General features: G+C 73.4%; 28 protein-coding genes and 2 pseudogenes. 13 read left to right on the top strand and 17 right to left on the bottom strand.

Translation table 11 applies throughout. The features are described from left to right. The first annotated feature begins 18 nt into the window (after window positions 1–18). The 4 genes and pseudogenes from ACH4XV_RS45910 to ACH4XV_RS45895 all read left to right on the top strand — a co-directional run. Window positions 19–8,058, top strand: a complete 8,040-nt coding sequence (locus ACH4XV_RS45910) for an SDR family NAD(P)-dependent oxidoreductase (RefSeq protein WP_395800145.1) — start codon at window positions 19–21, stop codon at window positions 8,056–8,058. 59 nt (window positions 8,059–8,117) lie between these two features. Next, on the top strand, window positions 8,118–14,879 hold the full coding sequence (locus tag ACH4XV_RS45905) for an SDR family NAD(P)-dependent oxidoreductase (RefSeq protein WP_395800143.1): 6,762 nt from the start codon (window positions 8,118–8,120) through the stop codon (window positions 14,877–14,879). 172 nt (window positions 14,880–15,051) lie between these two features. After that, window positions 15,052–22,776, top strand: coding sequence for an SDR family NAD(P)-dependent oxidoreductase (locus tag ACH4XV_RS45900; RefSeq protein ID WP_395800151.1), 7,725 nt, complete (start codon window positions 15,052–15,054; stop codon window positions 22,774–22,776). Between the two features lie 2 nt (window positions 22,777–22,778). Then, a pseudogene (locus ACH4XV_RS45895) lies at window positions 22,779–26,945 on the top strand (type I polyketide synthase); the annotation flags it as partial. A gap of 74 nt (window positions 26,946–27,019) precedes the next feature. Here the strand turns inward: ACH4XV_RS45895 and ACH4XV_RS45890 are convergent. Next, complete coding sequence (locus ACH4XV_RS45890) at window positions 27,020–34,738, bottom strand: SDR family NAD(P)-dependent oxidoreductase (RefSeq protein ID WP_395800141.1); 7,719 nt, start codon at window positions 34,736–34,738, stop codon at window positions 27,020–27,022. Between the two features lie 184 nt (window positions 34,739–34,922). Then, window positions 34,923–35,693 (bottom strand): TetR/AcrR family transcriptional regulator, encoded by a 771-nt coding sequence (locus ACH4XV_RS45885; RefSeq protein WP_395800139.1) that lies wholly within the window; start codon window positions 35,691–35,693, stop codon window positions 34,923–34,925. Between the two features lie 147 nt (window positions 35,694–35,840). Here ACH4XV_RS45885 and ACH4XV_RS45880 point away from each other — a divergent pair, with 147 nt between their 5' ends. Then, window positions 35,841–36,284, top strand: coding sequence for a DUF1707 domain-containing protein (locus ACH4XV_RS45880; protein WP_395800137.1), 444 nt, complete (start codon window positions 35,841–35,843; stop codon window positions 36,282–36,284). A gap of 118 nt (window positions 36,285–36,402) precedes the next feature. Here the strand turns inward: ACH4XV_RS45880 and ACH4XV_RS45875 are convergent, their stop codons facing one another. The 8 genes from ACH4XV_RS45875 to ACH4XV_RS45840 all read right to left on the bottom strand — a co-directional run bounded on the left by ACH4XV_RS45875 (window position 36,403) and on the right by ACH4XV_RS45840 (window position 44,517). Next, on the bottom strand, window positions 36,403–36,627 hold the full coding sequence (locus ACH4XV_RS45875) for a hypothetical protein (protein WP_395800135.1): 225 nt from the start codon (window positions 36,625–36,627) through the stop codon (window positions 36,403–36,405). A gap of 453 nt (window positions 36,628–37,080) precedes the next feature. Continuing rightward, window positions 37,081–37,251, bottom strand: a complete 171-nt coding sequence (locus ACH4XV_RS45870) for a DUF5670 family protein (RefSeq protein ID WP_380002274.1) — start codon at window positions 37,249–37,251, stop codon at window positions 37,081–37,083. A gap of 131 nt (window positions 37,252–37,382) precedes the next feature. Then, window positions 37,383–37,721: an ArsR/SmtB family transcription factor gene (locus ACH4XV_RS45865; RefSeq protein WP_395800133.1), complete on the bottom strand. Its 339-nt coding sequence runs from the start codon at window positions 37,719–37,721 to the stop codon at window positions 37,383–37,385. A 130-nt stretch (window positions 37,722–37,851) separates the two neighbouring features. After that, window positions 37,852–38,787 (bottom strand): NrfD/PsrC family molybdoenzyme membrane anchor subunit, encoded by a 936-nt coding sequence (gene nrfD / locus ACH4XV_RS45860; protein ID WP_395800131.1) that lies wholly within the window; start codon window positions 38,785–38,787, stop codon window positions 37,852–37,854. Next, window positions 38,784–39,698 carry a 4Fe-4S dicluster domain-containing protein gene (locus tag ACH4XV_RS45855; RefSeq protein ID WP_395800129.1) on the bottom strand — a complete coding sequence of 305 codons (915 nt, stop codon included), beginning with the start codon at window positions 39,696–39,698 and terminating at the stop codon, window positions 38,784–38,786. The genes nrfD and ACH4XV_RS45855 overlap by 4 nt, the downstream gene beginning before the upstream one ends. Before the next feature lies 1 nt (window position 39,699). Beyond that, entirely contained in the window at window positions 39,700–42,960 is a 3,261-nt protein-coding gene (gene fdh / locus ACH4XV_RS45850; protein ID WP_395800127.1) for a formate dehydrogenase, read from the bottom strand. Window positions 42,961–43,068: 108 nt separating this feature from the next. Then, complete coding sequence (locus tag ACH4XV_RS45845; RefSeq protein WP_395800125.1) at window positions 43,069–43,929, bottom strand: Rieske 2Fe-2S domain-containing protein; 861 nt, start codon at window positions 43,927–43,929, stop codon at window positions 43,069–43,071. A gap of 138 nt (window positions 43,930–44,067) precedes the next feature. Next, window positions 44,068–44,517, bottom strand: coding sequence for an Hsp20/alpha crystallin family protein (locus tag ACH4XV_RS45840; RefSeq protein WP_395800149.1), 450 nt, complete (start codon window positions 44,515–44,517; stop codon window positions 44,068–44,070). Between the two features lie 181 nt (window positions 44,518–44,698). Between ACH4XV_RS45840 and ACH4XV_RS45835 the strand changes: the two genes are divergently transcribed. Beyond that, on the top strand, window positions 44,699–45,370 hold the full coding sequence (locus ACH4XV_RS45835) for a type III effector protein (RefSeq protein ID WP_395800123.1): 672 nt from the start codon (window positions 44,699–44,701) through the stop codon (window positions 45,368–45,370). A gap of 443 nt (window positions 45,371–45,813) precedes the next feature. Here the strand turns inward: ACH4XV_RS45835 and ACH4XV_RS45830 are convergent. The 6 genes and pseudogenes from ACH4XV_RS45830 to ACH4XV_RS45805 all read right to left on the bottom strand — a co-directional run. Further along, window positions 45,814–46,006 (bottom strand): annotated as a pseudogene (locus ACH4XV_RS45830) (aldo/keto reductase); the annotation flags it as partial. A gap of 9 nt (window positions 46,007–46,015) precedes the next feature. Further along, window positions 46,016–47,317 carry a PP2C family protein-serine/threonine phosphatase gene (locus ACH4XV_RS45825; RefSeq protein WP_395800121.1) on the bottom strand — a complete coding sequence of 434 codons (1,302 nt, stop codon included), beginning with the start codon at window positions 47,315–47,317 and terminating at the stop codon, window positions 46,016–46,018. Next, complete coding sequence (locus ACH4XV_RS45820; RefSeq protein ID WP_395800119.1) at window positions 47,317–48,120, bottom strand: alpha/beta fold hydrolase; 804 nt, start codon at window positions 48,118–48,120, stop codon at window positions 47,317–47,319. The genes ACH4XV_RS45825 and ACH4XV_RS45820 overlap by 1 nt, the downstream gene beginning before the upstream one ends. Before the next feature lie 111 nt (window positions 48,121–48,231). After that, complete coding sequence (locus ACH4XV_RS45815; protein ID WP_395800117.1) at window positions 48,232–49,050, bottom strand: alpha/beta fold hydrolase; 819 nt, start codon at window positions 49,048–49,050, stop codon at window positions 48,232–48,234. Window positions 49,051–49,157: 107 nt separating this feature from the next. Continuing rightward, on the bottom strand, window positions 49,158–49,667 hold the full coding sequence (locus ACH4XV_RS45810; RefSeq protein WP_395800115.1) for a flavin reductase family protein: 510 nt from the start codon (window positions 49,665–49,667) through the stop codon (window positions 49,158–49,160). 11 nt (window positions 49,668–49,678) lie between these two features. Then, complete coding sequence (locus tag ACH4XV_RS45805) at window positions 49,679–50,308, bottom strand: class I SAM-dependent methyltransferase (RefSeq protein WP_395800113.1); 630 nt, start codon at window positions 50,306–50,308, stop codon at window positions 49,679–49,681. A 116-nt stretch (window positions 50,309–50,424) separates the two neighbouring features. Here ACH4XV_RS45805 and ACH4XV_RS45800 point away from each other — a divergent pair, with 116 nt between their 5' ends. Together ACH4XV_RS45800 and ACH4XV_RS45795 are read left to right on the top strand one after the other, a co-directional pair. Further along, window positions 50,425–51,390, top strand: a complete 966-nt coding sequence (locus ACH4XV_RS45800; RefSeq protein WP_395800111.1) for an LLM class F420-dependent oxidoreductase — start codon at window positions 50,425–50,427, stop codon at window positions 51,388–51,390. A gap of 189 nt (window positions 51,391–51,579) precedes the next feature. After that, entirely contained in the window at window positions 51,580–52,698 is a 1,119-nt protein-coding gene (locus ACH4XV_RS45795; protein ID WP_395800109.1) for a glutamate--cysteine ligase, read from the top strand. Between the two features lie 39 nt (window positions 52,699–52,737). Here the strand turns inward: ACH4XV_RS45795 and ACH4XV_RS45790 are convergent, their stop codons facing one another. Further along, complete coding sequence (locus tag ACH4XV_RS45790; RefSeq protein WP_395800107.1) at window positions 52,738–53,145, bottom strand: STAS domain-containing protein; 408 nt, start codon at window positions 53,143–53,145, stop codon at window positions 52,738–52,740. Window positions 53,146–53,328: 183 nt separating this feature from the next. On the opposite strand from ACH4XV_RS45790, the gene ACH4XV_RS45785 reads away from it, so the two are divergent. The 5 genes from ACH4XV_RS45785 (at window position 53,329) to ACH4XV_RS45765 (ending at window position 56,630) form a co-directional block, all read left to right on the top strand. Then, complete coding sequence (locus tag ACH4XV_RS45785; protein ID WP_395800105.1) at window positions 53,329–53,784, top strand: MarR family transcriptional regulator; 456 nt, start codon at window positions 53,329–53,331, stop codon at window positions 53,782–53,784. 125 nt (window positions 53,785–53,909) lie between these two features. Then, the gene (locus ACH4XV_RS45780) at window positions 53,910–54,275 is read left to right on the top strand and encodes a hypothetical protein (RefSeq protein ID WP_395800103.1); all 366 of its coding nucleotides are present in this window, start codon (window positions 53,910–53,912) and stop codon (window positions 54,273–54,275) included. A 113-nt stretch (window positions 54,276–54,388) separates the two neighbouring features. Beyond that, a complete protein-coding gene (locus ACH4XV_RS45775; protein WP_395800147.1) occupies window positions 54,389–54,724 on the top strand; it encodes an STAS domain-containing protein in 336 nt (111 codons plus the stop codon). After that, window positions 54,721–55,650, top strand: coding sequence for an anti-sigma factor RsbA family regulatory protein (locus ACH4XV_RS45770; RefSeq protein WP_395800101.1), 930 nt, complete (start codon window positions 54,721–54,723; stop codon window positions 55,648–55,650). Before ACH4XV_RS45775 ends, ACH4XV_RS45770 begins: the two co-directional genes overlap by 4 nt. Window positions 55,651–55,757: 107 nt before the next feature. Next, window positions 55,758–56,630, top strand: coding sequence for an RNA polymerase sigma factor SigF (locus tag ACH4XV_RS45765; protein WP_395800099.1), 873 nt, complete (start codon window positions 55,758–55,760; stop codon window positions 56,628–56,630). Window positions 56,631–56,816: the final 186 nt, after the last annotated feature.

Raw genomic sequence — 56,816 nt, 5'->3', positions numbered from 1 at the left:
GTGCGTTTCGAGGAGACCGTGCGGCTTCTGCTGGCTCAGGGGTTCGACGCTTTCGTGGAGGCGAGCGCGCACCCGGTGCTGACCACGCCCATCGAAAGCACCGTCGAAGCCGCCGACGCCGAAGCCGTGGTGCTCGGGACGCTACGCCGGGACGCGGGTGGCCTCGACGACTTCACCGCCGCGCTGGCGCAGGCGTACGTCGACGGCCTCGCCGTGGACTGGTCGCCCCTCGTGGGCGAACACACGGCCTTGGATGTCGAGTTGCCGACCTACGCGTTCCGCCGGCGGCGGTACTGGCTGCGCGACGTCGTGACCGGCGGCGCCGACGATGCGGCCGGGCTCGGGCTCACCGGCGAGGGCCACCCCCTCCTCGGAGCCTCGGTGTCCCTGGCGGACGGGCAGGGATTCCTGCTCACCGGGCGGCTGTCGCTGTCCACGCACGCCTGGCTCGGGGACCACGCGGTCGCCGGGACAGTGTTGCTGCCCGGTACGGCCTTCGTCGAACTGGCCGTGCGGGCCGGGGACTCTGTGGGATGCGGCCTGCTGGCCGAACTGGCCCTGGAGGCACCGCTGGTGCTGCCCGAGCAGGGCGGCGTGCGGATCCAGGTCGTGGTCGCGGCACCGGGGGCCGACGGTGGCCGGGCGGTCTCCGTGTTCTCGCGCGCCGACGACGACGCCGATCGGGTGTGGACCAGGCACGCCGGCGGCCTCCTCCTGCCCGACGCCGCCCCGCCGACCGACACCGGCACCGCGCCGACCGCGTGGCCGCCGGTCGGTGCGCGGCCGATCGAGCTGGATCGTTTCTATTCGGACCTGGCCGAGGCGGGTTACGCCTACGGCCTGTCCTTCCGAGGACTGTGCGCGGCCTGGCGGGTCGGCGAGGACGTGTACGCCGAAGTGGCCCTTCCCGCCGAACAACGCGAGCACGCCCACCGTTTCGGGATTCACCCGGCGCTCCTGGACGCGGCGGTACAGGTGGCGGCGTTGACCGGCATCGGCGACGCCCGCACCGCGATCCGCCTGCCGTTCGTGTGGAGCGGCGTACGCCTGTCGGCCTCCGGCGCGTCGTCGCTGCGGGTGCGACTGTCCGTGGACGACGACGACTTCGTGAGCATCGAGGCGACCGACGGCACCGGCGAACCGGTCTTCTCCGTACAAAGCCTCACCCTCCGGACGATCACCGCCGACCGACTCGCCCACGCCGCCGACGAGACGGCCGACAGCCTCTTTCACCTGGACTGGACCCCGATCCCGGTGGTCGAACAGCCGGGGGCGGACGAGACCACCCTGCTCGACTGCGCCCCGTCGGCTTTCGGCGACGGGCTCGCGGACGCCATTGTGGCGGCGACGGCCGAGGTGTTGGCACGCATCCAGGGATGGCTCGCGGCCGAGGGGCAGGCACGGTCGCGGCTGGTCCTGGTGACCCACCGCGCGGTGGCGGCAGGACCGACCGATGTGGTCACGGACCTCGTACACGCGCCGGTGTGGGGCCTGGTCAGGTCCGCGCAGACCGAACACCCGGGCAGGTTCGTGCTGGTGGACACGGATGACAGCGCGGCGTCGGCGGCGCTCCTCGACGCCGCCGTGCGCAGCGGTGAGTCGCAACTCGCCCTGCGCCATGGCGACATGCTCGTGCCCCGGCTGGCCCGGGCCGGTGCCGCCGACGCGCTGATCCTGCCGTCGGGTGCCTGGCGGTTGCACACGCCCGGGGCCGGCACGCCGGCGGACTTGGCACCGGTGCCCGCGCCGGAGGCCATGGAGCCCCTGCGATCAGGGCAGGTGCGCATCGCGGTGCGGGCGGCGGGGCTGAACTTCCGCGATGTGCTGATCGCGTTGGGCATGTATCCGGATGCCGCGACGATGGGCGGCGAAGGCGCGGGCGTGGTGACCGAGGCAGGTCCAGGCGTATCCGAATTCGCGGTCGGAGATCGGGTGTTGGGGCTGTTCCCGGCTCTCGGGCAGACCGCGGTGGCCGACGTGCGGACCCTCGTACAGGTGCCCGACGGATGGTCGTGGGAGCAGGCGGCGTCGGTGCCGGTGGCCTTCGTGACGGCCTATTACGGGCTGTCCGCGCTCGGTCGGCTGGGTGCGGGCGAGTCGGTGTTGATCCACGCGGGGACCGGCGGGGTGGGGATGGCGGCGGTGCGGGTCGCCCGGCATCTGGGTGCCGAGGTGTTCGCGACGGCGAGTCGTGGCAAGTGGGATGTGCTGCGGTCGTTGGGTTTGGACGACGCGCATATCGGTGATTCGCGCACGCTCGATTTCGCGACGCGTTTCCGGGCCGCGACGGGCGGCCGGGGTGTGGACGTGGTGTTGAACTCGCTGGCGGGCGAGTACGTCGACGCGTCGCTGCAGCTGCTCGCCGATGGCGGCAGGTTCGTGGAGATGGGCAAGACCGATGTCCGGGACGAGGCGGCGGTTCGCGCGGCTCGTCCCGGGATCGCGTCGTATCGGGCCTTCGATCTGGTCGAGGCGGCGGGCGCGGACGGGATCGCGGAGTTGTTCGCCGTGCTGATGCCCCTGTTCCGATCGGGTGTGTTGGCACCGGTGCCGGTGCGGTGTTTCGACGTGCGGCGGGCACCGGAGGTGTTTCGGTTCATGGCGCGGGCGCGGCATACGGGGAAGTTGGTGCTCCGGATGCCGGTGCCGCTCGATCCGGACGGGACGGTGTTGATCACCGGGGGCACCGGCACGCTCGGCGCTCTGGTGGCTCGGCATCTCGTCGCCGAACACGGTGTGCGCGCTCTGGTGTTGCTCAGCCGCAGCGGCATGGCCGCCCCGGGCGCGGCGGAGCTGGTGTCCGAACTCTCCGGTCTCGGGGCGCGGGTGGTCGTCGAGGCGTGCGACGCGGCCGACCGCGAAGCCCTCGCCGAAGTGCTCGCGCGCATCCCGGAATCCGCTCCGCTCACCGGGGTCCTACACGCCACCGGAGTCCTGGCCGACGGCCTCGTCGAGTCCATGACGCCGGCAGATCTGGAAGCGGTGTTGCGGGCCAAGGTCGACGGGGCGATCAACCTGCACGAGTTGACCGCCGGCCACGACCTCGCCGCCTTCGTGCTCTTCTCCTCGATCGCCGGCGTCCTGGGCGGCCCGGCGCAGGCCAACTATGCCGCCGCCAACACCTTCGTGGACGCACTGGCCGCGCACCGGCAGGCCGCCGGCGCGCCGGGCACGTCGTTGGCCTGGGGGCTGTGGGCGCAGACCAGCGGCATGACCGGGCGGCTCGGCCGCGACGACCTGAACCGGATGGCGCGCGGCGGCGTCCTGCCCATGTCCAACGCGCTCGGACTCCGGCTCTTCGACGCCGCCCGATCCGGACCGTGGACGCTCGTCCTTCCGATGCGGGTGGACCCGGCGGCGCTGCGCACGTCGGCCGGGACGGGCACACTGCCGGAGGTGTTCGGCGGCCTGGTACGCGGTCCGGCACGGCGGGTCGCGGCGACCGACGGGGACGTGGGCGGGTCGACCTGGCAGCGGCGCACCGCCGCTCTCGGGCCCGCCGAGCGTTCACGCGTGTTGCTGGCACTGGTCCGGACGCACGCCGCCGCCGTACTCGGCCACGGCGACGAGACGGCGGTCCCCGCCGACCGCGCCTTCAAGGCACTCGGCTTCGATTCGCTGACCGCGGTCGAACTGCGCAATCGGCTTGCCGCCGGCACCGGGCTTCGGCTGCCCGCCACGCTGATCTTCGACCATCCGACCCCGGCCGCGTTGGCCGGCCGGCTCGGCGCCGAACTGTACGGATCGGAGCCGGAATCGGTCGCCGAGGAGCCGCCGGTCGCCGCCGCCCACGAGCCGATCGCGATCGTCGGCATGGCCTGCCGATTCCCCGGGGACGTGCGCTCCGCCGACGACCTGTGGCGGCTGATCGCGGCGGGCGCGGACGCGATCTCCGAGTTCCCGACGAATCGCGGCTGGGACCTCGCCGGACTGTTCCACCCGGACCCCGACCATCCGGGCACCAGTTACACCCGATCCGGTGGATTCCTGTACGACGCCGACCGGTTCGACGCCGACCTGTTCGGAATCAGTCACCGTGAGGCCCTGGCGATGGATCCGCAGCAGCGGCTGCTCCTGGAGACGTCCTGGGAGGCGCTCGAACACGCCGGCATCGCGCCGGACGTCCTCGGTGGCAGTCGGATCGGCGTGTACACCGGACTCGCCGCGCAGGGGTACGCGGGCAGGCTCGACCGCGCCCCGCACGAACTGGAGGGCTACCTGGGCACCGGGAACACGCCGAGCGTGGGCTCCGGGCGGGTCGCGTACACCTTCGGGTTCGAGGGGCCCGCGGTCACCGTCGACACGGCCTGTTCGTCCTCGCTCGTCGCGCTGCACCTGGCGGTCCAGGCGCTGCGCGGCGGGGAGTGCACGATGGCCCTGGCGGGTGGGGTGACCGTGATGTCGGAGCCGGGGTTGTTCGTCGAGTTCAGTCGGCAACGCGGTCTCGCGGCGGACGGCCGCTGCAAGGCGTTCGCGGCGTCCGCCGACGGGTTCGGGCCGGCCGAGGGGGTCGGCGTCCTGGTGGTCGAGCGCCTGTCGGACGCCGTCCGCGACGGGCACCGCGTACTCGCCGTCGTCCGCGGATCCGCAGTGAATCAGGACGGCGCGAGCAACGGGCTGACCGCGCCCAACGGGCCCGCGCAGCAGCGGGTGATCCGGCAGGCCCTGGCCAACGCGGGGCTGGCGACGCGGGACATCGACGCGGTCGAGGCGCACGGGACGGGCACCACGCTCGGCGACCCGATCGAGGCGCAGGCGCTGATCGCGACCTATGGCCGGGATCGGCCGGCGCACCGACCGGTGCACGTCGGCTCGGTGAAATCCAACATCGGGCACACGCAGGCGGCGGCGGGGGTCGCGGGCGTGATCAAGATGGTGTTGGCGATGCGCGCGGGCGTGCTGCCCGCGACGCTGCACGTCGACGAGCCGACCCCGCACGTCGACTGGTCGGCCGGCACGATGAAGTTGTCGACGACGCCGTGCCCGTGGCCCGACCTCGGCCGGCCGCGTCGGGCGGCCGTCTCGGCGTTCGGGGTCAGCGGTACGAACGCCCACGTGATCCTCGAACAACCGCCCGCCGATCCAGCACGGGAGCGGGCACCTCGCCCGGCCGACGCCCCGGGAACGGCCCTGCCCCGCCCGCCTGTTGTCCTGTCCGCCCACTCCGCCAAGGCACTGCGCGCGCAGGCCGCGCGGCTCGCCGAACACATCGAGCCGTCGGCACCGGAGCGATCCGCGAATGGCCCTGTGTCGAACGAACCCGGGTGCGATCACCGCGATTTGGTCGATCTTGCCTACTCGTCCGTCGTTTCGCGGGCCCGGCTCGAACACCGGGCCGTGGTCACCGCGGCCGACCGGAAGGGGTTGGCGACCGCCCTTGCGGGGTTGGCGGCCGGGGGCTCTGGGGTCGACGCGGTGCTCGGTGTCGCCCAGGCTGGGCATCGTCCGGTGTTCGTCTTTCCCGGACAGGGTTCCCAGTGGGTCGGGATGGCCGGCGGGCTGCTCGACGCGTCACCCGAGTTCGCCGTGTGGATCCGGGCGTGCGAGGCGGCGCTCGCGCCGTTCGTCGACTGGTCGTTGACCACGATCCTGGGTTCGGATTCGGACGGGTGGCTGGAGCGGGTCGACGTGGTGCAGCCGGTGTTGTGGGCGGTGATGGTCTCGCTGGCCCGGTTGTGGCGGGCGTACGGCGTGCACCCCGCCGCCGTGGTGGGCCACTCCCAGGGCGAGATCGCCGCCGCCTGTGTCGCGGGCGCCCTCTCTCTGGAGGACGGCGCCCGGATCGTCGCGCTGCGCAGCCGGGCGCTGCTCGACCTGTCCGGCAAGGGCGGGATGGCCTCGGTGGCGCTGTCCGCCGACGAAGCGGCCGAGCTGACCGCGCCGTTCGGTGACCGCGTCGCGCTCGCGGCGGTCAACGCCCCGCATTCGGTGACCCTTTCCGGCGACCCGGCGGCGCTGACCGAGGTGTTGGCGCGGTGCGAGGAGCGCAACGTCTGGGCGCGGCGCGTTCCGGTCGACTACGCCTCGCACTCCCCGCAGGTCGAGTCGATCCGGGAAACACTGCTCACCGCCCTCGCCGACCTCGAACCACGCGCCGCGGACGTGCCGTTCCACTCCGCCGTCACCGGTGCGATGGTCGAGGGCACCGCCCTGGACGCCGACTACTGGTACACCAACCTGCGCCGAACCGTACGCTTCGACGAGAGCGTCCGGGCCCTGCTCGACCGGGGCCACGACGCCTTCGTCGAGGTCAGCGCCCATCCGGTGCTGACCACCGGCATCCTGGAGACGGTCGAGGCGGCCGGCTCGCGAGCCGCGGTCCTGGACACCCTGCGGCGCGGCGAGGGTGGCCCCGACCGGTTCGCCGGCGCCCTCGCCCGGGCGTACGTGCACGGCGTGGACGTCGACTGGCAGGTCGCCTTCGCCGACACCGAGCCGAGGGTGACGGCCCTGCCCACCTACGCGTTCCAGCGGGAGCGGTACTGGCTCCGGGGCGACTCGGGCACCGCGACCGACGCGCGGGGACTGGGGCTGACCCCGACCGGACACCCCGTACTCGGCGCGGCGATCGACCTGCCCGACGCGGCCGGGATCGTCTTCACCGGACGCGTCGGCCGGCACACCCACCCGTGGTCGGTCGAGTGGCCGTTGCCGGGCACCGCGGTGCTGCCCGGCGCGGCCTTCGTCGAACTCGCCCTGCATGCGGGCCGATCGACCGGTCTCGGCACGGTGGAGGAACTGACCCTGACGGCGCCGCTGCAGCTGTCGGAGTGCGATGGCGTACATCTGCGAGTGGTGGTCGGCGCCGCCCGCCCCGACGGCCGCCGGACGGTGGCCGTGCACTCCCGGTCGGACGACCCGGCGGCGGCCGGAACCTGGACCCGGCATGCCGAGGGCCTGCTCGCTCCCTTGGCCGAGGCGACGGAGGACGCGGCCGGGCCCGAGGACGACCTGCTCGTGTGGCCGCCGGTGGGTGCGGTACCGGTTGCGATCCCGGTGCCCGTGCCGACCGGTGACGATGCGGCGGACCCGGTCGATCAAGTCCTCTGCGGCGTATGGCAGTCGGGCGCGACCCGGTACGCGGAGGTCGCGCTCCCCGCCGATCGTCGGCAGGACGCCGCCGGCTACGGGCTGCATCCCGTGCTCGTGACGGCCGCGCTGCGAGCGCTCGGCGGGGGAGCGGCGGCGGGGGAGAGCGACCCGGCGATCCGGATGCCGTTCATATGGTCCGGCGTCACACTGCACGCGCCCGGCGCGACCTCGCTGCGGATCCGGCTGGAGGCGGCGGGCGACACCTCGGACACTCTGTCGCTGGTCGCGGCGACCACGACCGGCGCGGCGGCCTTCACGGTGCGCTCGCTCGTATTGCGCGCGGTCTCGCCGGAGCGCCTCCGGGCCGCGCTCGCCGAGTCGGAATCCTCGGCGAGGGACGGCGATTCGGTCCTGCCGCCGCAGCCCGTCACGGTCCGGACGGTGGACGACGTCGGGACGGGGGACGAGGCCGCGGGCGGTGCCCTGTCGCGCCGACTGGCCGCGCTGGGCGCGGCGGAGCGGCGGCGGGCGCTGCGCGACCTGGTGGTGGCCCACATCGCGGCGGTCCTGGGTCAGGCCGAAGCGGGCGTGCCCATGGACAAGCCGCTGCGCGACCTCGGCCTCGACTCGATGGCCGCGGTCGAACTGCGTGGTCGGCTGAGTACCGCCCTCGGCCTGCACCTGCCGGTCACCCTCGTGTTCAGCCACCCCACCGCAACCGCCCTCGCAGCCCACCTGGACACCACTCTGGGACCCGAGACCGCGACCGAAGTCGGTCCGGCGCCGATGGCGTTCGGCCGACTGGAGCACGCGCTGTCCCGGCTGCCCGCCGACCAGGCGACGCGGGCGGCGGTCGCCCGGCGGCTGGAAACCCTGCTGTGGACCTGGCGCGACCCGTCCGACGCCGAGGCGCGGGACTACACCGGCCTGGACGGAGAGGCCCTGGACGGGGAGGCACTGGCCGCCTCCTCCGCCGAAGACATGTTCGACCTGCTCGACCGGGAACTGGGGCCCGACAGCGCCTGACCCGACGTAAGAGGACCCCCTCCGGCTTCCCTCCGGCCACCTGGCGAAAGTGGGCTCGCGTGTCGACCAACGCATCGAGCGACGCATCGGCGGACGCTTCGACCAACGCTTCGACCAACGCTTCGACCAACGCTTCGACCAACGCTTCGACCAACGCTTCGACCAACGCTTCGACCAACGAGGAAAAGCTCCTCGACTACCTCAAGCGCGCCACCGCCGATCTCGGCCGGACCCGCCGCCGGTTGCGCGAGGTCGAGGCGGCGGCACACGAGCCGATCGCCGTGGTCGCCACCGCCTGCCGCTACCCCGGCGGGGTGGACACGCCCGAGGAGTTGTGGCGGCTCGTCGCCGATGAGGTCGACGCGGTCGCCGACTTCCCGCGCGACCGCGGCTGGGACGTGGACGGCATCTACGACCCGGACCCCGCCCGGGCCGGGCACACGTACACCCGGCACGGCGGATTCCTGGCCGGCGCGGCCGACTTCGACGCCGAACTGTTCGGCGTCAACCCGCGCGAGGCACTGGCCATGGACCCGCAACAGCGGTTGTTCCTGGAGACCTCCTGGGAGGTGTTCGAGCGCGCCGGCATCGACCCGACCTCGCTCGGCGGTAGTCGGGTCGGGGTGTTCGCCGGCGCCATCTCCTCGGGCTACGCCGAGCGGATCGTCGACGTGCCGGAAGAGGTCGAGGGATACCTCGGCACCGGCGGCATGGTCAGCGTCGTCTCCGGGCGCGTCGCCTACACCCTCGGCCTCCAGGGCCCGGCCGTCACGGTCGACACCGCGTGCTCGTCCTCGCTCGTGGCCGTCCACCTCGCCGTGCACGCGCTGCGTCGCGGCGAGTGCACGATGGCACTGGCCGGTGGGGTGACCGTGCTGTCCACGCCCGGCATCTTCGTCGAGTTCAGCCGGCAGCGCGGCCTCGCCCCCGACGGGCGCTGCAAGGCGTTCGCCGCGGCGGCGGACGGCACCGGCTGGGCCGAGGGCGCCGGCGTGCTGCTGCTCGAACGGCTCGGCGACGCCGTCCGGGCCGGACACCGCGTACTGGCCGTCATCCGGGGCAGCGCCGTGAACCAGGACGGCGCCGGCAACGGTCTGACCGCCCCCAACGACCTCGCCCAGGAACGGGTCATCCGCCAAGCCCTCGACGACGCACGGCTGAACGCCCGCGACGTCGACGCGGTCGAGGCCCACGGCACCGGTACCGTCCTGGGCGACCCGATCGAGGCGCGGGCCCTGCTGGCCACCTACGGCCGCGACCGGCCCGCCGGACGACCGCTGCGCCTCGGCGCGGTCAAGTCGAACATCGGCCACACCGGCGCGGCGGCGGGCGTGGCCGGCGTGATCAAGATGATCGAGGCCATGCGGCACGAACTGCTGCCGCGAACCCTGCACGTGGACGAGCCGACCCCGCACGTCGACTGGTCATCCGGCGGCGTCGAACTCCTCACCCGGGCCCAACCCTGGCCGAGCGACGGCGGTCCGCGCCGGGCCGGGATCTCCTCCTTCGGCGTGAGCGGCACCAACGCACACGTGATCGTGGAGGAGGCGCCCCGGTCGCCGGCGGAACCCGAGCCGAGTGAACCCGAGCCGGGTGAACCCGACGCGCCGACCGGCGCCGATATCCCCGCGTTGCCCTGGGTCCTCGGTGCCCGGGGCGACGAGGCGTTGCGGGACCAGGCCGCTCGGCTCGCCACGCATCTGCGGGCGCGTCCGGGGTTTCGGCCCGCCGACGTGGGCTATTCGCTTGCCGTGTCGCGGGCCGCCCTCGACTCCCGTGCCGTCGTCGTGGGCACCGGTCCCGACGACCTGCTCGCCGGGCTCGACGCGCTGGCCCGGGGCGAGGACACCACCCGTGTCGTGCGCGGTCGGGTCGGCCAGGACACCCGCGTGGCCTACCTGTTCACCGGTCAGGGCGGCCAGCATGCCGGCATGGGCCGGGAACTGTACGCGGCCTGGCCGGTGTTCGCCGACGCCTTCGACGCGGTGGCCCGGGAGCTGGACGCCCGACTGGCCGGCCGCGTGGAACGGCCGGTGGCCGAAGTCGTGTTGAGTGTCGACGATCCGGGCACCGCGGAACTGCTCGGGCGGACCGTCTACGCGCAGACCGGCCTGTTCGCGCTCCAGGTCGCCCTGTTCCGACTGTACGAATCGTGGGGCGTGTGCCCCGAGTTGCTGCTGGGCCACTCGATCGGCGAGTTGTCCGCCGCCCACCTGGCCGGGGTGTGGTCACTGCCCGACGCGGCGGCGCTGGTCGCGGCCCGTGCGCTCGCGATGCAGGAACTGCCCCCCGGCGGCGCGATGGTCGCGGTCGCCGCGAGCGAGGAGGAGGTACGCGCAGCGATCGCCGACACCGTCGCCGCGCACGGCGGCGCCGTGGACGTGGCGGCGGTCAACGGCCCGGCCGCCGTGGTGCTCTCCGGGGACACCGAGCCGGTGCTCGCGCTGGCCCGGCGGTTCGCCGAACAGGGTCGCCGGACCCGGCGGTTGGAGACGAGCCACGCGTTCCACAGTGCGCACATGGACGGCCTGTCCGACCGGTTTCGCGAAGTGGCGGCGAGCGTTTCGGCGTCGGCCCCGCGCATCCCGGTGATCTCCAACCGGACCGGCCGCCCCCTCACGGCGGAGGAGGCGGGCAGCGCGGACTACTGGGTCCGCCACGTGCGCGAGACGGTGCGGTTCGCCGACGGCCTCGCCGCGCTCGCCGACGCGGGCGCGACCGCGCTGATCGAACTGGGCCCCGACGGGGTGTTGACCGCGCTCGCCCGGGACTTCCCGGCCGCCCGCCGGTCCGGATCGGCCGTGATCCCGGTCTGCGTACCGGCCCTGCGCCGGGGTCGACCGGAGGCGGTCACCGCCGTACACGCCCTCGGCGCCCTGCACGCGTCCGGCAGCCGGATCGACGGCGAGCGGTTCTTCGCCGGCACCGGCGCCCGCCGGATCGACCTGCCCACCTACGCGTTCCGCCGCAGGCGCTACTGGCTCGACGTCGACGCGGACGCGCCGACGCCGGCCGGCCCGGGGGCGATCGCCACCGGCCACCCGCTGCTCGGCGCCGAACTGAGCCTGGCGGCCGGCGACGGACCGGTCCTCACCGGACGGTTGTCCCGACGCACCCACCCGTGGCTGGCGGACCATGCGGTCGGCGGCAGCGTGCTCTTCCCCGGCACCGCGTTCGTGGAGGTCGCGATCCGGGCCGGTGACCGGGTGGGCTGCCCGCACGTGGCCGAACTCATGGTGGAGGCACCGCTCGTCGTCCCCGAGCACGACGCGGTGTGGATCCAGGTCACGGTCGGAGCGGTCGAGGAGGCCGGTCGCCGCCGGGTGGAGGTGCACTCCCGGCGCGAGGACACGGGCGATCACGCATCGGGTACGGACGGCGCGTGGACCCGGCACGCGGTCGGCGTACTCGCCCCCGAAGCCGTCGTCGAGACCGCGCCCGACGCGGATCCCGTCACCTCGGCGGCGTGGCCGCCGCCCGGAGCCGAACCGGTCGACCTCGGCGACTTCTACGCCGACCTCGCGGCCGGCGGCTTCGGGTACGGCCCGTCCTTCCGCGGCCTGCGCGCGGCCTGGCGGCTCGCCGATCACGTGTACGCCGAGGTCGCCCTGCCCGACGAACACCTCGCCACCGCCGCCGACTTCCTCCTGCACCCGGCGCTTTTCGACGCGGCCCTGCACGCCGGCGGCCTGATTGAGCACGGGCACGATCCCGGGCAGCCGCGACTGGTCTTCTCCTGGAGCGGGGTGAGCGTGCACGCCGTCGGCGCCGGGGCACTGCGGGTACGTATGTCAATCATCGGCGCCGACGCGGTCGAACTGGTCGCCGCCGACGGCTCCGGCAACCCCGTGGTCTCGGTCCGCGAACTGGTGACGCGCCCGGCCGGCCCCGCCGAAGCGGCCGGTGGCGAGCTGTACCGGCTCGCCTGGGTCCCGCTCGTCGCACCCGAGCAGCCGCAGGACACGGGCGACGAGGGCCCGTGGGCCGTCCTCGCCCCCGACCCCTTCGGCCTGGGCGATGCGCTGGGGCGGGCCGGGATCGCGGTGCGCGAGCATCCCGAACTCGCGGCACTCGCCGGGGAGTCGGCCACGCCGGCGGTAGTCCTGCTCCCGCTCGCCCCGGAGCCCGTGGCGGCGCTGCCCGACTCGGCAGAGCGGGCCGTCGAGCGCATGCTGCACACCGTCCGGCAGTGGTTGGCGCACCCCGCGTGGGCGGCGACCCGGTTGGTCGTCCTCACGCGCGGCGCGGTCGCGGCCCGCCCCGGCGAGGGCATCACCGACCCGGCCCACGCGCCCGTCTGGGGCCTGCTGCGCTCGGTACAGGCCGAACATCCGGGGCGGTTCCTGCTCGTCGACATCGACCCGGACGCTGCCGCGCCGACCACGCTGCCCGACGTCGTACGGGCGGCGTTCGCCGCCGGCGAATCGCAGACGGCCCTGCGCGCGGGTGCGGCGCTGGTCCCGAGGATCGCCCGGGGCGACGACACCAAGCCGCTGCCCGCCACCCCCGACGGCCCCTGGGTGCTGGACACCACCGGCGCGGGCGACCTGGACCGCCTCGCGCCGCTGCCCTTCCCGGACGCCGCCCGCCCGCTCGCCCCCCACGAGATCCGGCTCGCCGTCCGCGCCGCCGGCCTCAACTTCCGCGACGTGCTGGTCGGTCTCGGCGTGGTACCCGCGCACGTCGGCATGGGCACCGAGGCCGCCGGGATCGTCACCGAGGTCGGCCCGGCCGCCGGCGCCTGGCGGCCCGGCGACCGGGTGACGGGCCGAGTGCCCGCAGCGCTCGGCCCGGTCGCCGTCGTCGACCACCGGGCCGTCGTGCGCATCCCGGCGGGATGGACGTTCGCCGAGGCCGCCGGCATGCCGGTCGCCTTCCAGACCGCCCACCACGCCCTGTTCGACGTCGCGGGCCTCAAGCCGGGCGAATCCGTCCTGATCCACGCGGCGGCCGGCGGCGTGGGCATGGCCGCCGTACAACTGGCCCGGCACCTCGGCGCCGAGGTCTACGCCACGGCGAGCCCCGGCAAGTGGGACGCCCTGCGCGAACTGGGCCTGGACGACCGGCACATCGCCTCCTCCCGCTCGCTCGACTTCGAGCACGTCTTCGCAGGCGCGGGCGACGGCCGCGGCGTCGACGTCGTGCTCAACGCGCTGGCCCGGGAGTACGTGGACGCCTCGCTGCGCCTGCTGGCACCCGGCGGCCGGCTGGTCGAACTCGGCAAGACCGACCGGCGCGACCCCGAAGCCGTCGCCGCGCGATACCCGGGGGTGACCTACCACCCCTTCGTCGACCCAGGCCCCGAGCGCATCGGCAGCATCCTCACCGAGATCGTCGACCTCGTCGAAGGCGGCGCCGTGCACCTGCTCCCGCTGCGCACCTGGGACATCCGGGAGGCGGCACACGCGTACCGTTACATGAGCCAGGCCAGGCACATCGGCAAGATCGTGCTGACCGTGCCCGCCGCACTCGACCCCGAAGGCACCGTACTGATCACCGGGGGTACCGGCGCCCTCGGCGGCCTGCTGGCCCGGCACCTGGTAACCGAGCACGGTGCCGGACACCTGCTGCTCACCGGTCGGGCCGGCGAGCGGGCCCCGGGCGCCCCGGCACTGCGCGAGGAACTGCGCCGACTGGGTGCCCGGCACGTCGAGATCGTCGCCTGCGACGTCGCCGACCGGGAGCAACTGGCCGACGTACTGGCCCGGGTGCCCGCCGCGCACCCCCTGACCGCCGTCGTGCACGCCGCCGGCGTGGTCGAGGACGGCGTGGTCACGTCCATGACCGGCGACGGGCTGCGCCGGGTGTTGCGTCCGAAGATCGCCGGCGCGATGAACCTGCACCGGTTGACCGCCGACGCCGACCTCGCGATGTTCGTGCTGTACTCGTCGGTGGCCGGGGTGTTCGGCGGCGCGGGACAGGGCGGCTACGCGGCGGCCAATACCTTCCTGGACGCACTGGCCCACCACCGCCGGGCGGCCGGGCTGCCCGGCGGCTCGCTGGCCTGGGGGTTGTGGGACCGGGCGAGCGAGATCACCGCCGGCCTCGGTCCGGCCGACCGGGCCCGGGCGGCGCGCACGGGGATGGTGCCGCTGTCCGCCGCGCAGGGCCTGGCCCTGTTCGACGCCGCCACGAAACTTCCGGATCCGCTGCTGCTGCCGCTTCGCTTCGACGGCGCGGCCCTGGAACGCGGCGCCGGCCCGGTACCCACGGTGTTGCGCGGCCTGGTGCGCGGCCAGGGACGGCGGAGTGCTCGCACCACCGCCCGGACGGAGCCGGCCGCCGACCTGGGACGGCGCCTGGCCGCATCGGCCGAGGCGGACCGGCGCAGGCTGCTGCTCGACCTGGTCCGCGCTCACGCGGGCACCGTGCTGGGCCTCGGCGGCGCGGACGCGGTGGACCCGTACCGCGGCTTCACCGACATGGGCTTCGACTCGCTGACCGCCGTGGAACTGCGCAACCGCCTCGACGCCGCCACCGACCTGCGGCTGCCCGCCACCCTGGTCTTCGACCACCCGACCGCGGCCGACCTCGCGGAGCACCTGTACGCCGAACTCGTCCCCGACACCGACACCTCGGCCGCGGTGCCCGCGCTGCTCGCCGAACTCGACCGCCTGGCCGTCCGGCTCGCCGAGGTGCGTGCCGACGAGGACGACCGCGCCGAGATCGCGAGCCGGATCGACCGGCTGCGCACCGCGTGGCGCGGCCGGGAGGAGTACGCCGCCGCGGCCGGCGCCTCGGCATCCGCCGCCGCGCGGCTCGAAGCGGCGAGCGCGGACGAGGTGCTCGACTTCATCGATCGCGAACTCGGGTCGCCCTGAGCGGGGTTCACCCCGCCGGTACAGCTCCGTAGATCCCCGGCACAGCTCGGGTCGGCCCCGTTTCAGCCTCGTTCAGCTTCCGTCAGCCGCGTACAGCCCAGGAAGGACCGACACGACCATGCCGGACCGCGACCCGCCGGACAACCACAAGCTGGTCGGCTACCTCAAGCGCGTGGCCGCGGAACTGCACGACGCGCGCGCGGAGTTGCGCCGCGTCGAGGAGCGGGACACGGAGCCCGTCGCGATCGTCGCGATGGCCTGTCGCTTCCCGGGCGGGGTGGCCTCGCCCGAGGACCTGTGGCACCTGGTGGCCGAGGGGCGCGACGCGATCGGACCGCTGCCCACCGATCGCGGCTGGGACGTGGACGGGCTCGACGCCGTCGCCCAGAGCCGGGTGCGGCAGGGCGGATTCCTCGACCATGTGGCCGACTTCGACCCCGAGTTCTTCGGCATCTCGCCGCGCGAGGCGCTGGCGATGGACCCGCAGCAGCGCGTGCTGCTCGAAGTGGGCTGGGAGTTGTTCGAACGCGCCGGCCTGGACCGCGCCGCCGTGCGCGGCAGCCGTACCGGTGTCTTCGTCGGCGGCGGCTGGACCGGCTACGGCAGCGCCTTGGGCGAGGTGCCCGACGGCGTCGGCGACCACCTGGCCACGGGCACGATCATCAGCGTCCTGTCCGGCCGCCTAGCCTTCGTGTACGGGCTCGAAGGCCCCGCGGTGACCGTCGACACCGCGTGCTCGTCCTCGCTGGTCGCGCTGCACCTGGCCATCCGGGCGCTGCGCGGCGGCGAATGCACGATGGCGCTGGCCGGCGGGGTCACGGTGATGCCGCACATCGGCGTGTTCGGCGCGTCCGGCCGGCAGCACGGCATGGCACCGGACGGCCGATGCAAGGCCTTCGGCGCCGGCGCGGACGGCACCGGCTGGTCCGAGGGCGCCGGACTGCTCCTGCTGCAACGGCTCTCCGACGCGCGCCGTGCCGGCCGGCGGGTACTCGCCGTGGTGCGCGGCAGTGCGGTCAACCAGGACGGCGCCGGCAGCGGCCTGACCACGCCCAACGGCTCCGCGCAACGCCGGGTGATCCGGCAGGCGTTGGCCGACGCCCGGCTCGCCCCGGACGACATCGACGCGGTCGAGGCGAGCGCCACCGGCACCCCCCTCGGCGACCCGATCGAGGCCGGGGCCCTGCTGGCCGGCTACGGGTCGGGCCGCGACCCCCGGAAACCCCTGTGGCTCGGCTCCCTCAAGTCCAACGTGGGCCACACCCAGGCCGCCGCCGGCGTCGCGGGCGTGATCAAGACGGTCATGGCGCTGCGCCACGGCGTGCTGCCCAAAACACTGCACGCGGACGAGCCGACGCCGCACGTGGACTGGTCGGCCGGCACCGTACGCCTGCTGACCGAGGCGCGGACGTGGCCCGACACCGGCGAACGGCCGCGCCGGGCCGGGGTTTCGTCCTTCGGGATCAGCGGAACCAACGCGCACGTCATCGTGGAGCAGGCGCCGGACGAGCCCGAGTTCGGACCGGAGCGGATCGCGGTCGTGAACAGGCCGCCGGCGCCCTGGGTGTTGTCGGCGCGCGACGAGGAGGGGCTGCGCGCACAGGCGGAACGACTGGCGGCCCGGGTCGCCGCCGAGCCCGATCTTGTACTCGACGACGTCGCCTACTCGCTGGCCACCACCAGGACGGCACTGGCCTGCCGCGCCGCGCTGACCGCCGCCGACCTCGACGGCTTCACCGCTCGGCTACGGGCCCTGGCCGCCGGTGAGGGGACGGTCGCCATGGCCGCACGGGACCCGCGTCCGGTCTTCGTCTTCCCGGGTCACGGTCCGTCGTACCGGACCGACCCGTTCCGGGAACTGCTCGACACATGCCCGGAGTTCGCCGCGACCATCGCGGAGTGTCAGAGCGCGCTCGACCCCTGGGTCGACTGGTCGATCGCCGAGTTGTTGCGCGCGGCGGACGAGCGGGCGCCTGCCCGGGTCGACGTCGCCGAACCCCTGTCGTGGGCCGTGGCGGTCGCGCTCGCCCGGCTCTGGCAGGCGTACGGCGTGCGACCCGCCGCCGTGGTGGGCCACGGCCACGGCGAGATCGCCGCGGCCTGCGTCGCGGGCGGCCTGAGTCTGGGGGACGGCGCCAAGGTGGCCGCGCTGCGCGGACGGGCCCTGCACGAACTGGCCGGCACCGGCGGCATGAACGCGGTCGCGGTGTCGGACCACGCCCCGAACACGCCCCACGTGGAGGCGATCCGTGCCCGGCTGACGCGGGACCTGGCCGACCTCGCGCCGATGCCGACCACCGTGCCGTTCCACTCCTCGACGACCGGCACACCGGCGGACACCGCCGTGCTCGACGCCGACCACTGGTACGGGAATCCGCGACGGCAGATGCGTTTCGAGGACGCCGTCGGCAGCCTGTCGAGCGAGGGGCACAACGTCTTCATCGAGATCGGCGCCCACCCGGTCCGCACCACCGCGTGGGCCGGCACGATCGCCGCCGCCGACGTGCCGGCGGTCGTGCCGGGGATCTTCCCGCGCGGGGCGGACGGTTCCGGCGGCTTCGCCGAGGCCCTGGCCGCCGCGCACGTGCACGGGCTCGACGTCGACTGGCGGCACCTGTTCGACGGGTCGGCGGTGCCGCCGCGCCGGGTGGATCTGCCGACCTACGCGTTCCGGCGTCGGCGCTTTTGGCCGGCGACCGTCGGTGACGGGCAGGCCGGCGGCGGACATCCGCTGCTCGGCGCCCGACCCGCGCGACTGGCCGCCGGGCCGGCCGGCACCGACGGCGGCGCGCCGGTTCGCGGCAACTCCTCGACGGAGGACGGTGATCCGGACGCCGACCGCCTCGTTCGCGAGCTGCTCGCCCTCGACGCGCCGGCGCGCGAACGTGCGCTCACCCGACTGGTCCGGGCCCAGGCCGCGGCGGCCCTCGGCTACGACGCCGCCGAAGCCGTCGACCCGGACAGCCCGTTCAAGAACCTCGGCGTCGACTCCGTCATCGCCCTCGACCTGCGCAACCGCCTGGCCGCACACATCGGCCGGCACCTGCCCGCCACCCTCGTCTTCGACCACCCGACGGTCGTCGCGCTCGCCCGACACCTGGGCACCGAACTGTTCGCCCCCGAAGGCCGGTTCCCGACACGTCCGCTACCGGCCCCGGCCGGCGTCGACCACGAACCGCTCGCCATCGTCGGCATGGCCTGCCGTTTCCCGGGCGGCGTCGGCTCGCCCGAGGACCTGTGGCGCATGCTGGCCGACGGCCGCGACGGACTGACCGACTTCCCCACCGACCGAGGATGGCCGCTCGACGGGCTCTACCACCCCGATCCCGACCACCCCGGCACCAGCTACGTGCGCTCGGGCGGCTTCGTCGAGCACGCGACCGACTTCGACGCGGGCTTCTTCGGCATCTCGCCGCGCGAGGCGTTGGCGATGGACCCGCAACAGCGCCTCCTCCTGGAGACCTCCTGGGAGGTGTTCGAACGGGCCGGGATCGACCCCGCCACCCTGCGCGGTTCGGACACCGGCGTGTTCGTCGGCGCCGTCGACATCGGCTACCCCACTGGAATGCACGTACCCGACGCACTCGGCGGCTACCTCGGCACCGGGAACGCCGCGAGCGTCGCCTCCGGCCGCCTCGCCTACACCTTCGGCCTGGAGGGGCCGGCGATCACGGTCGACACGGCCTGCTCGTCCTCGCTGGTCGCACTGCACCTGGCCGGTCGGGCGCTGCGTGGCGGCGAATGCTCCATGGCGCTGGCCGGCGGTGTCACGGTGTACGCCAACCCCGCGGCGTTCGTGGAGTTCAGCCGGCAGCGGGTGCTCGCCGCCGACGGCCGGTGCAAGCCGTTCGCGGCCGCCGCCGACGGTACCGGCTGGTCCGAGGGCATCGGCATGCTGCTCATCGAACGACTGTCCGACGCGCGCCGCAACGGCCACCGCGTCCTGGCGACCATCCTCGGCTCGGCCGTCAACCAGGACGGCGCGAGCAACGGTCTCACCGCGCCCCACGGACCCGCGCAACAACGGGTGATCCGGCAGGCGTTGGCGAACGCCCGGCTGACCGCGCGGGACGTGGACGCCGTCGAGGCACACGGCACCGGCACCGCCCTCGGCGACCCGATCGAGGCCCAGGCCCTGATCGCCACCTACGGCCGGGAACACCACGCGGACGAGCCGGTCCGGCTGGGCGCGCTCAAGTCCAACATCGGGCACACCGCCGCCGCCGCGGGCGTGGCCGGGGTGATCAAGATGGTGTTGGCGATGCGGCACGGCGTGGTGCCGAAGACGCTGCACGTCGATGCGCCGACGCCGCATGTGGACTGGTCGGCCGGCACGGTGGAGTTGTCGACCGAGGCGCGTCCGTGGCCGGAGACGGGCCGGCCGCGTCGGGCCGCCGTGTCGTCGTTCGGGATCAGCGGGACGAACGCGCACGCCGTGCTCGAATACCACCCGCCCGAGCCGGCCGACCCGCCGGGCGCCGACGCGCGGGTCGATCCGGGCGTACTGCCGTACCTGCTCTCGGCCAAAACACCCCAGGCGCTCGCCGCCCAGGCCGAACGACTGCACGCGCACCTCACCGCCGAAGGCGCCGGGATCGCCCCGGCCGACCTTGCCGCCGCGCTGGCCGCCGGCCGCGCCGCACTGGAGCATCGGGCGGTGGTGACGGTCGCGGACCGGGCCGAGTTGCTGGCCGGCCTTGCCGCCCTCGCGGCGGCAGACCCGATCGGCACCGTGACCGTCGGCTGTGCACGAGCGGATCGCCGACCGGTGTTCCTCTTCGGCGGACAGGGCGGTCAGCGAGTCGGGATGGGGCGCGAACTACACGCCGCCCAGCCGGTGTTCGCGGCGGCCTTCGACGAGATCGTGGCCGCGCTGGACGACCGGCTGTCCGGGCACGTGGCGTATTCGGTGCGGGACGTGGTCTTCGGGACGAAGGGCACCGAAGGGCTCTTGGACGAGACGGTGTTCGCCCAGGCCGGGTTGTTCGCGGTGGAGTGCGCGCTGTTTCGACTGGTCGAATCGTTCGGCGTGCGGCCGGAGTTCCTGCTCGGGCACTCGATCGGGGAGTTGGCCGCCGCACACGTCGCCGGTGTGTGGTCGCTCGCGGACGCGGCGACGGTCGTGGCGGCGCGTGGGCGGTTGATGCAGGCGCTGCCGGCGGGTGGGGCGATGGTCGCGGTGCAGGCCACGGAGGACGAGGTTCGCAGCGCCCTGGACGGGCGGGGCGCGGTAGGTGTGGCCGCCGTCAACGGGCCCACGTCCGTGGTGGTTTCCGGGGACGAGGACGCCGTACTGGCGGTCGCCGCACGCTTCGCGGAGCAGGGTCGGCGGACCAGGCGGCTCCGGGTCGGTCATGCCTTCCACTCGGCGCGGATGGAGCCGATGCTGGCCGATTTCCGTGCCGTGCTGGCGGGCGTCTCCTACGCCGACCCGCGGATCCCGGTGTTGTCCAACCTCACCGGCACGGTCGCCGACGACGGCGAGTTGGCGAGCCCGGAATATTGGCTGCGCCAGGTACGCGAGCCGGTCCGCTTCGCCGACTGCGTCGCGTCGGTGCGGGCTTCGGGCGATCTTGTACTGGTCGACGTCGGGCCCGACGGGACGTCCATCGCGATGGCCCGCGAATGCCTCGGCCCGGTTGTCCGGACGCCGCCCGCCGAGACGCCGACCGTCGCGCTGCTGCGCCGAGACAGGCCGGAACGGGCCACTTTCACGGCCGCCCTGGGTGCGCTGCACGCACACGGGACACCCGTCGACTGGTCCGCCCTGCTCACCGGGCGCGGCGCGGCGGTCGACCTGCCCACTTACCCGTTCCAGCGACAACGCTACTGGCTCGACCCGCTGCCCGACGCGCGCACGACCGGCGACCCGGACGGGTGGCGGTATCGCGCCGAATGGATCCCGTGGACCGAACGATCCGACGCCGAACCGACCGGGACCTGGCTCGTGGTGAGCCATCCGACCAGCCCGTACACGGACGCCTGCGTGCAAGCGCTCGAACGGCGCGGTGCCGCCGTGACCCGGCTTCGGGTCGACGCGACGGAGTGCGACCGCGGCGTGCTCGCCGAGCGCCTGCGCCGCCACGGCCGGCTCGACGGTGTGCTCTCGCTGTTGTCCGACCTGCCCGGCGGACCCGGCGACCTGCCGGGACTCACCCACGGCCTGGCGGCCACCCTCGCCCTCGTCCGGGCGTTCGCCGACACCCGACCCGGAGGCAGATTGTGGTGCCTGACCTCCGGCGCGGTATCCGTCGCGGAGCGCGACCCGCTCGGCTCCGCCGATCAGGCCGAAATCTGGGGATTCGGCCGCACCGCCGCGCTCGAACTGCCCGGCCTGTGGGGCGGTCTCGTGGATCTGCCCGACGGTACGCGGCCCACGGTCGACACCGTCACGGAGGAGGCCGACGCCGTCGACGTCCGGTCCCGGCTCGCCGACGTGCTCGCACAGGGCGCCGAGGACCAGGTGGCGATCCGTGCCGACGGCGTCCACGTCCGTCGCCTGGTCCGCGCGCCCGCAACCACCCGCACCGCCGACCGGCCCTGGCAGCCCACCGGCACGGTACTGATCACCGGCGGCACCGGCGGCCTCGGCGCACACGTGGCGCGCTGGGCGGCGGGCGCGGGCGCGGAGCGGGTGGTCCTGGCCGCGCGTCGGGGTGCGCGGACCCCCGGGGCGGAAGATCTCGCGGCCGAACTGTCCGGCCTCGGCGTCGCCGTACTGATCGAGAGTTGCGACACGGCCGACCGGCACGCCGTGGAGCGTCTGGTCGAGCGGATCGACGCCGACGGGCCGCCGCTGAGCGCGGTGGTGCACGCCGCCGGAGTGGCCCAGGCGGCCCTGATCGCGGACACCGATCCGGTCGAGGCGGCGCGCGTCATCGCGGGCAAGGCCGCCGGCGCCGCCCACCTGGACGCCGTGCTGGGCGAGCGCCCACTGGCGGCGTTCGTGCTCTTCTCCTCGATCGCCGGCATCTGGGGCAGCGGCGGCCAGGGCGTCTACGCGGCCGCCAACGCACACCTCGACGCGCTCGCCCGGGACCGGCGCGCCCGCGGCCTGGTGGCCACGTCGATCGCCTGGGGCCCGTGGGCCGGGGGCGGCATGGTCGAGCAGGCCGACGGGGACCGGCTCGCCCGGCTCGGCCTGCGCGCGATGGACCCGCAGGCCGCGGTGGCCGCGATGGCCCGTGCGGTGGGCCGCGGCGACGCCGATGTGGTCGTCGCCGACGTCGACTGGCCTGCCTTCGCCGCGAGTTTCACCTCGTCGCGCCCGAGCCCGCTGCTCCGCGGCCTGCCCGAGGTCGACGCCGCCCTCGCGGCACCGGCGGCCGGCGCCGGCGCGGCGGACCCGGGCCTGATCGGGCGGCTGGCCGTTGCGGGACCGGCGGAACGCGAGGCGATCCTGCTCGACCTCGTACGCGGCCAGGTCGCGGCCGTCCTGGGCCACACCTCGGCGGGGCGGATCCGGGCCGACCAGGCGTTCGACGACCTGGGCTTCGACTCGCTGACCGCCGTCGACCTGCGCGACCGGCTCGGTCGGGCGACCGGCGTCGAGCTGCCGAGCACGCTGGTGTTCGACCACCCGACACCCGTCGACCTGGCCGCCCGACTGCGGGCCGCGCTGACCGCCGGCGACGAATCGGTGCTCGCCCCGGTGCTGGCCGAACTCGACGACCTGGAGGCCGCGTTCGGCCGGGTCGCCGACGAGGACCCGCAGATCCGGGCCCGGGTCGCGCTGCGCATGCGACGTTTCGTCGAACGGCTCGGCGCCCTCGACCGGGACGACATCGCGGCCCCCGACGAAGCCGGAGTCGAGGCCGCCTCCGACGACGAACTGTTCGCGTTGCTCGACCACCATCTCGAAACCCCCGGGCACACCCCGAAAGGTGACCACTCATGAGCGGCGGCGAGGACCGACTCCGGGACTACCTCAAGCGCGCGACGGTCGACCTCCGGCGGGCCCGCGCCCGCATCGCCGAGTTGGAGCGACCACCCGAGCCGATCGCCGTGATCGGCATGGCCTGCCGCTACCCCGGCGGCGTGCGCTCGCCCGAGGATCTGTGGCGGCTGGTCGCCGACGGGGTGGACGCGGTGGGCGGCTTCCCGAACGATCGGGGCTGGGCGGTGGACGAGCTTTACCACCCCGATCCCGAACACCGGGGCACCAGTTATACGCGCGAGGGCGGATTCGTGGCCGGCGCGGGCGAGTTCGACCCCGGCTTCTTCGGGATCTCGCCGCACGAGGCGCTGGTCATGGATCCGCAGCAGCGGCTGCTCCTGGAGACCTCGTGGGAGGCGTTCGAACGGGCCGGGATCGATCGGATCGCCCTGAAGGGCAGTTCGACCGGAGTCTTCGTCGGCGGCACCCCCAGCGGCTACGGCTTCGGGGTCGAGCGCCTGCCCGACGGGGTCGAGGGATACACCCTCACCGGCGGGGCCGGCAGCGCGATGTCGGGCCGGGTGTCCTACGTGCTCGGCCTCGAAGGCCCGTCGGTGACCGTGGACACCGCGTGTTCGTCCGCGCTGGTGGCGCTGCACCTCGCCGTGCAGGCGCTGCGCGGCGGCGAGTGCACGATGGCGCTCGCGGGCGGGGCGAGCGTGATCGTGAACCCCGCCGTCTTCGTCGAGTTCAGCCGGCAGGGCGTGTTGTCCGCCGACGGCCGGTGCAAGTCGTTCGCCGCCGCGGCCGACGGCACCGGGTGGGCCGAGGGGGTCGGGATGCTCCTGGTCGAACGGTTGGGCGACGCGCGCCGCAGGGGGCACCCGGTACTGGCCGTGGTACGCGGCAGCGCGGTCAACCAGGACGGCGCGAGCAACGGCCTCACCGCCCCCAACGGCCCCGCGCAACGACGGGTGATCGAGGCGGCGTTGGCGAACTCGGGCCTGGCCCCCGCCGACATCGACGCGGTGGAGGCGCACGGTACCGGCACCCGGCTGGGCGACCCGATCGAGGCCCGGGCGCTGATCGCCACGTACGGCGGCGGCCGGGACCCCGAACGGCCGCTGTGGATCGGCTCGGTGAAATCCAACATCGGACACACCGCCGCCGCCGCGGGCGCCGCCGGGGTCATCAAGATGGTGATGGCGATGCGCCACGGCGTGCTGCCCGGGACGCTGCACGTGGATGCGCCGACACCGCACGTCGACTGGACCGCGGGCACCGTCGAAGTACTCACCGAGGCCAGGCGTTGGCCCGGCGACGGAACACCGCGCCGCGCCGGCGTGTCGTCCTTCGGGATCAGCGGTACCAATGCGCATCTGATCCTCGAACAGGCCCCCGAGGCGGCTCCGGCCACCGACGGGGAAGGCACACCCGGCGCACCGGTGCTGGTCGACCCCGCCGTGCTGCCGTTCGTCCTGTCCGCGGACAGCCCCGAGGGCCTGCGGGCCCAGGCCGCGCGCCTGGCCGCCCACCTGGAAACGGACGCCGGCCGGGACGCCACGCCGGCCGACCTGGTCCACTCCCTGCACGCCACCCGATCCGCCCTGGACCACCGCGCCGTGATCCGGGTCGAGGACCGCGACCGACTCCGGAAGGTGCTGGCGGGCCTCGCCGCCGGCACCCCGACCGCCGCGGTGACCAAGGGCCAGGCCCGATACGGCGAACGCGTCGTGTTCGTCTTCCCCGGCCAGGGCTCCGAGTGGGTCCGGATGGCGGTCGAACTGCTCGACCACGCACCGGTGTTCGCCGCGCAGATCGCGGCGTGTCAGCAGGCCCTCGCCCCGTACATGGACTGCCGCCTCGAAGAGTGGTTGCGCGCCGACGCCGACACCGCACAGCCATGGTTGACCCGCATCGACGTACTGCCGGTGGTGTTGTGGGCGGTGATGATCGCCCTGGCCGAACTGTGGCGCGCCTGCGGTGTCGAACCCGCCGCCGTGGTCGGCCACTCGCAAGGGGAGATCGCCGCCGCCTACATCGCGGGCGCCCTGACCCTGGCCGACTCCGCGAAGATCGTCGCCCTGCGCAGCCGAACCGTCGTGGCACTGGCCGGCCGCGGCGGCGTGCTCTCCGTCGGTGAACCCGCCGCCCGGGTCGCCACACGGTTGGCACGGTGGCCCGGCCGGTTGTCGATCGCCGTGCTCAACGGCCCCGTCTCCACCGGGGTCTCCGGCGACGCCGCCGCCCTCGACGAACTCTCGGCGGAATACACGGCCGAGGGCATCCGCCACTGGCGCATTCCCACCACCTACGCCTCGCACAGCCCCCAGGTGGAGGAGATCCGCGACCGGCTGGTCGATGTCCTCGCCGGGATCGAACCGCGCCCGGCCCGCATCCCGTTCCACTCGACGGTCACCGCCGGCCGGCACGACACCGCCGACCTCGACGCCGACTACTGGTACCGCAACCTGCGGCACACCGTGCGCTTCGAGGAGACGGTTCGCAACCTGGTCGACGCCGGACACACCGCCTTCGTCGAGATCAGCCCGAATCCCCTGCTGGTCCCGGTCATCGAGCAGATGCTGGACGAAACGGACCGCACCGCCGTCGTGCTCGGCACACTGCGCCACGGCCGGCCGGACATGGCCCGATTCCTCGGCTCGCTCGCCGAAGCCCACGTGCACGGGCTGCCGGTCGCGTGGGACGCGGTCCTGGGTGCCGACTTCGGCCGGCGGGTGCCGCTGCCGACCTATGCGTTCCGACACCGGCACTACTGGCTGGAGTCCGGCGGCGGCCGGGCCGGCGCGGACGAGGCCGGGCTCGCCCCCGTCGACCATCCGCTGCTGCGCGCCGGCACCACGTTGTCCGACCTCGGCCGGTCGGTGCTGACCGGGTCGATCTCGGCGCGTACGCACCCCTGGGTCGCGGAACACGCCGTCGGCGACACCGCCGTGCTGCCCGCAACGGCCCTGGTGGAGCTGGCGCTCCGGGCGGCCGACGAGGTGGGCTGTGGCCGCGTGGACGAACTCGACCTCGACGCACCGCTGATCCTGCCGCCGACGCGTGGAGTACGGCTACAGGTCGTGGTGGGCCCACCGGACGAGACAGGCCGTCGCGAACTCACCGTGCACTCCCGCCCGGTGGGCAACGGCACTGCGGATGAAAAGGGTTGGCAGCGCAACGCCACCGCCGTGCTCGATCCGCGTGGCCCCGCCGCGGACTTCGACCTCACCACCTGGCCGCCGGCCGATGCCGTCGCGGCCGACACCGATGCCGTCCGGGACCGGGCTCGGGCCGTCGGCTGGGCGTACGGGCCCGCCTTCCAGGGCCTGGAGCAGGTCTGGCGGGTGGGCGAGGAGGTGTACGCGGAGGTCGCGCTGGGGGAGCGGGAGCGCGCCGAGGCCGGGCGCTACGGTCTGCATCCGGTGCTGCTCGACCTCGCGCTCCAGGCGTACGACCGGGCCGACCCGGATGATGCGCACGACGGGGTTTTGCTGCCGTGGGCCTGGCACGGCGTCTCGCTGCACGCCTCGGGAGCGCGGCGGCTGCGTGTACGGCTCGTCCCGCGGGGCGCGGACGCGGTCACCATGCTGGTGGCCGATGCCACGGGTGTTCCGGTGTTGCGCGCCGAGTCCGTCGAGGTGCGCCGGGTCCGGGTCGAGCGGGCGGTCGGCACCGATGCTCCGCGCGGCCCCGCCCGGGGACCGGCTCGGCGGGTGGCGGTGGACGACGCGACGGGCTCGGGGCTCTCGCTCGGGCGGCGGTTGTCCGGACTGTCCGCGGCGGACCGCGAGGACGCCCTCGTCGACCTGGTCCGCGCGCAGGTGGCCGCGGTCCTTGGCCATGGGTCGGCGGGCGCGGTGGATCCGGATCGGGCCTTCCGCGACCTCGGCTTCGAGTCGGTCACCGCCGTGGAACTGCGCAACCGCCTCACCGCCGACACCGGACTGCGGCTGCCCGCGACGTTGGTTTTTGACTACCCCACATCCGTCGACCTGGCGCGTCGGCTGCTTGCGGATCTGGCTCCGGAACCGGCCGAGGAGCCGCCTTTTGGCCCGGCGGAGTCGGACACATCCGGCGTCGGCGGCACGCCCGCCCACGACCGCACCGAGGAGGCGGTGGCGTCGATCGCGCGGATGGACGCCGACGAACTCGTGCGCCTCGCGCTCGACGGGCTCGAGGACTGACGGCGGGGCCGGCCTCTCGGGGCCGGCCCCGCCGGGTCGTCATCCCGCGAGCGCGGGCGGAGTACGGCGCGACGTCACCCGGATGCGCCCAGCCAGTACGGCTCGCGTTGGAACGGGTAGGTCGGCAGGTCGATCCGCCGGGCGGGTACGTCCCGGAACAGCGCGGCGGGGTCCGGGGCGGCACCGGCCGCGTACAACCTGGCCACCGCCAGCGCCACAGCACGAGAGGCGGGCAGCGTGTCCGACAGTAGGCACACCGCCCCCGGCCGGTCCCGGCCGCAGGCGCCGAGCACCACGAGGAGGTCGGTGCCGAGTGTCCCGGTCGCGGCGTCGGACCCCTCACCCGAGCCACCGGCGCTGCCCACCACGTCCGCGCCGCCCGCCGCGCCGGCGCCGCCCACCGCACCGGCGAGCAGCGCGGCTGCGTCGAGGCGCGTGCCGCCGTCCGCCGCCAGGACCGGAATGCGCGGTGCCGCGACCGCGCGGTCGTTCGGGTCGGCGATGCCCCGGGCGGCCACGGCGGCGGCCTGACGCAGGGTCAGGCTGCCGCCGAGATGGGCGGCGGCGAGCCGGCCCGCGCCGCGCCCGGCGACGGCGTCCGGGCGCAGCCCCAGGTCCTCCAGAAGCCGGTACGCGGCGACGTGTGCCGCGAACGCGGCGGCGCCGCCGTGCGGTTCGGCGTCCTTGCCCGGCGTGGGCAGCGGTCGATCCAGGTGGGGGGCGAGGGCGTGGGCGGCCTCGTCCCAGGCATGCGCGTAGGCCGGGAACGCCGCGTAGAACTCGGCCTCGGCGGCGGGCGAGCGCTCCTCGGCGCCGGGCAGCAGCGCCACCAGGCGCGCGTCGTCGCCGGCGGCCCGGCCGGTGAGCACGGCGGGATGCGCGGTGCCGGCGGCCAACGCGGCCAGGGCGTCGAGGAGTTCGGCCCGCTCCGTCACCTGGATCGCGGCGCGTTGCTCGAACACGGTGCGGGTGGTGGCCAGCGCCCGGGCCACTTCGGCCGGGGTGACAGTGTCGGGGCCGGCCGCCAGGTGCTCGCGCAGCCGGCGGGCCTGTGCGGCCAGCGCGGGTGCGGTGCGGGCCGACAGCAGACAGGGCGGCGAGGACGATCCGGCCTCGGCTACCGGCGTCGTGGGCTCCTCGGGCGGCTGCTCCAGGATGAAGTGCACCTTGGTGCCGTTGCCGCCGAACGAGGACACCCCGGCGCGGCGCGGCCGTCCGGTCTCCGGCCACGGCATTGCCCGGTGGGGCAGCGCGATGCCGCTGTGCTCCCAATCGACGTCGGGCAGCGGCTCGGCGGCGTGCAACGCCTCGGGTACGACGCCGTGTCGCATCGCCAGGATCGTCTTGATCACGCCGACCACCCCCGACGCGGCGTGGGGGTGGCCGATGTTGGCCTTGACGCTGCCCACCCACAGGGGCCGGTCGGCGGGACGGTGCCGGCCGTACGCGTCGATGATCGCCTCGGCCTCGACGGCGTCGCCGAGCGGCGTTCCGGTGCCGTGCGCCTCGACCACGTCGATGTCGGCCGGCCCGAGCCCGGCCTCGGCGAGCGCCAGTCGCATCACCCGGCTCTGCGACGGGCCGTGCGGTGCGGTCAGCCCGTTGCCGGCGCCGTTGTGGTTCAGCGCCGAGCCGCGGATCACCGCGAGTTCCGGGTGCCCGCGGCGGCGGGCCTCGGAGCGGCGTTCGACGATCAGTACGCCGGCGCCCTCGCCCCACCCGGTACCGTCGGCGGCGGCCGAAAACGACTTGCACCGGCCGTCGGGCGCGATGCCGCCGAGGTTGTCGAAGGCGGCCGGGAAGGCCAGTACGGTCACCCCGCCGACCACCGCGGAGTCGCACTCGCCGCGCCGCAGCGCCTGGCAGGCCAGGTGCAGGGCGACACCCGAGGACGAACAACCGGTGTCGACGGCGAGCGTGGGCCCCTCCAGACCGAACGTGTAGGCCACCCGGGCGCAGGCGAACGTCGGGCCGGAGCCGGAGGACACGTAGGGCCGGCTCGCCGGCGGCACCGCCCCCGGGTCGGAGACATAGTTCTGGTGGAAGGTGCCCAGGTAGGCCCCGACGCGGCCGGCGTCCACCCGCCGGGGGTCCTGCCCGGCGCGCTCCCACGCCTCCCACGCCAGTTCCAACAACAACCGCTGCTGGGGGTCTATCACCAGCGCCTCGTCCGGCCCGATGTCGAAGAACGCCGGGTCGAAGCCCGAGGCGCCGGAGATGAACCCGCCCTCGGGCAGCAGGCCGACGCCGGGCATGGCGTCGATCAGGGTGGCGAACCGGTCCCGATTCCAGCCGCGGTCGTGCGGCGCGGGTCCGATCGCGTCGCCGCCGGCCGCCAGCAACTCCCAGAGCGCTTCCGGTGATTCGATGCCGCCGGGAAGACGGCAGCTCATCCCGACGACGACCACCGGATCGTCCTCGCCGACCGGCTCGGCGCGACGGCGTGCGGCGCCGACCGGGGCGGGTTCGTCCGTATCCCCGGTGAGTCGGGTGCGCAGGTGTCGGGCGACGGCGCCGGGGGTGGGGTGGTCGTAGATCAGGCCGACCGGCAGGCGCAGTCCGGTGCCGGCGGCCAGCCGGTTGCGCAGGTCGACGGCGTTGAGCGAGTCGAAGCCCAGTTCGCGGAAGGGCCGCCCGGGGCCGACGGCGTCGCCGTCGGCGTGGCCGAGGACGGCGGCGGCCTGGGCGCGGACGAGGTCGAGCAGGATCCGGGTGCGCTCGGCGGGCGGCACGGCGGCCAGTCGGGCCGCGAGGCCCGCGCCGTCGTCCACGCCCGTGCCCGTGCCCGCGCCGGCGGCGCGGCGCAGCGGGGCGCGGATCAGGCCGCGGTACAGCGGCGGCGGGGCGCTGCCGGCGAGTCGGCGGGCGAAGGTGTCGAGGTGGATGCGCAGCGGTACGAACAGCGCGGTGTCGGTGCGCAGCGCGGCGTCGACGACGGCCATGCCCTCCGCGGTCGACAGGGCTAGGACCCCGGCATCGGCCATGCGCTCCCGGTCGGCGCTCGACATGCGGCGGGTCAACTCGCTCAGCTCCGCCCACGGGCCCCAGGCCAGCGAGGTGGCGGGCAGGCCGTGTGCGCGGCGGCGGGCGGCCAGGGCGTCCAGGAAGGTGTTGGCGGCGGCGTAGTTGGCCTGCCCGGGGGTGCCGAGTACGCCAGCGGCCGAGGAGTAGAGCACGAACGCGGCCAGGGGCGCGTCGCGGGTGAGTTCGTCGAGGTGCGCGGCGGCGTCCACCTTGGGGCGGAAGACGGCGGCGAGGCGCTCGGGGGTCAGCGCGTCCACGACGGTGTCGTCGACGGCCGCCGCGGTGTGCACGACGGCGGTGAGGGGGTGCTCCGCCGGGATGGCGGCCAGGACGGCGGCGAGCGCGTCCCGGTCGGCGGCGTCGCACGCGGCGATGGTGACGTGGGCGCCGGACTCGCGCAGCGCGGCGGCCAGTTCGTCGGCGCCGGGGGCGGTGGGGCCGCGTCGGCTGAGCAGGGCCAGGTGCCGGATGCCGTGACGGGACACCAGGTGGCGGGCCACGAGTGCGCCGAGGGTGCCGGTGCCCCCGGTGATCAGCACGGTGCCGTTCGGGTCGAGCGGGGTGTGTTCGGGTGCGGGTGTCGTGGTGGCCCTGCCGAGCCTGGGTGCGCGAAGCCTGCCGTCGCGGACCACCAGCCGGGGTTCGTCGACGGCCAGGGCGGTACGGAGCAGATCGGCGGGTATCGAGGTGGCGGGGTCGGCGTCGGTGCTCGCGTCGCCGTCGAGCAGCAGCAGGCGCCCGGGGTGCTCCGCGGCGGCCGAACCGACGAGTCCCCACAGGGGCGCGAGGTCCGGGTCCGGGATCTCGCCCGCGTGCACGGCGACCGCGGTTCGGGTGAGCAACACCAGTCGGCTGTCGGCGAGTCGGTCGTCGCGCAGGAACGCCTGTACGGTCGCCAGGACGGCGCGGGTGGTGGCCTCGGGGCCGCCGTCGCCGGTCGGGATCGGGGCGACGACGACGTCCGGGAGGGGGGCGCCCGCGGCGACGGCGGCGCTCAACTCGCCCTGGTCGCGGTATACCCGAACCTCGGCGCCGGCGGTGCGCAGGGCGGCGGCGACGTGGTCGCGGACTTCGGTGAGCAGCGCCCACTCCCTCGGTGCGTCGTCGGGCGTCGCGGTCACCGGGGCCCACTCGACGCCGAACAGCAGGTCGGGCGGGAGCGACGTCGCCGGGTCGGCCGCGGCGACCCGCTCGAAGGCCACCGGGCCGAGGTCGGCGAGGGGTTGCCCGGCGGCGTCGGCGAGCGTCGCGGTGACCGTGCCGTCGGCGCCGGGACGAAGGTGGACGCGGGCGGCGTCGGCACCGACGGCGTGTACGGCGACCCGCCCGAGCGAGGTGGGCACCAGGTCGTGACCGCTGCCGTCGTCCGGGGTCGGTCGGGCGAGCCGCCAGGCCCGGAGCGCGGCGTCGAGCAGGGCGGGATGGATGCGGTAGCCCCGTACCTCGCGGGCGTCGGCGTCGAGCGTCACATCGGCGAACACCTCGTCGTCGCGCCGCCACAACCCGCGGATCACCGCCGCGTCGGACGCGCCCTCCCGGCCGGGCGGTACGAGCGTGTCGGCGTCGCGCGGCGGCCACTCGTGCTCCGCCGCGACCGGAGGCGGCGCCGGTTCCGCGAGGGCGGCGCCGGCGTAGCGGACCCAGCGGCCGTTCCCGACGTCGGGGTGGCGGGCGTGCACGGTGAGCGTACGGGCGGCCACGGTCACCTGGATCCGGGTGGCCCCCGTCGGGGACACCACCAACGGGCGGTCCAGGGTCAACGCCGCCACCGCGCCGCGCACTTCGTCGGCGGCGCGCACCGCCAACTCCGCCAACGTCCCGGCGCCGAGTGTGGGTATGCCGCGCGGATCGGGTCGCACACACGGGTCGAGGGCGCCGACGGCGCCGGTCAGGACGACCTCGTCGCGCTCGGCCGACTCCAGTACGGCACCGAGGATCGGGTGCTCGGCGGCATCCAGTCCGAGTGCGGCCGGCTCGCCGGCCGGGCCGCCCGGCAGCAGCCAGTAGCGGGTGCCCTGGAACGGGTAGGTGGGCAACTCCACGTCGGCCGTGTCGACTTCGGCGAACAGCGGACCGAGCTCGACCCGGGTGCCACGCACCGCCGCCTCGGCCAGCGAGGTACGAAACCGCAGCAGGGAATCGTCGTCGCGGCGCAGCGTCGCGACGACGACGGCATCCGCCTCGGTGCTCTCGATGCACTCCTCGACGGCCGCCGTGAGCACCGGATGCGGCCCCATCTCGACGAACACACCGTGTCCGTGTTGCTGGAGCAGTGCTCGCACACCCTGCTCCAGCAACACGGGCCGGCGCAGATTGCGGTACCAGTAGTCGGCGTTCAGATGTGTGGTGTCGATCCAGTCGCCGGTGACGGTGGACCACATCGGCACCTCGCCGTCGCCGGGCGCGATGTCCGCGAGTTCGGCGATCAGTTGCTCGCGAACCGCCTCGACCTGCGGCGAGTGCGAGGCGTAGTCGGCCGGGATGCGGCGCACCCGCACACCGTCGGCCTCGCAGGCCCGGACGAAGGTGTCGAGCCGGTCCGGCAGGCCGGAAACCACGGTGGAGCGAGGGCCGTTGTGGGCGGCGACGGACAGTTCGGTACCGGTGTCGGCGATCCGGGCCGAGACCTCGTCGGCGGGCAGGGCGACCGAGGCCATCGCGCCGCGACCGGCCAACGCGGCCACCGCCCGGCTGCGCAGCGCGACGACCTTGGCGCCGTCGGCCAGGGACAACGCGCCGGCGACGCAGGCCGCGGCGATCTCGCCCTGGGAGTGGCCGAGTACGGCGGCCGGCCGCACACCGTGGTCCTGCCACAGCCGGGCGAGGGAGACCATGACCGCCCACAGCGCCGGCTGTACGAGGTCGACCCGGGCAAGCGCGGCCCCGTCGTCCAGGATCCGACCGAGCGGCCGGTCCAGCCACGGTGCCAGGGCTTCCTCGCACGCGGCCAAGTGGGCGGCGAACGCCGGGCATTCCTCGCGCAGTCGGGTCGCCATCCCGGCCCACTGGGAGCCCTGTCCGGGGAAGACGAAGACCACCTTGCCGCGGACGGTGGCCGCCCCCTCGACCAACAGCGGTGACACGGCGCCGGATCCGAGCGCGCGCAGCGGCTCGAAGGCCCCGTCGAGGTCGTCGACCAGGACCACCGCCCGATGCTCGAACGCGGCCCGGCGACGGGCCAGCGCGGCGCCGACCGCGACGGGGTCCGGCCGGGGATCACGCGCGCACCACTCGGCCAGTTGCCCCGCGCGGGCCCGCAGCGCCTGCGGGGTGGCCGCCGACAACAACCACGGCACCGGTCCGCTGTTCAGCGGACCGTCGGGCCGCCGCTCCCGGGGTCCGGCCGGCGACGGATCGTCGGCGGGGTCGGCCTGTTCGAGCACGACGTGCGCGTTGGTGCCGCTGACCCCGAACGAGGAAACCGCGGCGCGGCGCGGCCGGTCGGTGTGCGGCCACGGGTGGGCCTCGTCGGCGAGCCGGACGTCGCCGGCCGACCAGTCGATGTGCGGCGAGGGCGCGTCGATGTGCAGGGTGCGCGGTACCTGCCCGTGGCGCAGCGCCAGGACGGCCTTGATCACCCCCGCGACCCCCGCCGCGCCCTGGGCGTGGCCGATGTTGGACTTGACCGACCCGAGCCACAACGGCCGTTGCGGATCGCGTCCCTGCCCGTAGGTGGCCAGCAGGGCCTGTGCCTCGATCGGGTCGCCGAGTGCGGTGCCGGTGCCGTGTGCCTCGACGAGGTCGATCTGATCGGGTGTCAGTCCGGCGTCGGCGAGGGCGGCCTGGATCACCCGCTGCTGGGACGGGCCGTTGGGCGCGGTCAGTCCGTTCGACGCGCCGTCCTGGTTGACCGCCGAACCGCGCAGCACGGCCAGCACCCGGCGGCCGTTGCGGCGGGCGTCCGACAGCCGCTCCACCAGCAACAGGCCCGCGCCCTCGGCCCACGCGGTCCCGTCGGCCGCGGCGGCGAAGGGTTTGCAGCGGTTGTTCGGGGCGAGCAGGGCCTGGTCGCCGAAGCCGTGGAAGATGGCGGGGGAGGCCATCACGGTGACCCCGCCGGCCAGGGCCAGCGAACATTCGCCGGAGCGCAGCGCCCGAACCGCCAGGTGCAGTGCGACGAGAGAGGAGGAACAGGCGGTGTCCACCGTGACCGCCGGGCCCTCGAGGCCGTAGACGTAGGAGAGCCGGCCCGAGAGCACGCTGCTGGACGCGCCGCTGAGCAGGTAGGTGGCCACTCCCTCGGGCACCTCGGCGACGCCGTTGCCGTAGTTGCTGACCGTGGCGCCGACGAAGACGCCGGTGGAGCTGTGCTTGAGCGAGGCGGGCACGATGCCGGCGTTCTCCAGGACCTCCCAGGAGGTCTCCAGGAGCAGCCGCTGCTGGGGGTCCATCGCCAGCGCCTCGCGGGGCGAGATGCCGAAGACGGAGGCGTCGAAGAGGTCCGCGCCGTCGAGGAATCCGCCCTGGAGGTGCGGGCCGATCCCGAGCCCGGCCGCGGCGAAGTCGAGCAACTGCCTCTCCCAGCCGCGATCGTCGGGCGGATCGCCGATGGTGTCGACGCCGTCGACGAGCACCCGCCACAGGTCCCGGGGGGAGGACACCGACCCGGGCAGGCGGCAGCCCATCCCGACGATCGCGATCGGCTCGCCGGTGGAGGCGGTCAGTTCCGCGTTGTGCGCACGCAGCCGTTCGTTCTGCGTCAGAGCCGCCCGAAGCGCCTCGACGAGCCGATCTGAAGGGGCATTGGCACGCGGGGATGTGGCACTCACGCCGAACTCCGCTCGTCGCAGCGACAAGCCGGCACCGGCACCGGCCCCGGCGGAGGATCACAACAGAACCGCCCTCAACCTAAAGCCCCGTCCCCCGAATCCCGACCCCACCTTCCGGCCCCCCGACCCCTGCCCACCCGACCCGAACCCCTCACACCCTCCCGACGCCACCCTTGCCCGCCGGTCACGGTCGCGGAATGCCGGCCAGGCCCCGGATGAAGACGTCGAGGCCGAATTCGATCCTGGCCTCGCGGTCCCCGCTGATCAGGTGCGGCATGAGCGCGACCAGGGTCGGGAAACGCTCCGGCGGTAGCGCGGCGATGACCTCGCCCAGATACGCCTGCGCCATCGCCATCGGATTGTCGCCCTCCTCGGCGCGCGACAGGTACAGCGCCGCCTCGAAGACGTCGGCCGATATGTAGAGCTGAAGCACGTCCAGCACCCACGCGCTCGCCTGCTCCGGCACGCCGCCGCCGCGCATCACGGCCAGCAGCCCCTCGCTGATCCGCAGGGCGTTGGGCCCCGACGGGATCGCGGCCAGCGCCGCGCGGCCCAGGTCGTTGTGCGAGGCCAGCACGCGGCGGAAGTCCATTACGACGTGCTTGAGTTGCTCCTGCCAGCGGGCGGGGTCCGGGGCCGGGATCCGCACTTCGCCGAGCACGTGGTCCAGGACCAGTTCGAGCAACTCCTCCTTGCCCGACACGTGGACGTACAACGACGCCGGCCCGGTCTGCAATCGGTCCGCGACCCGGCGCATGCTCACCGCCTCCAGCCCGCCGGCGTCGAGCACGGCCAGCGCCGCCGCCACGATCGTGTCCCGGCTCAGCGGCGGTCGCACCGGCCCGGCACGACGCCGCCGCCACGGGGGCGCGGGCAGGTCCGGTACGTCCGCGCCGGCGGATTCCGGTTGCCGGCCGCCGTTGGCGGGAGGCTCGGTCCGCGACGTTTTCGCCATGTGATGCCCGTCCTGCGTCGATCGAGGGTTGCGATCAGCGTAGTTCACCCGAACACTGGCAGACGAAGGAACGTCGTTCGTTGCAACGAACGTCATTCGTAAAGGAGTTGCCATGAAGACGGACATCACCCATACGGGAGCAACCCGATGACCTACGACATCGCGATCGGCGTCGCGGTCCGCGAGGACGACCGCGACGCCGCGGCCGACCTGCTCGCCGAGCACTACGCCCTCGGCACGCTGGACAAGGAGACCCTGGAGGCCCGACTGAACCACGTGCTCACCGCCGCCACGACCACCCAACTGTCCGCGGCGACGGCCGGCTTGCCCGCGCTGCGACAAACCCCCACGCCGCCGTTCCGGACCACCCGACGGCGCGGCGGACGCCCGGGCCGCAACGACTCCCGACACCCGTCCCGGTCGTCCCACCACGTCCCCGGTCGGCATCGAGGCAGCCGCACATACGCCCTGGCCGCGCTACTGGTCGTCGTACTGTGCCTGACCGTCGACGACCCCACGGCCCGAATCCTCGTCGCGATCCTCGCGGCAACGGCCCTCACCCGAAAGCTCCACCACCACCGGCGGGCCTGACCACCGACGGCGGTCGTGACGTCCAGTCGGACCACACGCCCGTATCCCGAATGTATGGCGTCACGGGTTCTGCCGGCCGGCGTGGTTGGGCGGGGCCGTTTCGGCGGTGTCGGGGGCGTCAGTCGGTTGGGGCGATGTCGGGGGTGGGGCGGTCGCCTGTCGTTACGGCGGACTTGCCGCCGATGGCCGACATGCAGGCGGGGCACAGGAGGTCGGAGAGGGCGTCGTCGACCGCCGCGGTGGCGTGGTCCGGCAGGCCGACCCCGCATGCGGCGGTGCGGAAGTGTGCGACGGCGTGCCACCAGCGGGTGTCCTTGCTTTCCACTGCTCGCAGGATGTGCATGACAACCTCCTGGGTGTCGGATCATCGGCCGTCGTCCATGCAACTACCGCCGCCCGCCGGCCGCACCCGCACGGTGGCGGCGAGCCCGGTCGCAGAGCCGGGCCAGGCGGGACAGCGCCCGGAACCGGCGCACATTCACCGGTGTCGGCCGAACGAGTGCGGCGAGGCCGGATATGCGGGCCGCCGTCGGCGTGCTCGGGTGCTTCCGTGCCGCTCCGCATTGCGCCGGGGCGGTCGCGTGGCGACGCGGTCGATTCGCGACGGTTTCCCGGCGGCCCCGGCTTGTTTACGCTGCCGCCCGGCCGTAGGAATTCAGCCGTCGGGGCGGAACGATCTTCTCGGGAATTCCGGCGCCGCGAGACAAGCGAAAAGGGGCGGGGCGTGGCCGAACTCGATAAATCGAGTCGAGGCCCGCCCCGCCCCGCGTTTCGGCGGCGGTCTACGGTCTACGGTTTACCAGCGATACCAGCGCCCCCGCCTGCCGCCGGCGCCCGCCGAGCGGAAGACGAAGCCGAGAGCCCAGACGACCAGGACGATCACGGCTATCCACCACAGGGCCTTCAGTGCGAAACCTGCGCCGAAAAGGATCAGCGCGAGAAGCAGGACTACCAAAAGGGGAATCATTGTTTTTACCTCCGACCCACGTATGCCCCGCTCCCCGAAACGCATTCCCAGGAATTCCCTTGTTTCGCCCGCCGATTCCCGGAAAGACTCCGCCGATACCCACGTGCGCCCGGCGGCCGGCCCCGGGTCGGTCAGTTGGCCGGGCCGGATTCCGGGGTGGTGCCTTCGGCGAGGATCAGGGACAGAAGGCCGGGGAAACGTCGGTCGATGTCCTCGCGGCGCAGTTGTGCCTTGCGGCTGTTGCCGCGGTCGACCTGTCGGATCAGGCCGGCCTCGCGCAGGATCCGGAAGTGGTGGGTGAGGGTGGATTTGCCGACGGGCAGCTGGAAGGACGTGCAGGTGCGTTCGGTGGCGTCCGGGTCGTGCACGAGGACCTTGACGATCCGCAGCCGCATGGGGTCGTCGAGAGCGGCCAGCACCTGGGCGAGGGTGACGTCGTCGGTCTCGGGGTGGAACAGCTCTCCCGGCATGGCCCTCGTCTCCTCGTGCTGTTCGTTGTGCGGCGCCGCGGCGCGTTGCTCATGGTAAGGGCTGGATCGTACCTCTCTACCGTGCCGTAGCGGCGAGGGCGGAGCAGCCGGCCCCGAGGACGCCGCGCCTCTACCGCCGGGCGGCGCGGCGTTCGCGTTGGGGGACCACCGTGTACTTCGGGTCCTCCGCCGAGGCCATGCCGGCGGCGAACACGCCGAAGCGGGTGCAGACCGAACCCGCGAGCAGGGCGGTGCCGGCGACGGCGGCGGTGACGCGGCGGGTGGTGGGCGCGCCGCGAATCACCCCGGACAGGGCGGCGCCCACGGCGCCGGTGACGGTGAGGGCTTCGGCGGCGCGGGTCAGCCGGCCGGCCCTGCCGGTGCGGTAGGTCTCGGCGACGATGCCCATGCGGGCGCGCATGCGGCGGGCGGCGAGCAGGTCGAGGAGCGCGCCGCCGATCGCGGTGCGGCGGGCGGGACCGGCCTGGTGGGGCGAGACCGTGAGCAGGGCCAGGCCGGATGCCGCGCCGGCGGCCGAACCGGCGAAGAGGAAGGGAAGTTCGCGATGGCCCTCGTGCCAGGCCGGTACGGCCGTGTCGGCGAACAGGACCGCGGTGTAGGTGGCCACGGCCGGGCCGAGCAGGGCGGCGCACGCCGTCGCGGCCCGCCCGATTGCGGGCAATCGGCCGCTCACGTCGGTGGCCGCCGCGACGCCCGCGGCCGGTCCGTACGCCGCCAGCAACCACGAGCCCATGTTCATCGGCGAGGTCGGCTTGAACACGCGCAGCATGTTGACGAAGCGCTCCGGCCGACCCAGGTCGTGTACGAGCGCGACGATGGACAGCGAAATCCCGCCCAGCGCGGCCACCTTGCCGGTCCGTGCGAGTGCCGGCCGCCCGGTTGCCTCCGCCCCCGCCGCGAGCAGCGAGGACGCGCCCGCCAGGCCGCCCAGGAACACGTAGCCGGCGATGTCGGTCGCCGCCCACACCGGAGCCTTGATGATCGGCCGCCCGTAATACGACGTGGTCTCGACCTTCGGCACCATCCGCGCCTCGCCGCGCGTCATCGCCGTCCTCCCCGCGACCCGAAGGCGAGCGCGACCCCGGCCACCAGCGTGAGCGCCGCCGCACCCGCGTGCCGCCACATCGACGGCAGATCACGCGTGGTGACCACCGGATCGGGCGGCAGGCCGTAGACCTCGGGCTCGTCAAGCAGCAGGAAGAAAGCCCCGTCGCCGCCCACGCCGTCCTCGGGATCGTGCCCGTACAACCGGGCCTCCGGAACACCGTCGGCATGCAGATCCCGTACCCGCGTCTCGGCCGCCGCGCGCAACTCGTCCAGCGGGCCGAAGCGGATCGACTCGGTCGGACACGCCTTCGCACACGCCGGCTCCGCCCCCACGCCCAGCCGGTCGTAGCACATCGTGCACTTGAACACCCGCCCGTCCTCGGGCCGTTGGTCGATCACCCCGTACGGGCAGGCGGGCACGCAGTAGCCGCAACCGTTGCAGATGTCCTGCTGCACCACGACCGTGCCGAACTCGGTGCGGAACAGCGCGCCGGTCGGGCAGACGTCCAGGCACGCGGCGTGCGTACAGTGCTTGCACACGTCGGAGGACATCAACCAGCGCATCGAATCACCCGAGCCCGAGCCCGAGCCCGAGCCCGAGTCCGCGCCCACACCCCCGTCCGCCCCGATCGCCCCCGTCGCCACCGGTCGTTCCTGCTCGATGAACGCGACGTGGCGCCACCTGTTCGCGCCCAGCCCCTCGCTGTTGTCGTAGGACATTCCGGTGAGCGCGAGACCGTCCTGCGGTACGGCGTTCCACTCCTTGCACGCCACCTCGCACGCCTTGCACCCGATGCACACCGACGTGTCGGTGAAGAAGCCCATTCGTGGCGGGTGTTCGTCCCCCCACCCGGCCTCGCCCGCCGGGTCGCCCGGTCCGCGTCCGATCCCGCCGATGAACTGGGCCATGTCAGACCTCCGTCCCGGTCTGCTCGGTGATCCCGGCCCGATGCCGGTAGTCGGCGACGAACCGCAACAACTCCGGCCCGCGCGGGCGTCGACCCGGTCGGATGTCCGCGCTCATCGCCTTGACCTCCTGGATGTGCACGTTGGGATCGAGCGTGATCGACGCCAGTTCGTTGGCCGCGTCGCCGCGACTCATCCCGTTGGGACCCCAGTGGAACGGCAGCCCGATCTGGTGCAGCGTGCGCCCGTCCACGGTCAGCGGACGCATGCGGCGCGTGACCATCACCCGGGCCTCGATGGCGGTGCGCGCGGTCACGATCGTCGCCCACCCCATGTGGTCGAGTCCGCGTTCGGCCGCCAGTTCGGGGGAGACCTCGCAGAAGAACTCCGGTTGCAGTTCGGCCAGATACGGGACCCAGCGGCTCATTCCGCCGGCGGTGAAGTGCTCGGTGAGCCGGTAGGTGGTCACCACGTACGGGAACACCTCGCTGCCCGGCTCGTCCCCGCTGGGATGCGAGCGGTTGTGCCGCCGGCTGAACACCTGGCGGACCGGGTTGCGCGAGTGCTCCGGGTGCAGCGGATTGGTGAACGGCGAGTCCTGCGGCTCGTAGTGCGTGGGCAGCGGGCCGTCCACCAACCCGCCCGGCGCGTAGAGCCAGCCCTTGCCGTCCGACTGCATGATGAACGGATCGTTTCCCGCCAACGCCTCGACGCCGTGCGCCCCTTCGGGCGGGCGATAGTCGGGGGCCCTGTCCGGCGGGAAGTCCGGGACGTCGGGCCCGGTCCACCTCCCCGCGTCCGCGTCCCACCGCAGCAGCGCCTTGCGCTCGCTCCACGGCCGGCCCTCCGGATCGGCGGAGGCGCGGTTGTACAGGATGCGCCGATTCGCCGGCCACGCCCAGGCCCACTCGGCCGCGAGCCAGTCCTGCTCGGTGTGCGGCCGGCGCCGCGCGGCCTGGTTGACGCCGTCGGCGTAGACGCCGCAGTAGATCCAGCACCCGCACGAGGTGGACCCGTCGTCGGCCAACTCGGTGTAGGCCGAAAGGTGTTCGCCATTCGGTCCGAAACCGTTGATCTCCGCGAGCACGGCCTCCGCGCTCGGGTCGTCGTAGCGTCCCTCGGTCGGGTAGTCCCAGGTCAGATCCAGCACCGCGCGGTCCATCGGGTCGGTGGAGCCCGCGAGTTGGGCCCGGATCAGCCGGCCCAGGTGATACATGAACCACAGGTCGCTGCGCGCGTCGCCGCGCGGCTCGACCGCCTGGTGGTGCCACTGCAACCAGCGGTTGGTGTTGGTGAACGAGCCGGACTTCTCCGTGTGTGCCGCGGCCGGGAAGAAGAACACCTCGGTGCCGATCTCCTCGGTGCGCAGCTCGCCCGTCTCGATCTCCGGGCCGTCCTTCCACCACGTGGCCGACTCGATCAGCGAGAAATCGCGTACCACGAGCCAGTCCAACTCGGCCATGCCCAACCGCTGCATGCGCGCGTTCGCCGAACCGACCGCCGGGTTCTCGCCCATCAGGAAGAAGCCCTTGCAGAGCCCGTCCAGTTGCGCCGTCACCGTGTCGTAGGTGCTGTGCGATCCGGTCAGGCGCGGCAGATGCCCGAAGCAGAAGTCGTTGTCGGCGGTCGCCGCGTCGCCGTAATACGCCTTGAGCAGGCTCACCGTGTACTTGCGCATGTCGGCCCAGTAACCCTTGTCGGCCACCATGGTCGCGATGTAAGTGTCCAGATCCTCGTCGGCGTGCGCGTGCGGCATCGGCAGGTAGCCGGGCAGCAGATCGAACAGGGTCGGGATGTCACTGGATCCCTGGATGCTCGCATGCCCGCGCAGGGCCTGGATGCCGCCGCCGGGCCGACCCACATTGCCCAGCAGGAGCTGCAGGATCGACGCGGTGCGGATGTACTGCGCGCCCACCGAGTGCTGCGTCCACCCCACCGCGTAGACGAAGGCCGACGTGCGCTCCCGACCCGAGTTCTCGGTCAGCGCACGACACACCGTCGCGAACGCCTCCCGCGACACGCCGCAGGTGCGTTCGACGAACTCCGGCGTGTAGCGGGCGAAATGGCGCTTCAAGATCTGGTACACGCAGCGCGGATGGGTCAGCGTCTCGTCGCGCGGCGCGTCCGCGTGCATCTGCGCGCCGCCCGAACCGTGCGACTCGCCGCGACCCGCCTCCGCGACCGACTCCCGTTCCCCGCCCACCCGTTCGTCGTGGCGCGCGTCGCGGTCGCCCACGGCCGGCTCGACCGAACCGCCCTCATAGGCCCACGACTTCTGGTCGTAGTGCCGATGCTCGGTGTCCAGGCCGGAGAACACGCCGCCCAGGTCCTCGGTGTCCCGGAAGTCCTCGCTCACCAGCGTCGCGGCGTTGGTGTACGCGAGCACGAACTCCCGGAAGTCCTTGCCCTCGGTGAGCACATGATTGATCACGCCGCCCAGGAACGCGATGTCGGAGCCCGCGCGGATCGGTACGTGCAGGTCGGCGAGCGCACTGGTGCGGGTGAACCGGGGATCGATGTGGATCACCGTCGCGCCGCGCTTCTTGGCCTCCATCACCCACTGGAAACCCACCGGATGAGCCTCGGCGTAGTTCGAGCCCTGGATCACGATGCAGTCGGAGTGCTGGAGGTCCTGCATGAACATCGTCGCGCCGCCGCGACCGAACGTGGTCCCCAGACCCGCGACCGTCGAGCTGTGACAGACCCGGGCCTGGTTCTCCACCTGCACCATGCCCAGACCCGTGAACAGCTTCTTGATCAGGTAGTTCTCCTCGTTGTCCAGCGTCGCCCCGCCCAGACTGGCGATGCCGAGCGTGCGGGCGACGCGCACGTCGTCCTGCTCCCACTGCCAGGTCTCGCGCCGGGTGCGCACGACCCGTTCGGCGACCATGCGCATCGCGGTGTCCAGGTCGAGTTCGCCCCACTCGCTCGCGTACGGCGCCCGGTACAGGACCCGGTCGCGGCGGGCCGAACCCGTGGTCAGCTGAAGCGTGGCCGAACCCTTGGGACACAACCGGCCACGGCTGATCGGGGAGTCCGGGTCGCCCTCGACCTGGACCACCCGTTCGTCCTTGACGTAGACCTGCTGCCCGCAGCCCACCGCGCAGTACGGGCACACCGAACGCACCACCCGATCGGCGTCGGCGATCCGCGGCCGCAGCTCGGCGGTCGCGGCCGAACGCGCCGCCGCGCCGCGGCCGAGCCGATCGGCTCCGACGACTTGGCGCCGCACCGGCCAGTCGCGCCACCACGCACGTGGGTCCACGTCAGCTCCTCGCCGGGTCCGGGCCATCGACGCGAGGCGACTACCCGGGGTGACGGCAGGCATGCGCCGCGGTTGGGCCGAATGGGGCCGGGTCGGGGGAGCGCGGCGTCAGCCGGCGCCGGGGAGGCGTACGCGGAGTTCGTCCCCGTCCACCCGCGTCTCGAAGACCGGCTGCGGGGCCGTCGCGGGACCGTGCACGACCTCTCCGGTGCGCAACTCGAACACGCTGTCGTGCCAGGGGCAGGTCACCCGACCGTCACGGACCTCGCCCTCGGACAGGGGACCGGACAGATGCGCGCAACGATCGGCCAGGACGTCGACCCGATCCCTGCCTCGTACCACCAACACCGGCGTCTCGCCGACGAATCGGCGCACCGGCGTGCCGAGCGGCAACGCGGACAACAGGCCGATCGGGTGCCACCGCGACCCGTCGCCCACCACGTGGGGCACCTGTTCCGCGTGGTTGACGCCGGTGGCCTGCCGGTAGGCCAGATGCCCGCCGAGCAGGCCGCCGGCGCCCACGGCGGTCAGCCCGGCCAGGGCCAACAGGCGCCCGCGGATCGGCCGTTTGCGCAGGCGTGCCCACAGGGACGCGGCGTAGAGCCCGACGGCGGCCGAGTTGGCGGTGGCGTGGACCAGGCCGACGCGCTGCTGCTGCTCGTGGGTCTGCGCCCAGTCGATTGCCCCGGCCGCGGCGGCGGGCAGCGCGGCGCCCAGACCGACGGTGATCAGGACGCCCGACGCGGGGCCGGTGCCCGGTACGAAGTCCAGCACCGAGGCGGAGAGCCAGGCGCCGATGGGCACCTGTACCAGCAGCGGGTGTACGGGGTGTCCGATGGGGACCCCGTGTGCGATGTCCCGAATCCTGCCCTCGGGCACCCGCCCGACGAGGCCGCGCAGCAGGGAGGCGGGCCGATCGAGGCCCCGGGCCTGCTCCAGTCGGGTGGTGATCGCCGTTGACATTCTCATGTCCGGCCGCTGCCCCCGGATCGCCACACCATGTCCGGCAGGCGGATGAACGGCGGGCGGGGCGAGGACGGGTACGCCCATCGACGACCCGATCCTCGCGCCCGCCGCACTGCCGTCGTTGTGCGTGCGCCGCCCGGCTCAGGCCGTGATGACCTTGTGGTCGGCGCCGCCGCCGATCGAAATCTTGCGCGGCTTGGCGCGCTCGGCGATCGGGATCCTCAGCGTCAGCACGCCGCTTTCGTAGTCGGCGCGGATGCGCTCGGTGTCGAGCGTGTCGGCGAGGACGATCTGCCGGGAGAAGACGCCGACGGGTCGCTCCGAGAGCTCCATCTGTACGTCCCTGCCCTTGTCGCCGTCGTTGCTCCTGGCGATCGGCTCACGCCGGGCCTTGACGGTGAGCATGTTGCGTTCGACGTCGATGTCGATCGCCTCGGGGGTGACACCGGGCAGATCGAAGACGACCACGTACTCCTCGCCGTCACGGTAGGCGTCCATGGCCATCGCCGTCGGCCGGGAAGGGGTCCCGGGCACGAGAAGCTGCTGCGCGAGCCGGTCGAGCTCGCGGAAGGGGTCGGTACGCATCAACATCGCGAAAACACCTCCGAAAGTTTCGGTCGGAAGCGCCCTGACGGGCTGCCTGAAACTGTTGTAGCATGTCGTCGAAGCGATGACAAATGAAGACGTCATCCAAAGAGTGACGGGTGATCGGGTCGTCGGATAGATGACCATGTGGAGGTCATCCGAGTGATGACGAACCGAGAGGAGTCCGATGGATACGACCGACCCTCGGCACGAACCGACCGCTCCCCCCGCCGATGTTGCCCACCGGGTGGGGCCGGCCTCCTTTTTCGCCGCCGCTGCGGCCCTGGAGGTCATCGACGAGGCCGTCCGCGGCGCGCAGGAGCACCGGGGCAAGCAGTCCGGGGCGGACGCGGATCCCCGTCGGGCGCTGGCCTCGCTCCTGCTGCTGCGCGAGATTCGCGAACGACTCGCCGGGTGGGAGACCGGACTGATCGAAACGGCCCGGGACGCCGGGGCCAGCTGGGCCGACCTGGCCGGGCCGCTGGGCGTGGCCAGCAGACAGGCGGCCGAGCGCCGCTATCTGCGCCTGCGTCCGGGGCCGGTCGGCAGCACCGGCGAGCAACGGGTCACCGCCACCCGCGAACGCCGGGCCGCCGACCGCGCCGCCACCGCCCGCGCCCGCGACAATGCCGCCGACCTGCGTCGCCTCGCGGGGCAGATCACCGCGCTCACCGACCTGCCGCCCGGCTCCCGCGCCCTGGTGGCCAGGCTCGATCGGGCGCTCGGGGCGGACGACCCCGCCGCGCTCCTTGACCCCCTCGGCGCGGCCCGCCCGCACCTGGCCGCCGCCCACCCGGATCTGGCCACCCGGATCGACGCCCTCGTGGATCCGGCGGGCGAGGGTCCGGCCGGGGCCTGACCGGGGTGGCTCAGGCGAAATCGGCGACGTGGTCGGCCGCCCAGCGGCCGTAGGTGCGGGGGGGGCGCCGCCCGTCAGGCGGGACAGGGTGGAGGTGATCTCGGGTCGGGTGTCGACGGTCGCCTCCATCAGGTCGAAGAGGGCGTGCACGAAGTCGGCGTCCATGAACGTGGCCATCCGCTCGCGCACCGACGCGGCGTCGGCCTCCTCGAAGACGAGCCGTCGACCGAGCGCCTCCCCGAGCAGCCGCACCTGGTCGGCCTGGGTCAGTGCCTCGGGGCCGGTCAATAGGTAGGCGGCCCGCGTGTCCCTCGTCGGTGGGTCCTCGTCCCGCTCGACAACGACGGTAGGACGCCATGAGGAACAGTACGTTCCGCATGGCCGCCGCCCGTCACTCGCGGGCCGGCCGGACCCGCGGGGATGAAGCGCGCGCCGATGGGGCAGCGGATCGTCCCCGCGTCGGCCGGATCCCGCAGCGCGCCGACCGAGTCGGCGAAACGGGGCGACCGGGTCCGGCTTGTGCAACCGGTAGAGACCGATGGCCTCCGCGCCGGGCCTGACGGCCGACGTCTCGGCGGACGCGCGCAACCGGCGCGGGTCGCCGTCGATCGTCCACGAGCCGTCGCCCGGAGGCCCGGTCGGGCGTTACGGCCGGTCGGGGACGCCGAGCGCGAGCAGCGCGGTGTCGTCGTCCAGACCTTCGCCGAAGCTCTCCAACAGCCCGGTGATCGCGGCGATCATCGTCTGCGCCGTCGCCGGGGCGTGCTCGGCGGCGAAGGTGAGCAGGGCGTCCTCGCCGAGCAGGTTCTCGCGCGTGGCGCCGGTGCGGGCCTCGGTCAGGCCGTCCGTATAGAGCACGAGCGTGTCCCCCGGCGCGAGGGTGGTGTGGGCGGAGCCGAAGGCGGCGTCGGGGAAAGCACCGACGAGGAGCCCGCCGGGCGTGGGCAGGAAGTCGGCGCGACCGTCGGCCCGCACCACAAGGGCGGGGGGATGACCCCCCGAGGCCAGGTGTACGCCGGCCCGGCCGCCATCGGCATCGGGCTCGATGACCCCGAAGACGACGGTGCAGTAGCGGGGGTCGATGTCGGCGGCGTATCGCTCGTGCAGCACGGAGTTCAGTGTGGCCAGCACCGCGGTCGGCTCGGGAGTGTGCAGCGCCGCCGCCCGCAGGGTGTAGCGGGTCAGCGAGGTGACGGACGCCGCCTGTGGGCCCTTGCCGCACACGTCGCCCATGAAGAATGCCCACCGGCCCCCGCCCAGAGGGAACAGATCGTAGAAGTCGCCGCCCAAAAGGTCGGGCGAGGCGGTGAGGTAGTGACCGGCCGCCTCCAGGCCCGGCACGGCGGGCAGCGACGAGGGCACGAGGGACTGCTGGAGTACGGCGAGTGCGTCCGCCAACCGTTCCCGGTCCGCCTCGGCCTGCCGGCGGGCCTGTTCCGCCTCCAGTCGCGCGCGCTGCGCCTCGGCGCGAGCCTGCTCGGCGTCCCGGCGTCGGCGCAGCAGTTCCTGCTCGTACGCGCGCCGGTCGGAGGCGTCGAAGACGGTGGTGCGGATCAGCAGCGGCTCACCACCACTGCCGTGCTTGACCACCGAGGAGACCAGCACCGGCAGGCGACGCCCGTCGGTCCCCTTCAACTCCAAGGCGACGCCGCGGAGTTCGCCCTGCATGCGCAGCAGCGGCGCGAAATGCGTTTCGTGGTAGAGCTTCCCGCCCACGGTGAGCAGATCGGGGAAACGCAGCCGGCCGACCACCTTGTCGCGGTCCATGCCGAGCCAGTCCAGCAGGGTGGCGTTGATCTTGGCGACGGTGCCGTCCATCAGCGTCGACAGATAGCCGCACGGCGCCGCCTCGTACAACTCCTCGGCACTGTCCTCGAGCAGCGCGGTGAACGCCGCGTCGGTGTCCCCGCCCTGCGCGGGATCCGGTTCGTCGCCGGAGCGGCACATCACCGGTGGGCTGCCAGAAAGCCGAGTATCGCCTCGGCGGTAGCCTCCGGCGCGCTCAACTGCGGGCAGTGCCCGGTGGCATCGAGCGTGACGAGGCGCGAGGAGGGGATCGCGGCGTGCACGTACGCCCCGACCTCCCGGGGCGCGATCACGTCCTGCGAGCACTCGAGGACGAGGGTCGGCACCGTGACGTCGGGCAGGTCCGCGCGGCTGTCGGACAGGAATGTGGTGTGGGCGAAGACCGCGGCGATGTCGGGGTCGGTGGCACAGAAGCTGTTGGTCAGCTCCTGCCCCAGTTCCGGCCGCTCCGGGTTGCCCATGATCACCGGAGCCATCGTGGACGACCAGCCCAGGTAGTTCGACTCCAGCGAGGCGAGCAGCTCGTCGATGTCCTCGGCGGTGAAGCCGCCCCGATAGTCTCCGTCGTCGATGTAGCGGGGTGAGGGGGCGACCATCACCAATGCCCCGATGCGCTTCGGCGCCATCCGTGCGGCGAGTATGCCCACCATGGCGCTCACCGAATGCCCGACGAACACCACGTCCTCGACATCCAGCTCGTCGCAGATCTCCACCACGTCTCGGGCGTAGCCCGCGAGCGAGGAGTAGCGTTCCCGGCTGAAGGCCGACAGGTCCGAACCTCCCGAGCCGACGTAGTCGAACAACACCACCCGATACCGCTCCGCCAACGCCGGTACGACCAGCCGCCACATGTTCTGATCACAGCCGAACCCGTGTGCGAGAAGCAGTATCGGCCCGTCGGGGGGCCCGACGGCCGTCACGTTGTTCCTGCTGCGAACATCCATACGGTCCAGTGTCTCACCGGCACACGGGCCCCCGGTCGCACGCCTCGCCAAAGGGCCCGTGTCACCGTGTGTGCCGGTGCCCTCGCGGCGCGGTCGGGGCCGCGGTGGGGGTCAAAGGACCTCCCGCAGGCGCGCGGTGAACCCGGCGGGGTCGGCGACGAAGCCGGTGTGGTCGCCGGGGAAGAGCACGGGTTCGCTGCCGAGGGCGCCGGCAAGGGCTCGGGAGGCGCGGTCGCAGAGTTGTCCGGCGGAGGCCTCGCCGATGCCGACGATGATGCGCGTGGCCACCGTACGCAGTGCCGCGAGGTCCGGGCGCCAGTGCGTGGTGGGCCGCAACTCGTGGGCGAACCAGCGGAGTTCGTCGGCCTCCTCGCGCGGGGTGCGTTCCGCGCCGAACATCGTCTCGACCACGCCGTCGGGCAGCACGATGCCTGCCTGGGCCAGGAACCCGGTCCAGGCGCCGGTGACGTCGCCGCGCAGGCGGGTGGCGATGATGTCGTCGGTGCCGGCGTGGAGGTGCTCGCGGTCGTCGAGGAGCTCGACGAGCGGGGGTTCGTGGGCGACGACGGTGTGCACACAGTCGGGGTGGGCGCCGGCCAGGGCCAGGGCGGTGACGGCTCCGCCGCTGGAGCCCAGGACGGCGGCCGGGCCGAGGTCGAGCCGGCCGATGAGCCGGGCCAGGTCGGCGGCACGCAGTTCCGGGGTGGAGTCCTGGTCGGGATCCTCGAGGGGGCTGCGGTTGATGCCCCTGGGGTCGGTGGTGAGCACGGTGTGGTCGGCGGCGAGCAGGTCGGCCAGTGGCGCGAAGGCGGCGGCGTCCATCGGGGCGCCGACGAGCGCGATCAGCGGGCCGCTGCCGCGTACCTCGTAGTGCAGGCGCGCGCCGGGGACGTCGAGGGTGCCGGTGGTGACGGAAACGTTCGTGGTCATGGGTCCTCCTCGGACGGGGAGGCGGTCGTTCCGCCTCCTCACCATGACGACGAACGGGAACCGGCCCGATCGACAGGGGCGTCGAGAATTCCTGTGCCGCGCGGTCTTCAGGCGGGGTGGCCCGGGTGCAGGTCGCGCACGGCGGAGAACATCAGTGGGACATGGTCCTCACGCGGAGGGCCGGCGTCGTCGGTGCCGGCGTCGGGTTCGATGGGGGCGAGCACGAATCCGGTGTGGTCGCCGAGCCGATCCAGACGGTGCAGGACCGTGCCGACGATGCGTACCGGGCAGTCGGTCAACAGCGGCACCCCGGCCGGACCGGGTTCCCAGGCGCAGTGGGCGAACTTGTCGACGTGGTCCCCGGTGCGCTCCCCGAACAGCGCGGCCAGCGCGTGCCGGCGCTCTCCCAGTGCGTGGACGGCCAGTACCGGCGAGGCGAGCGCGATCCGATGCGTGTGGTTGACGGCGGACACGCACACCAGGAATCGCACCGGCTCCATGCCGCACTGCGACGCGAACCCCACCAGGCATCCGGATCGTTCGCCGGTGACGGGATGGACCGCCGTCACGACGAACATGGGGTAGTCCAGCGTGTCCGCGAATCGTTCGAACAACACCGGGGTTCTCCCTAGGGACGGCGGGCCAGCAGGTGGGTGTCGAGGAAGCCTCGTTCGGTGGCGGGGTCGTGGAGGAGCTGGGCGAACGGGACGAGTCCGGCCTCGGTCAGCAGCTCGGCGAGGCGGTCCGCCGGCCAGCTGTAGGCGGGCGCCACCTTGTGGTCGAAGCGGATCGGCTCCGGCCCGTCGGTCCCGAAGCACGAGACCAGGAGCAGGCCGCCCGGTGCCAGGGCCCGTACCTGCTCGGCGAGCAGCGCGGGCAGTTCGTCGGGCGGGGTGTGGATCATCGAGTAGTGGGCCAGTATCCCGCCGAGCGCGGCGTCCTCGACCGGCAGCGCCTCCATCCGCGCCTCGTCGAAGCGCAGCGTCGGATGCGCCCGCCGGGCGTGTTCGACCATGGCCGGGGAGAGGTCGAGCCCGAAGGCGTCCAGCCCCAGTTCGTGCAGCATGGCCGTCAGATGTCCCGGCCCGCACCCGACGTCGGCCACCCGTGGGTTGCCCGTCCCGCGCACCAACTCGGCGAAGGTGCCGATCATGTTCCGCGAGAACGGATGTGTCTCCAACCGATCGGCGAACAGCGACGCGTACAACTCGACGACGCCGTCATAGGCCACCCTGGTCTCGTCCCGGTGCTCCGTCACGGAAAGGCAAGCTAGCATCACGCGCGCCGCTCCGGGCGAGAGCACACGGCGAGGCGGAAGGCTGCCCGACGGTATCGTCCGGTTTTCCGTCGCTCTCGCCGGGCACCGGCCCTGCCATGGTGAAAATCGGCTACACGATGATGACCGAGCAGGCCGGTCCCAAGGATCTGGTCGAGCACGTGGTGCATGCCGAGCGGGTCGGATTCGACTTCTCGGTGACGTCGGACCACTACTTTCCGTGGCTCGACGTCCAGGGGCACGCGCCGCATGCGTGGACCGTGCTGGGCGCCGCGGCGCGGGCCACCTCGACGATTCCGTTGATGACGTACGTGACCTGTCCGACCATGCGCTACCACCCGGCGATCGTGGCGCAGCAGGCGGCCACGCTCCAGCTGTTGTCGGACGGGCGGTTCCGGCTCGGGTTGGGCTCCGGCGAAAACCTCAACGAGCATGTGGTGGGCGGCGGTTGGCCCGCCGTGGACGTGCGGCAGGAGATGTTGGCCGAGGCCGTGGAGATCATCCGCGCGTTGTTCGCGGGCGGCTACGTCGATCACCACGGCACACACTACGACGTGGAGTCCGCGAAGTTGTGGGACCTGCCCGAGTGGCCGCCGCCGATCGGGATCGCGGTTTCCGGCGAGCAGAGTTGTGCGCTCGCCGGTCGGTCGGCCGACCTGGTCATCGCGACCGAGCCGGACGCGGAGCTACTGGCCGGGTTCGACCGGCACGGCGGTGCGGGCAAGCCGCGGGTGGGGCAGGTTCCGGTGTGCTGGGACCCCGATCGGGACGCGGCGATCCGGCGCGCGCACGAGCAGTTCCGCTGGTTCGGCGGGGGTTGGAAGGTCAACTCGGAACTGCCGGGTACGGCGGGCTTCGCGGGCGCGACGCGGTTCGTGCGGCCGGAGGACGTGGCCGAGGCGATCCCGTGCGGGGACGACGTGGACACGTTCGTCGAGGCGGTGCGCCCCTACGTCGAGGCCGGGTTCACCGAGGTCGCCCTCATCCAGGTCGGCGGCGATACGCAGCACGAGTTCCTGGACTGGGCCCGCGACAGGCTGCTCCCGGCACTGCGCGAACTGTGAACCGCGCTTGGGTGCTTTCGGCCCGGAGTGGAATCGCCATCGGGGGGAAGCAGTCGATCGCGACGCCGACGTCCGGTGTCGCGTGACCATCCGCCCGGTGACTCGAGACGCCCGGAGAGCGCGCCCCCCGCGTCCCCCGGGCGACTCGTTCGGGCGGGGTCGCGAACCCAGAGGGCGAGGAGCTTCCCGGTGATCACTCTCGGCGTCGAGGAGGAATACCTCCTCGTCGATCACGACAGCGGTCTGCCCGTCCCGCGTTCGCCGGCGGTGCGCGCGGCGGCGGGATTGCAGGCCGCGCTGGACGACGACGAGGTGCAGCCGGAGCTGCTCCAGGTACAGGTCGAGGTCGCCACGCCCGTGTGTGAGACGCTCGACGAGATCGGCGGCCACCTGCTGCGCCTGCGCCACGCGGTGGCCGAGGCCGCGGAGCAGTGCGGATGCCGGCTCGCCGCGGTCGGCACCGCGCCCTTCGCGCCGGACGGGCCGATACCCGTCACCGACAAGGAGCGCTACCGGTCCCTGCACGTCGACGCGGCGCGCCTGGTGGACGAGGCGTTGATGAGCGGGATGCACGTACATGTGGCCATACCCGATCGTGGGGCGGGCGTCGCCGTGCTCAACCGGATCCGCCCCTGGTTGTCGGTGCTGCTCGCGATGTCGGCGAACTCCCCGCTGTGGCACGGGGACGACACCGGATTCGCCAGTTGGCGCACGCTGGTCTTCGGGCGCTGGCCGGTCACCGGTATGCCGCCCCGGTTTCGGGACGCGAACGACTACGATCGGCGGCTGGACGGGCTCACCCGTGCCGGAGCACTGGCCGATCGGGGCCGGGTGTACTGGTCGGCGCGGCTGTCGGAGCGGTTCCCGACCGTCGAGGTGCGGGCCATGGACGTGCAGTTGCGCGCCGACGACGCGGTGCTGCTCGCGGGGCTCGTGCGCGCGCTGGTGGCCACGGCGCTGCGCGAGCACGCGGACGGCCGCCCGGAACTCGCTCTCGCGCCCGAACTCCTGGACGCGGCCGTCTGGCAGGCGGCCCGCCACGGCCTGTCCGGCACCCTGATCGCCCCCGAAGACGGCCGCCCGCGACCGGCCACCGAGGTCGTCGCCGCGCTGCTCGCGCACGTGGGACCGGAATTGGATCGGGCGGGCGACACCCGGCGGGTGAACTCCCTGGCCGGGCGGCTCCTGCGCGAGGGCACCGGCGCCGAACTGCAGCGCCGAGCGCTTGCGGCGGCAGGGCGTCCGGGCCTGACGCGCATGATCACCGCACATACGGCCGGCCTGTCCCTGGACGAGACGCACGCGTGAGACCCACGGCCCGCTGCCGCGGCAGCGGGCCGTGGCCGGTCACGGTCGGACGGGCAGGGCGAGCGGGGAGAACAGGTGTGCCATGTTCGTGATGGCCAGGATGCGCCGGAGCCGGTCGCCGGGCGCGAGGGCGAGTTCGACCCGCACGTCGGCGGCCTTGGTCCGCGCGTGCAACAGGACGTGGAGCGCGGTGCTGTCGCAGAAGGTCACCCCTCGCATGTCCACGTCGACGCGGCATGCCCCGTGATCCAGCGCGGTGTCGAGGGCGGAGCGCAGCAGCGGCGCGGTGTCGATGTCGATTTCCCCGCTGACGCGCAGCAGCACACGATCGCCGTGCGGCATGACCCGTACGCGCAGGTGTGTGGCCGTTTCCCGATGGCGACGGCCGGGGCGACGCGCCGTCGCGGCGGAAGCCGGGCGACGGCTGCGGGGTCGGCGTGAAGACATGGATGTTCCCTCACACGTCTGACAGGTGGGAACCGGTCGCAAGCGCGAAACGGGGGCGATGGGGACCGAGCCGGGTCGATCCTTCGCGTCAAGGATCCGACGCGAGCCAACATGCGTCAAGTTATTCAGGAACTCTATTTCAGGTATCGTGTTGCCGGAATGAATGACCTTACGATGGGCCTCATGAGTGATGCGGACGCGTCCCGACCGTCGTGGACGTTTTTCACCAGCCATGCCCGTGTGCTCTCGGTGATCGCCCGGGATCCCGAGGCGAGGGTGCGCGACATCGCGGCCGTGTGCCTGCTGACCGAGCGCGCCGTCCAGGGCATCCTGGCGGACCTGGAGGCCGGCGGGTATCTGACCCGGCAGCGCAACGGACGGCGTAATACGTACCGGGTCGTGCCCGGAACGGAGGTGCGGCATCCGGCGGACCGGGGCCGGGCCGTCGCCGACGCGCTCGACCTGCCGGTGGAGTCATTCCCTGGCGGGTCCGGCACATCGGCCCCTTCCGGCGGCTCCGGCGCGCCCGGCTCCGGGGTGCCCGGGGATCGTGACTCGCCCGGCGACCACGGCGGGTACGTCGACCGTGAAGCGCCGGGGCGCGCGGACGAGGGGCCCTTCGAGCACGAGGCGCATTGACGATCGCCGGCGGGCACGACTCGGCGTCCGCCGTCGCCGTAACGCCTGAAACGCGCGGCTGCGGGCATGCGCATGGTTCGAACGATTCGGACCCCGAACATGTGCTGCCGAAGGGACTGCGTGAGATGAGCGATCCGCTTGCCCTACCGTTCGTCGTCGAGGCCGAGGACGGCGAACTCGACCCCAACCAGGCGCCCATGGGCGCGACGGTACGAGTACCGGGGTACGCCGGGATGGCCGCCGGCGACGTCGTCACGGTGCGCTGGGAGAGTTGCGACGGGGCCGTGTTCGAGGAGTCCGCCCCCGTCCCCGGCAAGGGTGTCGGACACCCGGTGGTCTTCCGGATCCCCGCCTGCGAGCTGCTGCCCCACATCGGCTCCCGGATTCGGTTGAGCTACGACGTCGACGGCGCCGCCTCCGCACCGCGGCGCACCTCCGACGTCGTGCTCCTGCGCGTCGACCTCCGGGAACGGTTGTTCCCCACCGCTTGATGCTCATGATCTCGGCCTGGTTCGGCGGGGCTCGCGCCGCCGGGTGGAGCCCGGCGGGGGTTTGGAGACACGCGCTACGATCCGCCGGGAAGGGCGGTGGGACTTTCGTGGCGATGGTCTATGCGGACGGGGTGCTCCGAGTCGAGCGGCTCGGGCCGCCCTCGGTGGTGCGGTTGGCGGGGGAGGTCGACGCGGACAACTGTGTGCACGTACGTTCCGCGTTGGACGCCCAGCGGGCCGGTTACGCGGGGGATGTGTGTGTGGACGCGGCGTTCCTGGAGTTCATCGACGTGGCGGGGGTGCGGGCCTTGGTGGAGACGGCGGGGCGCATGCCTTCGGGCCTGTCGGTGGTCGTACGCTCGGCTTCGGCGCAATTGTGCGACCTGGTGACCCTCGCGGGCTGGGACGGGGCGCCCGGGCTGGTGCTGGAGAAGGCGGTGCGGCGATGACCGTTCGCGTACCGGATGTGTTCCGTCACGATGCCCTTCTCTATGCCGGTCTCGACGACTTCGTCGACCGCACGGCCACGTTCGTCCGCGCGGGCCTCGAAGCGGACGAGGCCGTCGCCGTCGCGGTGATCGAGCCCCGCGCCGGCGCGCTGCGCAAGGAATTGGCCGCCGACGCCGAGCACGTCACCTGGATCGACATGGAACGTGTGGGCCGCAACCCCGCGCGGATCATCCCCGCCTGGCGCCAATGGACCCACGACCAGGGCACCCGGGCGTTCCGCGGGATCGGCGAACCCATCTGGGCGGGCCGCTCCGAGGACGAACTCGTCGAATGCCGCCACCACGAATCCCTGCTCAACCTCGCGTTCGACGGCGTGCCGTGGCAACTCCTGTGTCCCTACGACGTCACCACCCTCGCTCCCTCGGTCATCGACGCCGTCCGGCACTCCCACCCCCGCGTCCTCGACGCCGGCGCCGAACACCGGCACGCCCACCCCGGTCCGGCCCACTACGCCGCGACACTGACCGGACCGCCGCTTCCGGACGCTCCGGAGCACGCCGAACACCTCGCCTTCGCCGCCGGGGAACTCGCGCGCGTGCGCGCCTTCGTCCGCGGTCGGCTGGGCGAGGCTCCTCGGGCGTATGTCGGACACGCCCTGTTGGTCGTCACCGAGATCGCCGGCAACAGCATCATCCACGGCGGCGGACACGGCGAGGTCAGCCTGTGGGACGAGGGCACGACACTGGTGTGCGAGATCCGCGACGCGGGCAGGGTCGACGACCCGCTGGCCGGACGGCACATCCCGCACCCGGACGTCGAGGGCGGACGCGGCCTGTGGATCGCCAACCAGCTCTGCGACCTGGTCCAGATCCGTTCCACCGAATCCGGCACGACCGTGCGGCTGCGCCTGAACCACGACCGGTAGCGGGTGCGCCGCGGCGTGGGTGTGACCACCGACTCACTCGAATGGGTGTACTGGTCAACGATCCGGGTAGGGGGCTCGTGCCGATTCGACGACCCCAAGGAGCCGAGATGACCTTGTCCACGGTGAGCGTGTCGACCTCCGCCGACTCCGGGAGCGCCGCGCCGGAGGGTGGGACGGTCGGCGGTCTCCCGCGGATCGAGGATCCGACGGCGGTGGGAGCGGTCGACGCGCGCGCGATGTCGAAGGTGTTGTTCGTGCGGCTGAAGGCGCTGGAGGAGGGCACGCACGAGTACCAATACGTGCGCAACACCCTGGTGGAGCTGAACCTGCCGCTGGTGCGGTACGTCGCCGGCCGGTTCCGCTCGCGTCCCGAGAGCACCGAGGAGATGGTCCAGACCGGGACGATCGGGCTGATCAAGGCCATCGACCGGTTCGATCCCGCGCGCGGGGTCGAGTTCCCCACGTTCGCGATCCCGACCATCTCCGGCGAGATCAAGCGCTTCTTCCGCGACACGTCGTGGTCGGTCCACGTGCCGCGCCGTCTCCAGGAACTGCGCCTGGAACTGGCTCGGGCCCGCGAGGCGTTCACGACCGAACACGATCGGGAGCCCACCTCCGCCGAACTCGCGGAGCGGCTGGGCGTGAGCGTGGAGGAGGTCGACGAGGGCCTGATCGCCTCCGCCGCCTACTCCACCGTGTCCCTCGACGCCCCCGCCCCCGACGACGAGGGGTCCGCGCCGGCACTGGCCGGCCGGGCGGCGTTCGTCGAGCCCGGCTATGCGATGACGGAGAACCTGGTCGCCCTCAAGCCGCTGATCGCCGCGCTCGGCCCGCGCGATCGAGAGATCCTGACCCTGCGCTTCGGCGAGGAGTTGACCCAGTCCGAGATCGGCGAGCGCCTCGGCATCTCCCAGATGCACGTCTCCCGGCTGATCAGCCGGACCGTCGCGACCCTGCGCACCCAGCTCCTGGCCGACTGAACCGCGGGGCGGTCGCCGGGGGGCGGGTACTTTCGCCGCCCACCCGGCGCTGCCCGGCGCGGCCCCGCCAAGGTCCGCCGGACAGGGCCCACTAGGGCCTGTTCTGAGTTCGGATCACGATCGGGTCATTCCGGCCTCGGCGTCCGGGGAAATGCGGTAGACCGGACGGCATGACCCGGGGTGATC

Source organism: Embleya sp. NPDC020630 (genome assembly GCF_044334985.1).
Classification (GTDB): domain Bacteria; phylum Actinomycetota; class Actinomycetes; order Streptomycetales; family Streptomycetaceae; genus Embleya.
Note: the sequence above shows the minus strand (reverse complement) of the source record. Positions and strands in the feature narration are given on the sequence as shown.

Coding starts and splice junctions, on each gene's coding strand:
- ACH4XV_RS45885 (WP_395800139.1), bottom strand. CDS start 35,693: ATGGCGAAAACGTCGCGGACCGAGCCTCCCGCCAACGGCGGCCGGCAA.
- ACH4XV_RS45880 (WP_395800137.1), top strand. CDS start 35,841: ATGACCTACGACATCGCGATCGGCGTCGCGGTCCGCGAGGACGACCGC.
- ACH4XV_RS45875 (WP_395800135.1), bottom strand. CDS start 36,627: ATGCACATCCTGCGAGCAGTGGAAAGCAAGGACACCCGCTGGTGGCAC.
- ACH4XV_RS45870 (WP_380002274.1), bottom strand. CDS start 37,251: ATGATTCCCCTTTTGGTAGTCCTGCTTCTCGCGCTGATCCTTTTCGGC.
- ACH4XV_RS45865 (WP_395800133.1), bottom strand. CDS start 37,721: ATGCCGGGAGAGCTGTTCCACCCCGAGACCGACGACGTCACCCTCGCC.
- nrfD (WP_395800131.1), bottom strand. CDS start 38,787: ATGACGCGCGGCGAGGCGCGGATGGTGCCGAAGGTCGAGACCACGTCG.
- ACH4XV_RS45855 (WP_395800129.1), bottom strand. CDS start 39,698: ATGGCCCAGTTCATCGGCGGGATCGGACGCGGACCGGGCGACCCGGCG.
- ACH4XV_RS45845 (WP_395800125.1), bottom strand. CDS start 43,929: ATGAGAATGTCAACGGCGATCACCACCCGACTGGAGCAGGCCCGGGGC.
- ACH4XV_RS45840 (WP_395800149.1), bottom strand. CDS start 44,517: ATGTTGATGCGTACCGACCCCTTCCGCGAGCTCGACCGGCTCGCGCAG.
- ACH4XV_RS45835 (WP_395800123.1), top strand. CDS start 44,699: ATGGATACGACCGACCCTCGGCACGAACCGACCGCTCCCCCCGCCGAT.
- ACH4XV_RS45825 (WP_395800121.1), bottom strand. CDS start 47,317: ATGTGCCGCTCCGGCGACGAACCGGATCCCGCGCAGGGCGGGGACACC.
- ACH4XV_RS45820 (WP_395800119.1), bottom strand. CDS start 48,120: ATGGATGTTCGCAGCAGGAACAACGTGACGGCCGTCGGGCCCCCCGAC.
- ACH4XV_RS45815 (WP_395800117.1), bottom strand. CDS start 49,050: ATGACCACGAACGTTTCCGTCACCACCGGCACCCTCGACGTCCCCGGC.
- ACH4XV_RS45800 (WP_395800111.1), top strand. CDS start 50,425: ATGGTGAAAATCGGCTACACGATGATGACCGAGCAGGCCGGTCCCAAG.
- ACH4XV_RS45790 (WP_395800107.1), bottom strand. CDS start 53,145: ATGTCTTCACGCCGACCCCGCAGCCGTCGCCCGGCTTCCGCCGCGACG.
- ACH4XV_RS45785 (WP_395800105.1), top strand. CDS start 53,329: ATGAGTGATGCGGACGCGTCCCGACCGTCGTGGACGTTTTTCACCAGC.
- ACH4XV_RS45780 (WP_395800103.1), top strand. CDS start 53,910: ATGAGCGATCCGCTTGCCCTACCGTTCGTCGTCGAGGCCGAGGACGGC.
- ACH4XV_RS45775 (WP_395800147.1), top strand. CDS start 54,389: ATGGTCTATGCGGACGGGGTGCTCCGAGTCGAGCGGCTCGGGCCGCCC.
- ACH4XV_RS45770 (WP_395800101.1), top strand. CDS start 54,721: ATGACCGTTCGCGTACCGGATGTGTTCCGTCACGATGCCCTTCTCTAT.
- ACH4XV_RS45765 (WP_395800099.1), top strand. CDS start 55,758: ATGACCTTGTCCACGGTGAGCGTGTCGACCTCCGCCGACTCCGGGAGC.